This window comes from Streptomyces sp. NPDC026092 (assembly GCF_040638605.1).
In the GTDB taxonomy this organism is placed as follows: Bacteria; Actinomycetota; Actinomycetes; order Streptomycetales; family Streptomycetaceae; genus Streptomyces.
In genome coordinates, this window is record NZ_JBEZYN010000005.1 from 152678 (window position 1) to 210348 (window position 57671).

Genomic DNA, 57671 nt, shown 5'->3' on the forward strand with positions numbered 1-57671 from the left:
CCGGGCAGCGGCTTGCCGACGGTGCCGGTGCGGTACGCCTCGCCCGGGTTGACGAAGGACGCGGCGCTGGACTCCGTCAGGCCGTAGCCCTCCAGGATGTGGATGCCCGCGCCGGAGAAGAAGTAGCCGATCTCGGGCGCCAGCGCGACGGAGCCGGAGACGGCGGCGCGCAGCCGGCCGCCGAAGGCCTCGCGGAGCTTCTTGTAGACCAGCGCGTCGGCGACCTTGTGCTTCGCCTCCAGGCCGAAGGGCGCGGAGGCCGTGCCGGTACGGCGGAAGTTGTCCTGGGTGACCTTGGCGTACTCGCGGGCCACGCCCGCCGCCCACTGGAAGATCTTGTACTTGGCGGGGCCGCCCTCGCGCGCCTTGGCGGCGACGCCGTTGTAGACCTTCTCGAAGATCCGGGGCACGGCGGCCATGTAGGTCGGCTGGACCACCGGCAGGTTCACGATGATCTTGTCGATGCGGCCATCGACGGCGGTGACGTGGCCGACCTCGATCTGCCCGGAGGTGAGCACCTTGCCGAAGACGTGCGCGAGCGGCAGCCAGAGGTACTGGACGTCGTCCTGCGTGACCAGGCCGGTCGCGGCGATGGCCTTGGCCATGTACGACCAGTTGTCGTGCGGGAGGCGGACGCCCTTGGGCCGGCCGGTGGTGCCGGAGGTGTAGATGAGGGTGGCGAGCTGCGTGGAGGTGATGGCCGAGACGCGCTCCTTGACGGCGTCGGCGTGCCGCTCCAGGTACGCCTGGCCGCGCTTCTCCAGTTCGGCGAGGGAGAGGACCCAGTCGTCGCTCTCGACGCCCGTCGGGTCGATGACGACGACGTGGTGGAGGCCGGGCAGGTCGGCGCGGGTCTCGCGGGCCTTGGCGACCTGCGCCGCGTCCTCCGCGATCAGCACCTTGGACTCGGAGTCGGAGAGGATGAACGCCGACTCCTCGGCGTTGGTCTGCGGGTAGATCGTGGTGACGGCGGCTCCCGCGCACATCACGCCGAGGTCGGAGAGGATCCACTCCACCCGGGTGGAGGAGGCCAGGGCGACGCGCTCCTCCGCCTGCACCCCCAGGTCGATCAGACCTGCGGCGATGGCGAAGACCCGCTCGGCGGCCTGCCCCCAGCTGAGCGACTTCCACTCGTCCGGACCCTGGCCGGAAACCGCCGGAACCGGATAGCGATAGGCCTCCGCATCAGGAGTCCGCTCGACGCGCTCAAGGAAGAGGGTCGCCACGGAGGGCGGCCGGTTCTCGATCAAGGTCTGTGTGTCGCTCACGACGTCCTCCGGGCGGCGGCGGTGCCTGCGGGTGGTGCGATCTGGCGGTGCGTATCTAACTGGCGAGTAACCTTCGATTCGGGGATCAGAGTAGATGGCCGAAGTCCGACGCGTAAGAGCCTGGCGGCCGACTCTTCATACCCGGTTGATAACAGAACGAACGCCGAACGGGCCCCCGCACTGTCCGCGCGGAGACCCGTTCGATGTATCAGTCAGCTAAACAGCCGATCACTTCTTGCTCTTGCCGCCGGCGGAGTCGTCGCTCGACAGGACGGCGATGAAGGCCTCCTGCGGGACCTCCACGGAGCCGACCATCTTCATCCGCTTCTTGCCTTCCTTCTGCTTCTCCAGCAGCTTCCGCTTACGGGAGATGTCACCGCCGTAGCACTTGGCGAGGACGTCCTTGCGGATGGCGCGGATGGTCTCGCGGGCGATCACCCGGGAGCCGATCGCGGCCTGGATGGGCACCTCGAAGGCCTGCCGCGGGATGAGCTCGCGCAGCTTGGCGACGAGCCGCACACCGTACGCGTACGCGGCGTCCTTGTGGGTGACGGCGGAGAAGGCGTCGACCTTGTCGCCGTGCAGCAGGATGTCGACCTTGACCAGGCTGGACGCCTGCTCGCCGGTGGGCTCGTAGTCGAGGGAGGCGTAACCGCGCGTCTTGGACTTCAGCTGGTCGAAGAAGTCGAAGACGATCTCGGCCAGGGGCAGGGTGTAGCGGATCTCGACCCGGTCCTCGGAGAGGTAGTCCATGCCGATCAGGGTGCCGCGACGCGTCTGGCACAGCTCCATGATCGCGCCGATGAACTCGCTGGGGGCGAGGATCGTGGCGCGCACGACGGGCTCGAAGACGTCGTTGATCTTGCCTTCGGGGAACTCGCTCGGGTTGGTGACCGTGTGCTCGCTGCCGTCCTCCATGACCACGCGGTAGACCACGTTGGGGGCGGTGGCGATCAGGTCGAGCCCGAACTCGCGCTCGAGCCGCTCACGGATCACGTCGAGGTGGAGCAGACCCAGGAAGCCGACGCGGAAGCCGAAGCCGAGCGCGGCGGAGGTCTCCGGCTCGTAGACCAGCGCGGCGTCGTTGAGCTGCAGCTTGTCGAGGGCCTCGCGGAGGTCCGGGTACTCCGAGCCGTCCAGCGGGTAGAGACCCGAGAAGACCATCGGCTTGGGGTCCTTGTAACCGCCGAGGGCCTCGGTGGCGCCCTTGTTCAGGGAGGTGATCGTGTCACCGACCTTGGACTGGCGGACGTCCTTCACACCGGTGATGAGGTAGCCCACCTCGCCGACGCCGAGACCGTCGGACGGGGTCATCTCCGGCGAGGAGACACCGATCTCGAGCAGCTCGTGGGTGGCGCCGGTCGACATCATCTTGATGCGCTCGCGCTTGTTGAGCTGCCCGTCGACCACTCGCACATAGGTCACGACACCGCGGTACGAGTCGTACACGGAGTCGAAGATCATCGCGCGGGCGGGCGCGTCGGCGACGCCGACCGGGGCGGGAACGTCCCGGACGACCCGGTCGAGCAGCGCGTCGACACCGACACCGGTCTTCGCGGAGACCTTGAGCACGTCCTCGGGCTGGCAGCCGATGAGGTTGGCGAGCTCCTCGGAGAACTTCTCCGGCTGCGCGGCGGGCAGGTCGATCTTGTTCAGTACGGGAACGATGGTGAGGTCGTTCTCCATCGCGAGGTACAGGTTCGCGAGGGTCTGCGCCTCGATGCCCTGGGCCGCGTCGACGAGCAGGATCGTGCCCTCGCAGGCCGCCAGGGACCGCGAGACCTCATAGGTGAAGTCGACGTGCCCGGGGGTGTCGATCATGTTGAGGATGTGGGTCTTCCCCTGGCCCTCGCCCTCGGTGGGCGCCCAGGGAAGACGCACCGCCTGGGACTTGATCGTGATGCCGCGCTCGCGCTCGATGTCCATCCGGTCGAGGTACTGGGCGCGCATCTGCCGCTGGTCGACCACACCGGTCAGCTGGAGCATCCGGTCGGCGAGTGTGGACTTGCCGTGGTCGATGTGCGCGATGATGCAGAAATTGCGGATCAACGCCGGGTCGGTACGGCTCGGCTCAGGCACGTGGGTAGGAGTCGCGGGCACGCAAGGTCTCGTCTCGGGGCGATGGTCGGTTGGATACGTAGGCTCCATCGTCCCACGAGTGGGAGCCACCGCTCGGTTTGGGCAGAGCTTCTATGCCCTGATAACGTGGACAGCTGTGTCTCGTACGCCCTCTCAGCGATGGGGCACACCTCAGAAACAACACCGAACCTGAAAAGGCTCTTTTCGTGGCGAACATCAAGTCCCAGATCAAGCGGAACAAGACGAACGAGAAGGCGCGCCTGCGCAACAAGGCCGTCAAGTCCTCGCTCAAGACCGCGATCCGCAAGGCCCGCGAGGCCGTCGCCGCGGGTGACGTCGAGAAGGCCGTCGTGGCTTCTCGCGCCGCCTCCCGCGCGCTCGACAAGGCTGTCTCGAAGGGTGTCATCCACAAGAACGCCGCCGCCAACAAGAAGTCGGCGCTGGCCACCAAGGTTGCCACCCTGCAGGGCTGAGCCCCTCTGATGTAACGCCGGACGGGACCCAGCGGGCCCTCTCTCCCGCTCCCACCCGGCACCCCGGACTCGCGCGCGACACGCGTTCGCCACGCGTGCACGAGCCCACCAGTCATACGACGAAGGCCCCGCCTGTTCCTTCCCCAGGAACACCGGGGCCTTCGCCGTACCCGAACCCCGTCCTTGGGGACGGCCCCCCAGGACCGGGGGGCACCGCCCACCCTCCTGAGGCGCCACGTGCTTGGGGGCGGCTCCCCAGGACCGGGGGCACCGCCCACCCTCCTGAGGCCGGGGCGCAGCCCCAGGCCCCACCGCGGCGCGAAGCTGCCGCATCCCGTCCCGGGGCAGGGAGGGACGCGGGCCCCACCGCGGCGCGAAGCTGCCGCGTCCCGTCCCTGGGCCGGGCGCAGCCCCAAGCACCACCGCAGCGCGAAGCCGCCGCGTCCCGGCGGGGGCCGGGGCGGGACGCGGGCCCCACCGCGGCGCATAGCTGCCGCGTCCCCTCCCGGGGCCGGGCGCAGCCCCAGGCCCCACCGCGGCGCGAAGCTGCCGCGTCCCGGCGGGGGCCGGGGCGAAGCCCCGGATGGACCTCAACCTCCACCAGCCCCCGGCAGGGTTTCGGGAAGGGGCGGGGTGGGGGAATCAACCGCCCCCGGCGCAACGCACCCGCACCCGCACAGCCCCCGGCCCCGGCGGTACCGGCCCGGCCCGGTACCCGGCCCGGTACCGAACCGGCCCGCGCCCGGACCGAACCCGTACCCGGGCCCGCGCCGCTACCGCCTCAACCTCGCCGCCCGAGCCACCGCGACCACCGCCTTCTCCAGCGCGTACTCCGGGTCGTCCCCCCCGCCCTTCACGCCCGCGTCCGCCTCCGCCACCGCGCGCAGCGCCAGCGACACCCCGTCCGGGGTCCAGCCCCGCATCTGCTGCCGCACGCGGTCGATCTTCCACGGCGGCATCCCCAGCTCCCGCGCCAGATCCGCCGGCCGCCCGCCCCGCGCCGACGACAGCTTGCCGATCGCCCGGACGCCCTGCGCCAGCGCGCTGGTGATCAGGACCGGCGGGACGCCGGTCGAGAGCGACCAGCGCAGCGCCTCCAGCGCCTCCGCCGCCCGCCCCTCCACCGCACGGTCGGCCACGTTGAACGACGACGCTTCCGCCCGCCCCGTGTAGTACCGCCCGACGACCGTCTCGTCGATCGTCCCCTCCACGTCCGCCGTCAGCTGCGACACCGCCGCCGCCAGCTCCCGCAGATCGCTGCCGATCGAGTCCACCAGCGCCTGGCACGCCTCGGGCGTGGCCGACCGCCCGATCGCCCGGAACTCCTGCCGTACGAACGTCAGCCGCTCTGCCGGCTTCGTCGTCTTCGGGCAGGCCACCTCCCGCGCGCCCGCCTTCCGCGCCGCGTCCAGGAGGCCTTTCCCCTTGGCTCCGCCCGCGTGCAGCAGCACGAGCGTGATCTCTTCGATGGGCGCGTCGAGATACGCCTTGATGTCCTTGATCGTGTCCGCGGAAAGGTCCTGCGCGTTCCGCACGACCAGCACCTTGCGCTCGGCGAAGAGCGACGGGCTCGTCAGCTCCGCGAGCGTCCCGGGCTGGAGCTGCTCGGAGTTGAGGTCGCGTACGTCCGTGTCGGCGTCGGCGGCTCGCGCAGCCGCCACCACCTCCTGGACCGCGCGGTCGAGGAGCAGGTCCTCCTGGCCCACGGCGAGCGTGACGGGGGCGAGGAGATCGTCGTTCGAATTCTTCCTGGTGGCCATCGCGAACCAGCATCCCACGCGCCACTGACACCGATCCCCGGCACCGATCCCCATGCCCGAGAATGGCGCGGTGAGTGAACGACACGTACTGGTACTGCCCGACCGCGACGCCGCCGAAGAGGTGGCCGAGGAGCTCCCCGCCCGCTTCGGCGTCGCCGAGGAGCCCCAGCTCCTACGGGACGCGCTGGCCGGCGAGGACGACGCCGAGGACGCGCAGTGGCTGGTCGTCGTGGAGGACCCGGAGGGCCGGCTCGACTCGTCGGCGCTGGACGAACTGGCGGCGGAGTACGAGGGCTGGCTGGAGGCCCCGTAGAGGGCCCCAGCGCAACGCTCAGCTCCCGCCGCTCCCCGCCAGATCGATCTCGATCGTCGTATGGCGGCCGACGTCCAGGAAGTCGCTGGAGCGCAGCTGGTCGTCGCGCATCTGCACACCGGTGTCGATGGACGCGGCGTCGCAGCACGCGAGGTCCGATCTACGCGTGCGGATCGCTCGGCAGCTCCGCGAGCTCGATGCCGAACAGGTCCCGGTACGCCGCCCACACCTCCTCGTCCCCTTCGAGCATCCGCTCGCTGCGCTCGCCGTCCACGTGCGTGACGAGCTTGTGGCCGCTGAGGGTGACCCGGCCCGCGTCGGTGAGCCGGGTGCAGACGAGGGAGCGGGGGAAGTGCGAGTCCGGTGAGGTGCGGTGGTACCAGGCGCCCGCCGTGAAGTCGGCGAGCACGCGCGGCCGAGTCTCCAGCCGGTACTGCGGCTTGCCGTTCCGCAGCAGGTCCAGGTCCCCGTCCTCGGTCTCCACGACACGGAACGTGCCGGCGGGGTCGGCCTGGTCGCCCCGCTCGTCCAGCGCCAGCGGGAAGTGGCTGTGCTCACCGAACCCGACATCCGCGAGCCACCGCCCTTCCGTCTCCGTCTCCACCAGGACCGCCATGTGGTCGTACGGAATGCCCAGCCGGCCGCCCTCGCCGAACACGCGCGCCTGCAGGAGCGTGACGCCGAAGCCGAGCTCCCGCAGGAGAGCGGCGAACGTCCCGTTGATCTCGTAGCAGAACCCGCCCCTCCTCGCCCCGACGACCTTGTCGAGCAATGCCTTCTCCTCAAGGACGATGTTCTCGCCGAGGTGGATCGACAGGTTCTCGAAAGGGACCGTCTTCAAGTGCCGCAGTTGCAGGTCGCGCAGGGCGGCCACGTCGGGGCGGTCCGGTCGCTCCGCTCCGATGCGCCGCAGGTACGCCTCGACGGGGACGTCCGGGTTCTGCTGGGTGTGAGTGGTCATGCACCGAGTCTGCCGGGCCCTCCCTCCGCCCGCCCATGAGTCCCTGGACCTAGGCCTGTTGCCCGAGGTCCGTCGGCCGAGGCGGCACCCGTACCGCCCCGACTACCGTGCGAGCCATGGCCGATCATGAACCGCCCCACCCCAGCCCACGCCCTCGCGCCCAGCGCAAGCAGGACGTCCTCGACCGGCTCGCGACGGAGGAGGACATCTGGGTCGCGACCGCCTCCACCGACGGCGAACCGTGCCTGGTACCCCTGTGGTTCCTCTGGGACGCGGGTGCGGAGACGGATGCGGGGACGCTCCTCTTCTGCACGAAGCGGAACAACCCCACGGCCCGCAACCTCACCCCCCAGAGCGAGGTCCGGCTCAGCCTCGGCCACACCCGCGACGTCGTCCTCATCGACGGCACGGCCGAGAAAGTGGAGGGCACCGACCTGCCGACGCCCTCGGCGGACGCCTTCGCGGCCAAGCTCTCCTGGGATCCACGCGGCGCGACCGACTGGGTCTACCTCCGAGTCACCCCCAGGACGGTGCGAGCCTGGCACGAGGAGCACGAACTCAAGGGCCGCGTCCTGATGCGCGACGGCGCCTGGCTGGCCTGAGGCCCGGAGCGCCCGGGGCGGGCCGGGGCTGGCGGCCGCCCTCACAGACTCGGCACGGCCGTCAGCGCCGGCCCCACCCCCGTGACCGCGATCGCCCCGTCCCGGTCCGTCCGGAGCACCTCCGCTCCCCCGGCCCGCAACGCCTCGACCGTCACCGGCGCGGGATGGCCGTACGGGTTGTTCCGCCCGGCCGACACCAGCGCGAGCCGTGGCCGGACCGCCCGTATCAGCCCGGGATCCTGGTAGGCGGAACCGTGGTGGGCGACCTTGAGCACGTCCACCGGGCCGAGCTCGGGGTGGGCCCGCAACAGGCCCTGCTGGGCCGGTGGTTCGAGGTCTCCCAGGAGCAGCAGCCTCAGTCCCTCCCGGGTCCGGACGAGTAGGGTGACGCTGGCGTCGTTCGGCCCTGACTCCTCCGGCCCCGCCGCCCCGGGCATCCCGGGCGCCCCCGCCGGCCACAGCACCTGCCACTCCAGCGGCCCCAGCCGTCTCCGCTCCCCCGGCGACGCGCGGATGACGGGCACCCCCGCCGCCTGGGCCACGCGCCGTACGGCCGCCACCTGCCCCCGGGGCTCTTCCAGCCCCGTCGTCTGGATCGCCCCGACCGACCGGCCCCGCAGGACCCCGGGAAGCCCGGCGACATGGTCCGCGTGGAAGTGGGTCAGGACAAGCAGCGGGATCCGCCGGACACCGAGATCGTGCAGGCAGCGGTCCACCAGGGCCGGGTCGGGCCCCGCGTCCACGACGACGGCCGTTTCCCCGCCGGCCGCGAGCACGGTCGCGTCGCCCTGCCCCACCTGACACATCGCGAACGTCCAGCCCGGCGGCGGCCAGCCGCTGACCAGCCGGGTCAACGGCGCCGGTCGCACCACCGCGAGGAACAGCAGGACGACACAGCCGACCGCCACTCTCCGCCGGTACGGCAGCTTCCACGCCCCGAGCACCACGAGGCCGAAGAGCCCGGCCAGGAGCAGCCCGCCCCACCAGCCGCCGGGCCAGCCGGCCTCCGCGCCGGGCAGCGCGGCACCCGTCCGGGCCACACCGGCGATCCACCCGGCGGGCCAGGCCGCGACCTCCGCCACCAGCTCCGCCGCCCGGAGCGAGACCGGGGCGAGCGCGAGCGCGGCGAAGCCGAGCACCGTGGCCGGGGCCACGGCCACCTCGGCGAGCAGGTTGCTGGGAATCGCGACCAGGCTCACCCGGGCGGCGAACACCGCCACCACGGGCGCGCACACCGCCTGAGCCGCCAGGGCCGCCGCCAGCGCCTCGGCGAGCCTGCCCGGCACCCCGCGCCGCCGCAGCGCGTCACTCCAGCGCGGCGCGATCGTGAGCAGAGCCCCGGTGGCCAGGACCGAGAGCAGGAATCCGTAACTCCGCGCCAGCCACGGGTCGTAGAGCACCAACAACAGCACGGCGGCGGCCAGCGCGGGGATCAGCGACCTGCGCCGCCCCGTGCCGATGGCGAGCAGCGCGACCGAGCCGCAGGCCGCCGCCCGCAGCACACTCGGATCCGGGCGGCACACGACCACGAAGAGGAGCGTCAGGCCTCCCCCGATCACCGCGGTGGCCCGAAGCGAAAGGCCGAGCCGGGGTGCGAGCCCACCCCGCTCCACCCGCATCGCCGCTCCCGGCCGCCCGATCAGCAGGAGCAGGACAACCGTGAGGTTGGATCCGGACACGGCCAGCAAGTGAGCGAGGTCCGTGGCCTCGAAGGCGTCGCCGAGTTCCGGATCGATCCGCGAGGTGTCGCCGACGACGAGCCCGGGCAGCAGCGCCCGCGCGTCACCGTCGAGGTCCTCGGTCGCTCGGCGCAGCCCCGCCCGCAGCTCCCCGGCCGTGCGCTGCACGCCGCTCGGCGGCCCGGTGATCCGGGGCGGTCCGGATCCGTCGACCCGCAGCGCCGCCGCGAACCTGTCCCCCGGGCGCATCGAGGGTGCCAGCCGTCCGACGAGCCGCAGCCGGGTCGAGGGCAGCAGCCGCAGCCACTCCCGCTGGGCCTCCCCGGCCGGAACGATCACCAGGACCGGTGTCCTGGTCCGGTGCGAGGCTCCGCTAGCCGCCTCGACGAGGGTCGCCTCGCCGTTGAGGACGACGGAGACCGGGGCCGTCCTGTCGCCCCGGATCCGGGGCCGGGTGAGCCGGGGATCGGAGGTGACCGTGACCTCCGATCCCACCCGGGCGTACTCCTCCGCGAGCCCGGGCACGGGCCCCCGCCTCAGGTCCGCTCCATGCAGCCCGCCCGCGGCGGCACCGGCGGCCGCGCAGAGCAGCACAGCCGCCCCCGCAGTACCCCGAAGCCACCACCCACCCCCTTCCCGACCGCCCCCCTCCCGACCGACCTCCCTACCGGCCCTTTCCCGACCGACCCCCTCCCGACCGGCCCGCACGCGAACCGCCACCATCAAGACCCCCGCCCCCGCCAGGCAGACGAGCACCCCCACGCACACCCACCACCCGGCCACCCCCACCGCGAGCCCGGCCGCTCCCCAGGCCGCCAACGCGGGCGGAACGAGCCGAAGATCGGTGGGCCCCTCTTCGAGCAGCCGGCCGCGCCACGACGGGGCGGGCTCCTCCGGCACCTGGCGGGCGTTCATGGCCGTACCAGCGGCGCGAGGTCCGCGAACCGGCGTTCCCCGATGCCATTGACCTCGCGCAGCTCGGCCACCGACCGGAATCCACCGTGCTCCGCACGATGGTCGACGATGTGCTGGGCAAGGACCGGACCCACTCCGGGCAGGGTGTCGAGCTGCTCCACCGTCGCCGCGTTCAGGCTCAGCGGTGCCGCCCGCGATCCGGCCGCCGCTCCAGCGCCTCCCCCGCCCACCCCCGGAGCACCGCGCACGACCGCCGCCGGCGTCACCCCGACCGCGACCTGTTCGCCGTCCATCAGGACCCGGGCGCGGTTGAGGCCGGTCAGGTCCGTCCCCGGCCGGGCTCCTCCGGCGGCCCGCAGGGCGTCCGCGACCCGCGACCCGGCCGGCAGCGTCAGTACCCCGGGCCGCCGTACCTTGCCGCTCACGTCGACGACCACACCCGACGGCGACGCCCCGGGTGTCGGCGCCGCCGAGGCGCCCGGAGACACCCCGGCCTCCGCCGGCGGCGCCGCATGCACGATCTCCGGCGCCCTGACCGCCTCCGGCCTGCCGGTCCAGAAGTACCGCCCGGCGAATACGGCGGCCACGACGAGGACCACGGCCAGCGCGGCCAGCGTCCGCGGTTCGAGGCCGCACCGGGTCTGCACCCACACCGGCAACCGTTCGCTCAGCGCCGTCCGCAGCCGCTCCCACCGTCCGGGAGCCGCCCGGTCCTCCCGAGGTCCGGGTGGTTCGACCACCTCGGGCTCTCCCCATTCCGCCGGGGATCGAGTCGGCGCGGCAGGCCGGGTGGTGGCGGGGAAGAGCGCCTCGCCCCGGCGTCGTACGGCCGCGCCGTTCGCCGCGACCGCGCGCCTTCCCCGGGCCCGCGCGGGAGGCGAGCCCCGCCCTCGGACGCGCGTGCGCCCGTCCGATCCCGGAGCGCGGCCCGGACCGCCGGCCGCGCCCCCGGTCGTACGACGAGCCGTGGGGCGGGTGGAGTTGACGACGGAGGGACGGGTTGCGAGATGTGTGCGAAGGGCCATGGACAGGACGGTAGGCACATCCGTCCGAATCCGCTGAGACCCGTCGATTTCCGTGGACAGACGCCCAGTTGTGGAAAAACCCGTCACTCACACGAGGGACGGACCCGTCAGCGCGGCGACACGACGACGGCGAGGAGTCCGGGCCCGGTGTGTGCGCCGATCACCGCGCCCACCTCGCTGGCCTGCAACTCCTCAAGCCCCGGCACGCGTTCACGCAGCCGGTCGGCGAGCACGGCGGCCCGTTCGGGCGCGGAGAGGTGGTGCACGGCGACGTCGACCGGGCCCGCGCCCGCCCGTTCCACCGCGATCTCCTCCAGGCGGGCGATCGCCTTCGACGCCGTCCGCACCTTCTCACGCAGCTCGATCCGGCCTCCGTCGAGCTGGAGCAGCGGTTTGACGGAGAGCGCCGAACCGAGCAGCGCCTGCGCGGCACCGATCCGCCCGCCCCTGCGGAGGTACTCCAGCGTGTCGACGTAGAAGAAGGCGGAGGTTCCGGCGGCCCGCTTCTCGGCGGCGGCGACGGCCTCGTCGATCGAGCCGCCGGCGTCCACGACCTCCGCCGCCGCGAGCGCGCAGAAGCCGAGCGCCATCCCGACCATGCGGGTGTCGATCACCTTGACCGGCACGGGGGCGTCCTTGGCCGCCACGACGGCGGCGTCGTACGTACCGGACAACTCGCTGGAGAGGTGCAGCGAGACGATGCCCGTCGCACCGGCCTCGGCCGCCGCGCGGTAGGTCGCCGCGAAGACCTCGGGCCCGGGCCGCGAGGTGGTCACGGGCCGGCGCCTCTGGAGTGCCTGGGCCAGTGAGCGGGCCGAGATCTCGGTGCCCTCTTCGAGCGCTCTGTCGCCGATGACGACGGTGAGCGGGACCGTGGTGATGCCGTGCCGCTCCGTCGTCTGCGGTGGCAGGTAGGCCGTGGAATCGGTGACGATCGCGACATGCCGGGACATGAGCGGGAGGTTACCCGCCGGGGCCGCTGCGCGGCAGCCCGCCCCCGCGTTCCACGACGTCAGGTCGTGGTCTCGGGCCGGGCGGACTTCTCCCACGGGTAGGTGGTCGCGCGCGGGTCGCGGGCCGTGATCGCCTGCGGCGCCTGCCGGTCCGGGGTCTCCCCGTCCGGGCGGGGTCCGGCCTCCGCGTCACGACCTCCGTCGGCCCGCGCGTCCGCCTCCGCGGGCCAGGTCTGCCCCCGCTCGGCGTCCGGCGCCGGGGCGCCGGCGGCGGGCCAGGAGAAGTCGTCCGAGCCGGGATCCTGGGCGGTCGACCCGGACCAGTGGCGCAGCGCGCCCGCCTCCAGGTCGATCTGGGCGCTCAGCGAGCCCAGGTCGTCCTCCGCGAACTTCCGCGCCCGGTCCCTGGCGGCCCAGCGCAGCGAGTCGGCCGAGTGCGTGATCCGCTCCGTGCGCTCCCGCAGGTCCTTGAGCTGTGCGGACACGCGCGCCTTGTCCGGCTCGCGCTCCAGCCGCTTGAGGTCCTCGTCCAGCTCGTGGCCGTGGGCGCTCAGCCGTGCGAAGAGGTCGAGGGACTCCCGCAGCGAGGCGTCCTCGGCCACGCCCGCCTGCAGGGCGTCCTGCGTCGCGCGCATCGAGGTCCGCAGGGAGAGCCGCAGCTGGGCCAGCTCACCGCCGACCCCGCCCTGTCCGTAGCTCTTGGCGCGCAGCGTGGTGTCCTCGACGGTGCGCCGGGCCTGGTGGATCGTGCGGTCGACACCGCGCTTGGCGGCCTTGACCGCCTTCACGGTCGCGTACACCCCCAGCGCCACGAAGGCGAAGAAGAGCAGCGCCATGATCACAATCGCGGCTTCCATGTCCGCCCCTCCGGCGTGGGTCGAATTCCCTGGGCTGTCGTTCTTCCACGGTAAACGGAACGGGCAGGCCAGAGGTTCCAATGGAACCCCCAACCTGCCCGTAGGGGAAACCCCTCATACCGCGCTGCCGGCATCAGCCGCCGAAGCGGCTGATGCCGGCAGAGGCAGCAGAAGCGGCCAAAACCGCCGAAGCTACCCGGCGACGATGTTGACCAGCTTCGGCGCCCGCACGATGACCTTGCGGATCTGCGTGCCGCCCAGCGCCGCGACCACGTTCGCGTCGCCCAGGGCCAGCGTCTCCAGCTCCGCATCCGTGATCGCCGGGGAGACCTCCAGGCGGGCCTTGACCTTGCCCTTGATCTGCACGACGCAGGTCACGGTCTCGTCGACGACGTACGCCGGGTCGGCGACCGGGAAGTCCTGGTGGACGACGGAGGCGGTGTGGCCCAGCTTGCGCCACAGCTCCTCGGCGATGTGCGGGGCCAGCGGGGCGACCAGCAGCACCAGCCGCTCGGCGACCGAGCGGGAGACCGGACCGCCCACCTTGGTCAGGTGGTTGTTCAGCTCGGTGACCTTGGCGATGGCGGTGTTGAAGCGCATGGCCGCCATGTCCTGCGAGACGCCGTCGATCGCCTTGTGCAGGGCGCGCAGCGTGTCCTCGTCCGGCTCGGTGTCGACGACGGTCGCCGCACCGGTCGCCTCGTCGACGATGTTGCGCCACAGCCGCTGCAGCAGCCGGTACTGGCCGACCACCGCGCGCGTGTCCCACGGGCGGGAGACGTCCAGGGGGCCCATCGCCATCTCGTACAGGCGCAGGGTGTCGGCGCCGAACTCGGCGCAGATCTCGTCCGGCGTGACGGCGTTCTTCAGGGACTTGCCCATCTTGCCCAGGACGCGGCTGACCTTCTCGCCCTGGTACCAGTAGCCGCCGTCGCGCTCCTCGACCTCGGCCGCCGGCACGGCGATGCCGCGCGCGTCACGGTAGACGAAGGCCTGGATCATGCCCTGGTTGTACAGCTTGTGGAACGGCTCGGCCGAGGAGACGTGGCCCAGGTCGAACAGCACCTTGGACCAGAACCGCGCGTACAGCAGGTGCAGTACGGCGTGCTCGGCACCGCCGACGTACAGGTCGACGCCACCGGTGGGCATGCCCTCGCGGGGGCCCATCCAGTACTGCTCGATCGCCGGGTCGACCAGCTTCTCGGAGTTGTTCGGGTCCAGGTAGCGCAGCTCGTACCAGCAGGAACCGGCCCAGTTGGGCATGGTGTTGGTCTCGCGGCGGTACTTCTTCGGCCCGTCGCCCAGGTCCAGGGTGACGTTGACCCAGTCCTCGTTGCGGGACAGCGGCGTCTCGGGCTGGGTGTCGGCGTCGTCCGGCTCGAAGGTGCGCGGCGAGTAGTCCTCGACCTCGGGCAGCTCCAGCGGCAGCATCGACTCGGGCAGCGAGTGCGCGACACCGTCCTCGTCGTAGACGATCGGGAAGGGCTCGCCCCAGTAGCGCTGGCGGCTGAACAGCCAGTCGCGCAGGCGGAAGTTGACGGTGCCCTCGCCGATGCCGCGGTCGGCCAGCCAAGCGGTGATCTTCGCCTTGGCCTCGACGACGCCCAGGCCGTCCAGGGAGATCTCGTCGTTCGCGGAGTTGACCAGCTTCGCCTCGTACGAGGCGAAGGCGTCGTCCCAGTCGGCCGGGTCGGTGCCGCGGTCGTCGCTCGGCTCGACGACGCAGCGCATCGGCAGCTCGAAGGCGCGGGCGAAGGCGAAGTCGCGGGTGTCGTGGGCGGGGACGGCCATGATCGCGCCGGTGCCGTATCCCATCAGCACGTAGTCGGCGATGAAGACCGGGACCTGCTCGCCGCTGACCGGGTTGGTCGCGTACGCGCCGGTGAAGACACCGGTCTTGTCCTTGGCCTCGGCCTGCCGCTCGACGTCGGACTTGGACGCGGCCTGCTTACGGTAGGCGGCGACGGCGTCGGCAGGGGTGGCGTGCCCGCCCGTCCACACGTCGTGCGTGCCGGCCGGCCACGCGTCCGGGACGATCTTCTCGACCAGGTCGTGCTCGGGCGCCAGGACCATGTAGGTGGCGCCGAACAGGGTGTCCTGGCGGGTGGTGAAGACGGTGATCGCACCGGCGTCGCCGACCTGGAAGTCGACGCGGGCGCCCTCGGAGCGGCCGATCCAGTTGCGCTGCTGCAGCTTGATGGCCTCGGGCCAGTCCAGCGCGTCCAGGTCGTCCAGCAGCCGGTCCGCGTAGGCGGTGATGCGCATGTTCCACTGGCGCAGCTTGGCCTTGAAGACGGGGAAGTTGCCGCGCTCGGAACGGCCGTCGGCGGTGACCTCCTCGTTGGCCAGGACGGTGCCCAGGCCGGGGCACCAGTTGACCGGCGCGTCGGAGGCGTAGGCCAGGCGGTACTCGCCCAGGACGTCGGAGCGCTCGGACGCGTTCAGCTCGCTCCACGCGCGCGTGGAGCCGGGGACGTCACGCGTGCCGTTCTCGAACTGCTCGACCAGCTCGGCGATCGGGCGGGCCTTCTCGGCCTCGTCGTCGTACCAGGAGTTGAAGATCTGCAGGAAGATCCACTGCGTCCACTTGTAGTACTCCGGGTCGATCGTCGCGAACGACCGGCGCTTGTCGTGGCCCAGGCCCAGCCGGCGCAGCTGGACCTTCATGTTCTCCATGTTGGCCTCGGTGGACACGCGCGGGTGCGTGCCCGTCTGCACGGCGTACTGCTCGGCCGGCAGGCCGAAGGCGTCGAAGCCCAGGGTGTGCAGCACGTTGTGGCCGGTCATGCGCTGGTGGCGGGCGAAGACGTCGGTGGCGATGTAGCCCAGCGGGTGACCGACGTGCAGGCCCGCGCCCGAGGGGTACGGGAACATGTCCATGATGAACTTCTTGGGGCGGGCCGCGACGGCCGCGTTGCCCGCCAGGTCACCCGTCGGGTTCGGGGCCTCGTAGGTTCCCTCGGCGTCCCAGAAGTCCTGCCAGCGTGCCTCGATGTCGGCGGCCATGGTCGCCGTATAACGATGCGGGGCCGCCGTCTCGGCAGCCGAATTCATCTCGCTCATGATCCTTGAAGCTCCATCGATCGTCTCTGCCCACTGCCCGCGAACTGCACTGCCACGAAATGAAAAATCCCCTCGCACAGGAGGGGACGCCGCGCCGATTCCGACCGGATCTTTCATCCGTCGGGACTGATCAGCGCGGCTCGCTAAGCAGAAGGCGTACGGCACGCATGGCGTCAGGGTACCGCAGGGCCCACAGGGGTCGCACCGACGTTCCGCCCGCCGGTCACCCGACTGCCGACCGCGCCCGGGGCGCCCGGGTTACTCCGCGTATCGCCCCTATCCGGGGCAACCCCAGAGTCAGTTCTCGGTCGCGTACCGCGTAAACGAGCAAACCACCTACCGCTCGGTATGGAGCGACTTAGCATGCCGCAACGGGACCGCTTATCCGCACCATTCGGAGTCGCACCCATGAACCCTCATCGCAAGATCCGCTCTTCCCCCGTTCCGCGAACCGGTGTGAGTCGGCCGGTTCAGGGCGGGACATACGTCGCGGGGCTGGTGATCATTCCCCTGCTCGTCCTCGGCGGCGGTGACGGCTTCCGAGCCGCCCTCGACTTCACCAGCGGCGTGCTGTCGCTGGTGTCCCTCACCGCGTCCGTCGCGTGGGGTCTGATCGCGAGCGACCGGCTGCTGCTCTCCACCCGGCACCGGCTGCTCGCCCAGGGGATCCACCGCGCCACCGCGGTCGCCGCGCTCGGCTTCCTGCTGCTGCACGGCACCGTGAAGGTCGCCCTCGGCCGGGTCGAGCCGGTCGGCGCGCTGCTCCCCTTCGGCCTCGGCGTCACCGGGAGTTCGGCGCTCATCGGCTTCGGCTCGCTCGCCGGGCTCCTCATGGTCGTCACGGCCGCCACCGGCGCCCTGCGCAGCACCCTGGCGGGCCGGAGCCGTTTCGCCGCCCGCTGGCGCCCGCTGCACATGCTGGCCTACCCGGCCTGGTGCTTCGCCCTGGTCCACGGCCTGTACGCGGGCCGGCCCGCCGCCACCTGGGTCCTCGTCATGTACTGCCTGGCGCTGACCGCGGTCGCGGCGGCCGTCTCGCTCCGCATGCTGCCCGCCCCGGCACAGCGGGAGCTCGTGGACCGGGTCGCCCGCCTCCTGGCGTCCCTGGAGGGCCGCACGCGGCCCCCGGGGCCGGACAGGACGGCCGAGAGGCCCGAAGGCCCTGAGAGCGCCGAGAGCCCGGCGAGCCCGCCCGCCGCGCCCGTCCCCGAGGAGCCCGCCACCCTGTCCGCCGAGTGGCTCGACCGTCCCGCCCCCGGGGTCCCCGGCGGCTTCTCGGCCGCCTACCGCGCGGTCTCCCGCGCCATCGCCGAGCCCCGGCCCGACCAGGCCCCGTACGTCACGCAGAGCGTGCCGTACGCCTCGGAACCGACCCCGTACCAGCCCGAGGCCACCCCGTACCAGCCCGAACCCACTCCGTACGCAGCCGCGGCCGATCCCGTCGGACCCGCCCCGCTCGCCGAGCGCGTTCCCCTGACCGAGGAGATACCCGTCGTCCCCGAACCGCCCCGCCGCCCCGGCTTCTGGCCCGCCCCCTCGCCCCCGATGCCGACCTACGCGGCCCCGGCCCCGACACCGACGTACGGGGCGCCGGCCTCGATGCCGACGTACGGAGCCCCTCCCCCGGCGCCGACGTACGCCAGCCCGCCGCCCGCGGGTGAGCCCTGGACCGCGCCCTCAGGAGAACGCCCGTGAACGCACCGCTCCCCGACGTCCCCGAGGTCCGGGTGGTCGGCCTGCCCCAGCTCACCCAGGGTTTCGACCTGGTCGAGCGGCTCGGCCTCGACATGCACCTGAAGGTGCACGGCCCGCTCGACCCCATGAGCGGCGAGTTCCTGGCCCGGCTCGCGGACGAGATGTCCCTCCACGGGCGCGGTGGCGCCGGATTTCCCTTCGGCCGCAAGCTCAGAGCGGTCGGCGAGGCGGCGATCCGCCGTGGGGTCCGCCCGGTGGTCGTGGTCAACGGCAGCGAGGGCGAACCCGCCTGCCGCAAGGACACCGTGCTGCTCAACCGCGCCCCGCACCTGATCCTGGACGGCGCGCTCCTCGCGGCGGAGGCCCTCGGTGCCCGGACGCTGATCGTGGCCGTCACCCGCAACTCCACGGAGATATCCGTCCGGGCCGCGCTCGCCGAGCGCGGCCTGTCCGACCGGCGCGGACAGGGTCTACGCGCGCGTGTCGTCCGTACTCCCGAGCGGATGGTCTCCGGAGAGGCCTCCGCGGTGATCCGCGCGGTGAGCGGCGGCCCCGCCCTGCCGCCCGGCCGCCGGGAACGCGCGGCCGAGTCCGGGGTGGGCGGCGCGCCGACGCTGCTGTCCAACGCCGAGACCTTCGCCCAGCTGGCGGTGGCGGCCCGGATCGGTCCGCGCCGCTACCGCCACACCGGTCTGGACGCGGAGCCCGGCACGGTCCTGCTGACGCTGTCCGGCGCGGTCGCGCGCCCCATGGTCGTCGAGGTGCCGACCGGCGTCCCGCTGCGGTACGTGCTCCAGCTCGCGGGTGCCCCGGTGCTGCCCCAGGGCGTGCTCACGGGCGGCTACCACGGGAGCTGGATCGACTCGGCCGCGGTCGACGACGCGGTCGTCTCGCGGGCGTCCCTCGCGGCCGTGGGCGGTGCGCTCGGGGCCGGGGCGATCCTGCCGATCGGACCGGAGACCTGCCCGCTCGGGGAGTCGCTGCGGGTCGCGAACTGGCTGGCGGCGGAGACCGCCGGCCAGTGCGGGCCGTGCCGGCTCGGGCTCCCCGCGGCCGCCGGCGGTCTCTCCGACGTCCTGAACGGCGGTGGCCCGGCCGCGCTGGAGGCGCTGCGGGCGGTCACCCAGGCGGTCAAGGGCCGGGGCGCGTGCAAGCACCCGGACGGTTCGGCCCGCTTCCTCGCGTCGACGCTCTCGGCGTTCACGGACGATCTGGCCGCCCATGTCCTCGGCGGCGGCTGCGGCCGCCCGACCCTCGGCGTACTGCCGCTGCCAGGACCCGGCTACCAGGACACGGAGGAGTCGATTCCGAGCGGCGAGAAGCTGGCCGTGGACTGGACGCTCTGCCAGGGGCACGGGCTGTGCGCGGACATCGTGCCGGAGCTGATCCGGCTGGGCCCGGACGGCTATCCGGCGCTCGCCGACGCCTCCGTGCCCACGCATCTGCGGGGCCGGGCCCAGCGGGCCGTACGCCGCTGTCCCGCGCTGGCGCTCCGGATGGAGCAGACGACCCAGGAGCGGCCGGCGCTTCCGCCGGGCGGCGGCCGCAAGGCGCTGGGCAGCGGCAGGGGTTGACCCCAGGAGCCGTGGACGGCCACAGACGGCCACGCATGAAGAAGCGGACCATCCGATCCGGATGGTCCGCTTCTTCGTTTTGTGGAGCTAAGGAGAATTGAACTCCTGACCTCCTGCATGCCATGCAGGCGCTCTACCAACTGAGCTATAGCCCCGCGCTGTCCGCCCCGTTCCGGGTTTCCCCCGCGGCGACAGACAGAACATTAACCGGCCGCCCGGGGGATCACCAAATCGTTTCCCTGGGCGTTCGAACGCGGCCGGTAGGGTCCCCCTCTGTGACCGTGCCCGTGATCGCCCGCACCCGCGCCCGCCAGTGGCCCCTCGCCACCGCCGTGGCGGTATGTCTCCTGTCGTTCGTCGCCTTCTGGGTGGCGCAGCGGCTCGCCCACGTGAACATGCTCGACGTGATGGTCTACCGGGCCGAGGGGGAGACGGTCCGGGCCGGTGGCGATCTCTACGCGATGCGCGCCACCTCGGCGAACCTCGCCATGACCTACCCGCCCTTCGCGGGGCTGATGTTCGTCCCGCTGACGTTCGTCGACGTCCCGCTGATGCGGACGCTGGCCACGGCCGGGAACCTGCTGCTCGTGGTCGCGCTGGTCCAGCTCTCGCTGCGCCTGGTTCGGCCGTCCCTCACCGGCGAGCGGCTGTGGCGCGCCACGCTCCTGGTGGCGGCGGTCGTCGTCTGGTCCGAGCCGGTGTGGACGACGCTGCGGTACGGGCAGATCAACCTGCTCATCGCGGTGGCCGTGCTGTGGGACTTCACACGCCGCGAGGGCAGCCGCTGGGCGGGCGTGGGCATCGGTCTGGCGACTGCGGTGAAGCTCACACCGGGCCTCTTCGTCGTCCTCCTGCTGGTGGCCGGGCTGCTCCAGTGGCGCCGGGAGCGGCGCTGGAACGCGTGGCTGCGGATGGCCGCCACGGCGACGGCGGTGTTCCTGGGGACGACCCTGGCCGGCGCGCTGGCCCTGCCGTACGACTCCAAGCGCTTCTGGACCCACACACTCTTCGAGACGGGCCGGGTCGGCTTCGCCGAGGAGACCGCGAACCAGTCGCTGCGCGGAGTGCTGGCCCGGCTGCTGCACACCGACGACCCCGGTCTGCTGTGGGCGGTCGTCGCGGCCGCGCTCGGCGGCGCGGCGATGGCGCTCGCGGTCCGGGCCGCGCTGCGCGGGGACAAGGCGCTGGCCGTGATCGTCTGCGCGGTCACGGCGCTCATGATCAGCCCGATCTCGTGGTCCCACCACTGGGTGTGGTGCGTGCCGCTCCTGGTACTGCTGGTGGACCGCCGCGAGCGGATACGGCCGGCCTGGACGGTCTGGGCGGTACCGCTGGTCTTCGCCTCGTTCGCGCTCTGGTGGGTGCCGCACGACCCGGGCCGCCCCGAACTCGACCAGAACGCCGGTCAGATGCTGCTCTCGGCGATCTATCCGCTGACCGCGACGGCGCTCTTCGTGGGGTACGCGCTCACGCGCCGGGCCCCGACTGGGCCTCAGGCCCCGGCCCGGCCTCGGACCCCGGCCCCGCGTCAGGCCGTGGCGAAGGAGTAGAAGCGCTTGAGGGTGCAGTGTTCGTCGAGGAGCCGGCCGTAGATCGGCTCCCCTTCGAGCTCACGGTAGGTCTCGATGGGGTCGCCTTTTATGATCAGCGCCCGCGCGCACTCCTCGCACCAGTACTGGTAGTCGACGTTGACCGGGTCCATGTCACGGACGATGGGCGTACCACTGCCGCACCAGTCGCATTTCCGCCTGTGCGCACCCATCACTCAGCTCCAGCTGTGGCCGCAGGACGTGCACACATAGGACACTCCGCCGTTGTCACCGAGCATTTGGACCACCTGGGCGGAACCGCACGAGGGGCAGTCGAGCAGAGCCTCGAGAGGTTCCGCGGAATCGACGGGCTCGGTGACGGCATGGGCCTCGGCATCCTCGGCACCGCTCACGGCCAACGCGCACTCCCTCCCGCCCGGACCCTCGTTCCCCTCCGGCCGTCCGATTCTGCCATGGCCCCGCAAGGGGGTCAGCGAGCTCGGCGTACGAGAGCGGTCGACGCGCCCAAGATCGAAGCGGCGGCCAGCGCGAGGGCGCACGCCCACAGCGCCTCGCCGGAGTCATACGCCCCCGGCGCGTGCAGTCGTCCCAGGAAGACCGTGCCGAAGGTCGCCACGCCGATCAGCTGCCCGAGCTGGGTGACGGTGGCGAGCAGTCCGCTGGCGTCGGCGGCGTCCTCGGGCCTGACGGCGGCCAGCGCACGGGTCAGGGCGGGGCTGAAGGCGAGCGCGAGCCCGCCGCCCATGGCGGCGAGCGCCGGGTAGAGGGCCCAGCCACCCGTGCCGCCGCCCCGGAAGAGGAGGCCCATGGCGAGTGCGGCGGCCGTGGCGGCGAGGAAGCCGGCCGGGACCAGCACGCGCTGCGCGCGGGCGGGCCAGCGCCGCCAGGTGAGGCCGATCACGCCGAAGACGACGGCGGCCGGCGCGAAGGTCAGCCCCGCGCGCAGCGCGCTGTGGCCGAGCCCTCCCTGCAGGTGCAGGGTGAGGGTGAACAGGAAGCCGGCGTTGACGGCCATCGCCACGCCGATCCGGAACGCGGCCTTCCCGATGCCGGGGATCCGTAGGACGCGCGGGGCGATGAGCGGGGCGCCGCCCCGGCGGGCGAGCCTCGACTCGTACGCGCCGAAGGCCACGAACACGACCGCGGAGGCCGCGAGCGAGATCCAGGACCACAGCGGCCAGTCCTCCTCCTGCCCGAGGACCAGCGGGACGGTCAGGAGTGAGACCGCGGCCGCGAGGAGGACCAGACCGGGCAGGTCGAGGGGCCGGGAGCGTTCGGGTTCGGTGCGCGCGTCGCGCGGCAGGACGCGTGCGCCGAGCACCAGCAGGGCCAGCCCGATGGGCACGTTGACGAGGAAGACCGGCCGCCATCCGCTGCCGAGGAGATCCGCGCTGACGAGGACACCGCCGACGACCTGTCCCGCGGCGGCGCCGGTGGCGAGCACGGCGGAGTACGCGCCGAGGGCGCGGACGCGGCCCTCGCCCGTGAAGGTGCGCTGGATGAGGCTGAGCACCTGCGGGATCATCAGGGCCGCCCCGGCGCCCTGGACGAGCCGGAAGGCGATCAACTGGCCCGTGTCGGCGGCGAGTCCGCAGGCGAGCGAGGCGGCGGTGAAGACGGCGAGTCCGCCGAGGTACATCCTGCGGTGGCCGAGGCGGTCGCCGAGACGCGCACCGGTGATCAGCAGGACCGCGTAGGCGATGGTGTATCCGGCGACGACCAGCTGAAGTCCCGCTCCGGAAGCCCCCAGTTCGGTACGGACGGTGGGGGCGGCGACATTGACGATGAACACGTCGAGCAGCGCCATGAACTGCGCGGCGAGCACCACGGCGAGCAGCAGCCCGGGGCGGTTGTCGGTGCCACCGTCTTTACTGAGTACGGGACGTGTTGTGGTCGTCATCATGGCAGCCAGCCTGACGGGGGTCCGATACGGGTAACGAGAGCCCGCTGATGCTGGTACTGACACCACCTGGCAACGGCGGTACGGGGACTCGACCATGGGGGTGTGACGATCTTGGCAGCACCGGCACAGCCGCGCCGCAGACACGAACTGGCCGCGTTCCTGCGCGGCCGCCGGGCCCGGGTGACTCCGGAGGACGTGGGGATGCCACCCGGCCTACGCCGCCGCACGCCGGGGCTGCGCCGCGAGGAGGTCGCCCAGCTCTCCGGCGTCGGCGTCACCTGGTACACCTGGCTGGAACAGGGCCGTCCGATCAACGCCTCCGCCCAGGTGCTCGACGCCGTCGCCCGTGTCCTCCGGCTCGACCGGCCCGAGCGCGAGCACCTGTACCACCTCGCGGAGGTGCCCTTGGCGCCGGATCACGCCGCCGAGGACGTGGATGTGGTCAGCCCGGAGATCCAGGGCATCCTGGACGCCCTGGTCCCTCATCCGGCGGTCGTCTACAACAGCCGGTACGACGTGCTCGCGACCAACTCGACGTACCGGCTGCTGTTCCCCGCTCCGGACACCACACCGGCCGACACCCGCAATGTCCTGTGGACGCTCTTCACCATGGAGGACCACAGCTGTCCGCTCGTCGACAAGAGACGCGAGCTTCCGCTGATGGTGGCCCAGATGCGCGGCGCCTACGGCCGGCACGTGGGCGAGCCCGCCTGGGAGTCGTTCGTCCGCGGGCTCGCGGCGGCGAGCCCGGAGTTCGCGGGGCTGTGGCGGAGCGGCGACGTGGTCCCGCCGGGCAGCCACGTCAAGACCTTCCGTCACGACGCGGTGGGAGAGCTCCGGATGACTTCGGTGTCGCTCTCCATCAACGGGATGCCGGAGTGCCGGATCGTCGCCTACACCCCCAACGACGAGGAGAGCGGACGGGCGATCGAGACGCTCATCGCCATGGGGGTGGACACCTGGGCGTGAGACGAGCGGGAAACGACGAATCCCGCCCCCTGGTGGGGACGGGATTCGGTGACTGTGGAGCTAAGGAGAATTGAACTCCTGACCTCCTGCATGCCATGCAGGCGCTCTACCAACTGAGCTATAGCCCCTCGTGTTCTTCGCGCTCCGCGCTGCGAACAAGAAGAACTTTAGCCTGTGACCTGCCGGAAAGTGAAATCCGGGTCGGAGGAGCGCTCAGTCGTCGTCGCCGAGGACCGGTTCGGGCAGCGTGCCTGCGTTGTGCTCCAGGAGCCGCCAGCCTCGGGCGCCCTCGCCGAGGACGGACCAGCAGCAGTTGGAGAGCCCACCGAGGCTCTCCCAGTGATGCGCCTCCAGGCCGAGGAGCCGGCCGATGGTGGTGCGGATGGTGCCGCCGTGACTCACGACGACGAGGGTGCCGTCCTCGGGCAGCTTGTCGGCGTACTCCAGGACGAGCGGGGCGGCCCGGTCGGCGACCTCGGTCTCCAGCTCGCCGCCGCCCCGGCGCACGGGCTCGCCGCGCTTCCAGGCGGCGTACTGCGCACCGAAGCGCGCCACGATCTCGTCGTGGGTCAGCCCCTGCCACTCCCCCGCGTACGTCTCGCGCAGGGCGGAGTCGTGCGTGATGACGTGGCCGGTGATCGCGGACAGCTCGGCGGCCGTGGCCGCCGCCCGCTTCAGGTCGGAGGCGATGATCGCGTCCGGCCCCAGCGAGGCGAGCAGCCGGGCGGCCCGGCGCGCCTGGGCGACGCCGGTCTCGGTCAGCTCGATGTCCGTGGAGCCCTGGAAGCGGCGCTCCAGGTTCCATGAGGTCTGGCCGTGCCGCCACAGGACGATGCGGCGGCCAGTGCCGCCCTTGGTGGTGCTCAGCTCAGCTCACCGTCCGTCTCCTCGCCGACGCCGGTCAGCGCGGCATGCTCGGCGGCCTTGCCGCGGGTCTTCAGGGCGTCCTCGGGGAGGGGCAGCTCGGGGCAGTCCTTCCACAGCCGCTCCAGGGCGTAGAAGACCCGCTCCTCGCTGTGCTGGACGTGGACGACGATGTCGACGTAGTCCAGCAGGATCCAGCGGGCGTCGCGGTCGCCCTCGCGGCGGACCGGCTTGGCGCCGAGCTCCTTGTTGAGCCGCTCCTCGATCTCGTCGACGATCGACTTGACCTGGCGGTCGTTGGGCGCGGAGGCGAGCAGGAAGGCGTCGGTGATCGACAGCACATCGCTGACGTCGTACGCGATGATGTCGTGCGCGAGCCGGTCGGCCGCCGCCTGGGCGGCGGCGTTGACGAGCTCGATGGAACGATCCGTGGCGGTCACAAGCAGGCTTTCGTCGGCGGTCAGAGACACATCAAGGGTCTCACGTACCGCCGACCGCCCCGCAAACGATTACGAACGGGTCACTTCTTGGTCCCGGGGATCTTGTAGTCCTGGCCCAGAACCACCGTGACATCGGCGTTTCCGGCGGGCTTGCCCTTCTTGACCGCGCCGTCCGGGAGCCCGAGGGTCTTGGCGACCTCGGCGGCGGTCGCCTTCTGGGCGTCGTCGCCGTACAGGACCTGGGACGTCTCCTCGGTGCCGGCCTTCGCCCCGCCCACGAAGGCGAAGCCTCCGTTGACCAGGACGACCCTGGCGGCCTCGGTGGCGTCCTTGCCGGTGGAGTCCTTGATCGAGACACGGACCGCCGCGCCCTGCTCGGGGGCGCTGACCTTGCCGCCGAGGATGTCCTTGACCACGCTGTCGGCCGCGGCCTCGCTGAGCGAGCCGTCCTGCTCCACCGGGAGGACGGCCGTCTTGTAGTCGCCGCCCTTGGCGTGCTTGGCCAGACCGGCGAGCGAGGCGCCGAGGTCCTTCTCCGGCAGCGACGGGTCCAGGATCATGACCAGCGTCGCAATGGTGTCCGCGTTGGCCTTGGGGTCGTCGGACATCTTCCGCAGCACGCTGTAGAGGACCTGGCCGAAGCGCTGGAGCTGCTTGGCCTCGGCCTCGCCGGGCGCGCGGTAGGTCGCGTAGGCGACGGCGGCGCGTCCGTTCAGCGTCTGGTTCTCGCCCTTGGTGACGAGCGGGTCCTCGCCCTTCTTGTCGCTGGGCACGGTGACGTCGGTGGTGAGGTCGATGTTGCTGACCAGCTCGACCAGGTTCTCCAGGAACGGGCTGTCCAGGCGCCAGGTGCCGGCGATCTTCGTGCCGAGGAGGTTGCCGACCGCCTCGCGCGTGCCGCTGGAGCCGTCGTCCTCGACGGACTTGGCGAGGGTGGTCGCGGAGCCCTCCGAGTTGGACACGGAGAGGCTGTTCGGGAGCAGCACGGTGGTGCCCTGCCCGGTCGTGGTGTTGTCGACGAGGAGGGCGGTGGAGGTGTTGCCGCTCTTGATGTCGTGGAGGTGCACGACGATCGTGTCGCGCTTCTGCGGGCCGGTCGCGGTGTCCTGCTTCTGCTGTTCGCCGGACATGCCGGGGAGCTTGCCCGCGGACCAGAGGTAGCCGACCCCGCCGACGGCGGCGAGGGCCAGGACCACGATGAGGGCGACGACCCGGTTGCGGCCGCGCCGCCTGGCCTCCTCGCGCCGCTCGGAGCGGCTCTCGGTGAACTTCAGCCAGTCGATGACGTCTTCGGAGTCCTCGTCGGGCTCCTCGATGAACGAGAACTGCTCGGTGCGGTAGTCGCGGTCACCGCCGCCCTCGGGCGCCGGGCGCTGGCCCGGCACACCGGGCGGTGCGGCCACCGGAGCGGCTGGCGCGGGGGCGGGCCTGGGCGCGGCGGCGGGGGCCGTGTCGGCCTGGACGGCCCACTGCTGGCCGGTGTCGTACGAGGAGTAGCCGTAGCCCTGCTGCGGGTGCTGCTGGGGCTGCCCGTACGGGTCGTACTGCGGCTGCTGCTGGGGGGCCGACTGGGGCTGCTGGGGCTGGATCGGCTGCCCGTAGGCGTCGTAGCCGTACCCCTGCTGCTGTCCCTGGTGCTGCCCCTGCTGCTGTCCTTGGTGCTGGACATGCTGCTGCTGGGCGTACGGGTCGTACGGCTGCTGCGCCTGTGCTGGGACCTGCTGGTACACCGGTTGCCCGTACTCGTCGTAGCCGATGATCTGCGGCTGCGGGTAGTACGGGTCGTACGGGTTCTGGTCGTTCACCGGTGCCCCTCTCCGAGGCTCACTCGCCGCGGTACAACTGGCGCTTGTCGATGTAGCGAACCACACCGTCCGGCACCAAATACCAGACCGGATCGCCCTTGGCGACCCTCGCCCGGCAGTCGGTGGAGGAGATGGCGAGTGCGGGAACCTCGACGAGCGAGACGCCCCCCTTGGGCAGGCCGTCGTCCGTGAGGTCGTGGCCCGGCCGGGTGACGCCGATGAAGTGGGCGAGCGAGAAGAGCTCCTCCGCGTCGCGCCACGTGAGGATCTGCGACAGCGCGTCGGCACCCGTGATGAAGAACAGGTCCGAGTCGCTGTTGAGGGAGCGCAGGTCCCGGAGGGTGTCGATGGTGTACGTCGGCCCGCCCCGGTCGATCTCGATACGGCTGACCGAGAACTGCGGGTTGGACGCCGTGGCGATGACCGTCATCAGATAGCGGTCCTCGGCCGGCGACACCGCCTTGTGGCTCTTCTGCCACGGCTCCCCGGTCGGTACGAACACCACCTCGTCGAGGTGGAACAGGGCGGCCACCTCACTGGCGGCCACCAGGTGTCCGTGGTGGATCGGGTCGAACGTTCCGCCCATCACGCCGAGACGGCGCTTGCCGCGGCCGCCAGTAGGCACTTCCTGCTCTCCCATGCGTGCAGAGCCTACTGGCACGGCAGCGGGCACCCTCGGTCCGGTCGCCGGCTCAGCGGTCGCGGTTGAAGCGGGTGGTGATCCACAGCAGCAGGAGCAGCGCGCCCAGCGCGCCGAAACCGGTGAGGTAGGGGTTGAGGCTGTCGTGGTTGCCACCGTGCTCGGCGCCCTCGGCGAGCATGACCAGGTTCGCGGCGGTGCTGTGGAGGCTCATCTTCGGCAGGACCTATCGATCGGGGATGGGAGCGGAGACTTCGCGCACATCGTATGCGGGCCGTCCGGGCACGCTCACGCCGACTCAGTCGTTGACCGGGCTGTCGTACCCCGCCGTCGCACCCGTACCGGAGTTATCCACAGGCTCGGGCGCTCCGGGACCCCAGCACCTAGGCTGGGACGCGTCAGGGGGACGAGCAAGGTCTCGTACGAACAGGGGGCATCCATGACTGAGAAGACCGACAACGGCCAGGGGAACGTGCCGAGCAGGCAGCGCAAGCGCTTCCCGGACATCTCCTCACGCGCCTACGAGCACCCGGCGGACCGTTCGGCACTCGTGGCCCTGCGCAAGCTGACCGGCTTCGACACGGTCTTCAAGGCGCTCAGCGGGCTGCTGCCCGAGCGGAGCCTGCGACTGCTCTTCCTCTCCGACTCCGTGCGGGTGAGCGACGCCCAGTTCTCCCACCTCAACGACATGCTGAGGGACGCGTGTTACATCCTGGACCTGGAGAAGGTCCCGCCGATGTACGTCACGCAGGACCCGAAGCCGAACGCGATGTGCATCGGCCTGGACGAGCCGATCATCGTGGTCACCACGGGCCTCGTGGAGCTGCTCGACGAGGAGGAGATGCGGGCGGTCGTCGGCCACGAGGTGGGCCACGCCCTCTCGGGTCACTCCGTGTACCGCACGATCCTGCTGTTCCTCACCAGCCTGGCGGTCAAGGTCGCCTGGATCCCGCTCGGGAACGTGGCGATCATGGCGATCGTGACGGCGCTGCGGGAGTGGTTCCGCAAGTCCGAGCTGTCGGCGGACCGGGCGGGGCTGCTTGTCGGCCAGGACCTGCAGGCGTCGATGCGCGGTCTGATGAAGATCGCCGGTGGCAACCATCTGCACGAGATGAACGTGGACGCGTTCCTCGCCCAGGCCGACGAGTACGAGAAGGGCGGCGATCTGCGCGACTCCGTCCTGAAGATCCTGAACGTGCTCCCGCGCACGCACCCCTTCACCACCGTGCGGGCGGCCGAGCTGAAGAAGTGGTCCGAGACCCGGGACTTCCAGCGGATCATGGACGGTCACTACCCGCGGCGCACGGAGGACAAGGACGCCTCGGTGACCGACTCCTTCCGGGAGTCCGCCGGGCACTACGCCGAGTCGGTGCGCACCAGCAAGGACCCGCTGATGAAGCTGGTCGGCGACATCGCCGGTGGCGCGGGCGACCTGGCGGGCGACCTGGGCGGGAAGCTGCGCAGCCGGTTCGGCGGCGGGGCCCCGCGCGGCGACGGCGGCACGGCGGGCGGGAAGGCCGGCGGTGAGCAGGCCGACGGCGGCAAGGGCGACGCGGGCGGCGAGAGCGGCAGAGGCGGCGGCGCTCAGAGCGAGGGCTGAGCGCCCGGGGCGAGGGTCCCGCAGAGCGCGGAGACGGCGGGCCGGCCCGTTGCGTACGGGTCGGTGACGGCCGGGCCGCCCGGGTCAGGGGTCCGTTCGCCCGCGAGCAGCGGGTGGAGGGCTCCACCGGCATCGGGTCCGCAGGCCTGCGGGCCGGCCTGGACGGTGCTGGCCAGCAGCTCGGCGCGGTGCATCCGCAGGTCCTCGCGGTCGAAGCGGAAGTGGACCGCTCGGTGGACGGTGAAGAGGGACGCGGCGGCCACGGGCCCGGCACCGGCGGCCGCCGGACGCAGCGCGTAGGTGAAGGTGTGGTCCGCGGTGACCTCCAGCATGTCGGCGGCCGTCTCCGCGAAGCGGAGGGTGCCCTGGACGCGGATGCCGGGGTCGGCGAGGGCGACCTCGGCCGGGTCGAACCGCACCAGCCAGCCGGCCTCCGCGTGGCGGCCGTCGTCGAGCGAGGACTCGACGCTCTGGTCGAACTGGGCGAGCTGGTCGGGGTCGAGCAGCAGGCGGGCGGGACGGACCGTCACACCCGCGAGGACGTCGGGCTCCAGGGAGGAGGCGACGAGGTAGTCCTTGGCGATGGACAGGGCCGTCACCACCTGGCTCTCCGAGAAGTGGGTGGTCCGGCCGGCGACCGGGAGGTTGATGCCGGCGGCGCCGACGCGGTATTCGGCGGCGGGGCTGTGGTCGAAGAGCTGGGCGGGCTGGCCGCCGGGGACCGGGCTCTGGGGGGCGAGCGGGACCACGGTGATCCGCAGCGGTTCGGCCCGCTGGTCGACGGGTGGCTGGTAGGGGTTGCGGACGCCGAGATAGATGGCCGTGCCGAAGGCGAGGAGGATCAGCAGCACCAGCAGGACCGCCTGGCGGGAGCCGCTTCTGGGCTCCCAGCGGGGGCGGGAGCGGACGGCCTGGGAGTGCTCGCCCATCCGCTCCTCGGCCGAGAACTCCTGGAGCCGGGCAGCATTGACGAACGACTCGTCGAAGACGACGGATCGGTACTCGTCCTCACCACCGCCGGGGTCGGGAACAGGCCCCTCAGGCGGGTCGCCACGCCCTGCCATACCTTCAGAGTAGGTCGGACGCGGCTTCGGTAAACGCCGAGGTACACGACAAGTTCCGAAGAATTCGGACGGGTGGCGCGATGGGACCGGCCGTGCGTCCGGGCCGGTGTCCGCGTGTGCTCAGGGAGTGCGCGGAACGGCGGGGACGGGGGGCGCGGAGTACTCGGCCGAGGCCGAGGGCGCGGTGACCGCCGGAGGGTTCTCGCGCGGCTTGTCGATGCCGGTGGTCGCGGGGGCCGGGACCTGGTCCTGGCGGTTGGCGGAGGCGCCCCGGTAGACCGCGGTGAAGGCGAGGGCGACCATGCCGACGCCCATCACCAGGGCCAGCACCCAGGCGACGGGCCGGTGCCAGCGGGCGCTGCCCCGGTAGGGGCGCAGGGCGCCGCCGTGCGGGCCGTAGGGGCTGCGGTCGCCGTCGGGGTCGTCCGGGTCGTAGGCGTCGCCGTGGAGGCCGCCGAAGGGGTCCGAGGGGTCGTAGCCGTCCTCGTAGCCGTCGTCGTCGCCGGGTCGCACGCCGGCTCTGGCGCGGGCGGCCTCGGCCTCGGCGCGCGCCTGGGCGGCCGCCAGCAGGCGTTCCACGGCGGTCGGCTCGTGGACCTCGGCGGCCCGTACGAAGTCCTCGTCGAACACCACGTTGGCGAAGTCGTCCTTCGCGCCCCCGCGGTCGTCCGAGTTCTCAGGGTCCCTGCCGTCCTGGAACGGCCTGCCCCCCACGTCGTCCGGCACGTTTTTCAGAGTAGACCTGGGAGGTGGTTTTGGGCAGGGAGAGTGCGGAACATCCCTGCCCGTCCCGTCCCGTTCGGCCCCGCGGGAGCGGGGCCGAACGAGGGAAAACCGCGGGTCAGCGGGTGTGGCCGTCGCCCGTGACGATGTACTTCGTCGACGTCAGCTCGGGCAGGCCCATGGGCCCGCGGGCGTGGAGTTTCTGGGTCGAGATACCGATCTCGGCGCCGAAGCCGAACTGGCCTCCGTCGGTGAAACGGGTGGACGCGTTGACGGCGACCGTCGTGGAGTCGACCAGCTGGGTGAAGCGGCGGGCGGCGGCCTGCGAGGTGGTGACGATCGCCTCGGTGTGGCCGGAGGACCAGAGCCGGATGTGCTCGACGGCCTTGTCGAGGGAGTCGACGACGGCGGCGGCGATGTCGTAGGAGAGGTACTCGGTCTCCCAGTCCTCGGGGGTCGCCGGGACGACGGTGGCCTTGGAGCCCTCGGCGTGGGCGAGGACGCGCTCGTCGGCGTGGACGGTGACACCGGCGTCGGCCAGGGCCGCCAGGGCGCGCGGTAGGAAGGCCTCGGCGATGTCCTGGTGGACCAGGAGCGTCTCGGCGGAGTTGCAGACGCTGGGCCGCTGGGCCTTGGAGTTGATCAGGATGTCGACGGCCATGTCGAGGTCGGTCTGGGCGTCCACGTAGACGTGGCAGTTGCCGGTGCCGGTCTCGATGACGGGGACCGTGGACTCCTCGACGACCGTACGGATCAGGGAGGCGCCGCCGCGCGGGATGAGGACGTCGACCAGGCCGCGGGCGCGCATCAGCTCCCGTACCGAGTCGCGGGACTCGCCGGGGACGAGCTGCACGGCGTCGGCGGGCAGACCGGCGCCTCCGACGGCGTCGCGCAGGACCTTCACCAGGGCGGTGTTGGAGGAGTACGCGGAGGACGAGCCGCGCAGCAGGACGGCGTTGCCGGACTTGAGGCAGAGGGCGGCCGCGTCGACGGTCACGTTGGGCCGGGCCTCGTAGATGATGCCGACGACGCCGAGGGGGACGCGGACCTGGCGGAGGTCGATGCCGTTGGGAAGGGTCGAGCCGCGCACGACCTCGCCCACGGGGTCCGGCAGGGCGGCCACGTCGCGGACGTCGGCGGCGATGGCGCGGACGCGCTCGGGGGTGAGGGTGAGCCGGTCGATGACGGTCTCGCTGGTGCCGGCCTCGCGGGCGCGCGCGATGTCCTCGGCGTTGGCCTCGACGATCTCGGCGGTACGGACCTCGAGGGCGTCCGCGATCGCCAGCAGGGCGTCGTCCTTGGCCGCGCGCGGAAGTGGCGCGATTTCGGCGGCGGCGGCGCGGGCGCGGTAGGCGGCCCGGGCGACCGGGGACAGGTTGTCGAGGGGCGTGAGCGAGGTCATGCCCGCAGGGTACTGGCACCTCTGCGGACATCCCTCACGAATGCCGTCCCCATCCCGCACTCCGAGACGCCCCGGCCCCCCGACGCCGCCGCACTCCGAGACGCCTCGCGGACCCCTCGGCAGCGGGACGCGGCCTGGCGCTCCCGTCAGTACGGGTGGACCCCCACCGGGGCGGCCGGCGGTGGGCCGTAGCCCTCGGCGATGCGCAGGTGATAGGTCTCGCGGTCGATGACCTCCAGACCGACGATCTCCCACGGAGGCAGCTTGGCGCTCTGCCGGTGCTCGCCCCACAGCCGCAGCGCGACCGCCGCGGCATCGTGCAGGTCACGGGCCTCTTCCCAGTAACGGATCTCCGCGTGATCATTGGCGTAGCGACTGGTCAGCAGGAAGGGATGGTCGTGGGCCAGCTGCTCGAGGCCGCGCCTGACCTCCTTCAGCGGGGCCTCGGCGCCCGAGACGCTGAGGGTGATGTGCCAGAGCTTCGAGGCGACCACGGGCCGCTCCTCACCGCGTACCTCGGCGGTCTGGGTGCCCTGTCCCCCGCCGCCCTGTCCCTCGTCGAAGTCGGCTCCGGCCTCGACACTGGTCAGGGCGCGTTCGGCTGTCCCGCGGGGCGGTGCCCCTGGGCGCGCTCGTCTCACCGGCGGCCTCCTGTTGATGCGTGTGGTGCTGTACCCCGCCCTTGTCTTGTCCCCGAGACAAAGTTGACCAGCCCGAGGCTCCACGTGGGGCGGTTTTGGTAAAGGTCCCTACCGGATGGCCGGTCTTTCAGCCGTTTTCTCCACACCGCACCCACACGCACTCACACACGCCCGCACGTACGCACCCACACACCCCGCACAAGGGGGCGGATCAGGCGGGGACGACCACCAGATCGTCGCGGTGGACGACCTCCCGCTCGTACTCCGGGCCGAGCTCGCGGGCGAGTTCGGGCGTGGAGCGGCCGAGCATCCGGGGGATCTCCTTGGCGTCGAAGTTGACGAGCCCGCGGGCGACGGCCCGGCCGTCGGTGTCGCGCAGTTCGACCGGGTCGCCCGCCACGAACTCCCCCTCGACGGCGGCGATCCCGGCGGCGAGCAGCGACTTCTTGCCCTCGACCACGGCCCGTACCGCGCCCTCGTCCAGGGTGAGGCTGCCCTGCGGGGTGGAGGCGTGGGCGAGCCAGAGGAGCCGGTCGGCGGAGCGGCGGCCGGTGCGGTGGAAGTACGTACCGGTGTCGCGGCCCGCCAGGGCGTCGGCCGCGCGGACGGCGGAGGTGAGGACCACGGGGATGCCGGCGGCCGCGGCGATCCGGGCCGCCTCGACCTTGGTGACCATGCCGCCGGTGCCGACCCCCGCCTTGCCGGCGGAGCCGATCTCGACGTGGGCGATGTCCTCGGGGCCCGCCACCTCGGCGATCCGCGAGGTGCCCGGCTTCGCGGGGTCGCCGTCGTAGAGCCCGTCGACGTCGGAGAGCAGCACGAGCAGGTCGGCGCGGACGAGGTGGGCGACGAGGGCGGCGAGCCGGTCGTTGTCGCCGAAGCGGATCTCGTCCGTGGCGACGGTGTCGTTCTCGTTGACGACCGGCAGGGCGCCCATGGCGAGCAGCTGGTCGAGGGTCCGGTACGCGTTGCGGTAGTGGGCGCGGCGGCTGGTGTCGTCGGTGGTGAGCAGGACCTGGCCGACGCGGACGCCGTAGCGGGCGAGGGAGGCGGTGTAGCGGGCGACGAGGAGGCCCTGGCCGACGCTGGCGGCGGCCTGCTGCCGGGCGAGGTCCTTGGGGCGGCGGGTGAGGCCGAGCGGCGCGAGTCCGGCGGCGATGGCGCCGGAGGAGACCAGCACGATCTCCTTCTCGCCGCCGCTGCGGACCTTGGCGAGGACGTCGACGAGGGCGTCGACCCGGTCGGCGTCGAGCCCGCCGGAGGCGGTGGTGAGGGAGGACGAGCCGACCTTGACGACGATCCTGCGGGCTTCCGTCACGAACTGCCTTGCCACTGTCACCTGAACCGCCGCCACCTGTACCGCCGTCACCGGCGTCGCCCTCTTCGGATGTCAGGCCGCAATCTACGCGAGCGGGCACGACCGGCGCCCGCCCGTTTCGCCGGCTGGACCACCCGCTGCCGGCTGGACCAAAGACGCCCAACCGGCAAGAACCGTCAGCGGCTGGCGACTGGGTCCGACTCGACGTCGGCACCGCCCGCCGGGCCGGTCGGCCCGGCAGGCCCGGCCGGGCTCGGCTGCTTGCCGCCCGGCACGAGGATCTTCTTCGACAGCAGATAGGTGAACGGAATGGCCACGACCGCCGCGACCAGCGGCGCGATCCGGTCGTCCATCCCGGCCCAGGTCACCAGCGCGTACAGGCCGACGCTCTGCACCAGGTAGTTGGTGACGTTGGTGAGCGGGAAGAGCGCGAACTTCTTCCAGGTGGGCCTGGTCCGGTAGGTGAAGTACGTGTTGAGGAAGAACGAGCCGATCATGCTGAGCACGAACGCGATGGAGTAGGCGGCGAAGTACGGCATCCACGGGTGCAGCAGCAGGTAGCACCCGTAGAACGTGCCGGTGTTGATCCCGCCGACCAGACCGAAGCGGACGATCTGCCCGAGCTGTCCGCGCATCAGCTTTCCCGGTCGGTGGCCGCGACGCGCACCCGCTTGTCGTTGCCACGCGGGACCGAGCGGTGGGTCTCCTTGACCAGGAAGTGCGGCCGGCGCTTGCTCTCGTAGTAGATACGGCCGATGTACTCGCCGATCAGCCCCATCATGACCATCTGGACGCCGCCGAGGCCGACGATGATCGCGACGAGCGTGACGTAACCGGGCTGGGAGACGCCGTCCGTGATCGCCATGACGGTGATCCAGATCGCGTACAGCGCGGCCAGGGCCGACAGGCCGAGACCCATCCAGATCGCGATGCGCAGCGGACGGTTGTTGAAGGAGATCAGCCCGTCCATGCCGTAATTGACCAGGGAGCTGAACTTCCACTTCGTCTCGCCGGCCTCGCGGGCGGCGTTCTGGTAGTCGAAGGTGACCGTGTCGAAACCGATCCAGGAGAACAGGCCCTTGGAGAAGCGGTTGTACTCGGGCAGCGACAGCAGCGCGTCCACGGCGGGCCGGGACAGCAGCCGGAAGTCGCCGACGCCGTCGGTCAGCTCGACGTCGACCCAGCGGTTGACCGCCCGGTAGTAGAGCCGGCTGAGGGCGGAGCGGACCTTCTTGTCGCCCTCGCGGGTGCGCCGCGCTATCACCTGGTCGTGGCCGAGGTGGTAGAGGTCGAGCATGGCCTCGATGAGCTCCGGCGGGTGCTGGAGGTCGGCGTCCATGATCACGACGGCGTCGCCGGTGGCCTTGCGCAGGCCGGCGAGCATGCCCGCCTCCTTGCCGAAGTTACGGCTGAAGGAGACGTACTGGGTGCCCTCGGGGTGACGTGCGGCGATGCCCCGGAGCTTGCCGAGGGTGCCGTCGGCGCTGCCGTCGTCCACGTAGCAGATCTCGTAGTCGAGGGAGAGGCCGTCGAGGACCTCCCGGATTCGGTTGTCGAAGTTCTCGACGACCTCTTCCTCGTTGTAGCAAGGAACAACGACCGAAAGCCTGGTCATGAACGGTCACTCCTGGTTGATGAGCGAGAAAGTACGGCGCGGAGGCGTACCGGACGGGAGTCCGGGGTGGTCACCGGTCGCTCTCGCAGGCAGCCCTCTCAGAGTACGGGTCGCGGCGGCTAAACCGCGCGGGCACCGTGATACAGATCACGCGGCAATGCCGCATTTACCTGCCCTGATGGGGTTCTGCGGGGGCGATGCGAAGAATCTCACCAACCGGACGGGGAAAGTCCGCTCGGTCGGCACCAAAGGTGACCGATGAACAGAGGAGAAGGTTGTGGTGGAGGGGGGCGCGGTCCCGTAACGATCGTGAAACGGCTCCTCGCCACCCGAGTGCCCGTGCGGCAGGGGCGGGGGCTAACACCAGGTAGCTTGGATCTGTCTAAAGGAAGAAAGTGGATCGAGGTGCAAGTGCCTGACGTCTCCGTGGTCGTCATCGCGTACAACGACGCAGAGCGTCTCCCGACGGCCGTCCGATCAGTGCTGGACCAGACCCTGCAGAGCGTCGAGGTCCTCATCGTCGACGACTGCAGCAAGGACGACACATTCGAGGTCGCCAAGGGACTGGCCGCCGCGCACCCCGACCGGGTCCGCGCGTACCAGCTGCCCCAGAACAGTGGTGGTTGCGGAGCTCCCCGCAATTACGGCGTGGAGCGTGCCAAGGGCGCCTACGTCATGTTCCTGGACAGCGACGACGTGCTGGAACGCAACGCCTGCCGGAACATGCTGGAGGCCGCCGAGCGGACCGACTCCGACATCGTCTCCGGCCTCTGCGTGCGCGTCCACCTCGACAGCCGCCACCGCAAGACCACCGAGTGGTACCCCTGGATCTACTCGGGCACCCGGACGATCGAGTCGATCACCGAGCTGCCCGACCTGATGGTCTTCGACACCCTCTCGACGAACAAGTGCTACCGGCGCGCGTTCCTGCTGGAGCAGCAGCTCGAGTTCCCGGTCGGGATCCACTACGAGGACCTGCTCTTCTCCGCGCAGGCGTACGTCGCCGCCCACCGCATCACGCTCATCCCGAACCAGGTCTACTACTGGAACGTGCAGGAGAGCGCGGCGTCGAAGTCCATCAGCAACCGGCGCCACGAGATCGCCAACTTCGTGCACCGCATGGAAATACACCGTCGGGTGGACGCCCTGCTGAAGAGCAAGGGCTACGACGAGCTGCGGTACCGCAAGGACATCAAGTTCCTCAAGCACGACCTGGTCCTGCACCTGCGCGACCTGCCCCGGATGGGCGAGGAGTACCGGCGCGAGTTCGCCGAGCTGGCCAACGGCTACCTCTCCGGGATCGACCCGAACGCCTACAGCGAGGTCCAGCCGCTCCACGCGATCTGCGCCTATCTGCTGGGCAAGGAGGACTGGGACAACCTGCTCCCGGCGTCCGACGCGCTCGCGAACAAGGGCCGGCTGACGGCCCCGCTGATCGAGCACGACGGTCAGATCTTCTGGTGCGACGGCCACCTCGACGACCCCGAGGGCCGGCGCATCCTGGACGTCACCTCGGCCGGGTACCACACCAAGCCGCTGGCCTCCATGGCCCTCGGCAACCGGCTCACCTCCTACGAGGGCACCGATGGCGCCGTGCGGCTCTCCGGCGCGGTCGTGAACCCGCTGGGCCGCATCGGGGCCGACGCCGAGCTGAAGGCGTACCTGGAGTTCCAGCCGCGCCGCAAGATCGGTGTGCGCGCCTTCCGGTTCCCGGTGACCTCGCTGCGGCGCACGGACACCGCGATCGAGTGGGACGCCACGGCCGACATCACCCGCAAGGTGCGCCCGCTGGGCATCATCGACGCGGTCTGGGACGTCCGTCTCGTCCTCGTGGTCGACGGCGACGAGCTGCGGACCCGGGTGTCCGCCGGCAGCGTCGAGCTCAGCGAGACCCGTACGGTCCGGGTCCGGCCCCGGCTGACCCGGCTGGTCTCCGACCGGTTCGCGCCCGAGGTCACCAAGAAGGGCAACCTGTCGTACGTCCTCACGGCCGAGGGCCGCGCGGCGGTCCGCGCGTCCGCGCTGATCGAGGGCGCCATGCACGGCCGCACCGCCGGCCTGGCCAAGACGGGCCTGCGCAGGATCCTCAAGGCCCGCCGCGACCTCAACGCGGGCGAGACCAAGCTGCGCGTCTACCACGACGTGTACAGCAAGCTGCCGATCCGCAAGGGCCTCGTCGTCTTCGAGAGCCACCTCGGCAAGCAGTACAGCGACAGCCCGAAGGCGATCTACGAGGAGATGCGCCGCCAGGGTGTGGCGTTCGAGGCCGTGTGGTCCTACGCGGGCGCCCGTCCCACCGGGTTCCCCAAGGACGCCACGCTGGTCCAGCGGTGGAGCTGGCAGTACCTGCGGGCGCTGGCCCAGGCGGAGTTCTGGGTCGACAACCAGGGCTTCCCCCTGAAGCTGACCAAGCGTCCCGGCACCACGTACATCCAGACCTGGCACGGCTCCGCGCTCAAGCGGATGGGCTTCCACGAGCCGGGCACGAAGAAGCAGGGCCGGGCGGCGCAGGACTCGTTCCAGCGTTCGCTGGACCGGTTCGACCACTTCCTGATCCGCTCCGAGCACGACATCCACACCCTCGCGGCCGCGTTCCGGCTCAAGGAGGAGAAGCTCCTCCCGGTCGGCTACCCGCGCAACGACGCCCTGGTGGCGGCGCGGCAGCGGGAGAGCGGGGACGGCACCCGTGAGCGCGGTGCGCTCGCCGCCGAGCTGGGCATCGCGCCGGAGAAGACGGTGCTGCTGTACGCGCCGACCTTCCGGGCCGCGCCGGGCGGCGCCGTACGCAAGTTCGAGCTGCCGTTCGACGTGCAGGAGTTCGCGGACCGCTTCGGCGACACGCACACCCTGCTGATCCGCTCGCACTACCTCAACAACCTGACGCTCCCGCCCTCGGTGCGCGGCCGGGTCATCGATGTCACGAACCACCACGACATCACCCCGCTGCTCGAGCTGGCCGACGGTCTCATCACGGACTACTCGTCCGTGATGTTCGACTACGGGCTGCTCGACCGGCCGATGATCTTCTTCACGTACGACTACGAGGAGTACTCGACGGAGAGCCGCGGCACGTACTTCGATCTGAAGGAGAAGGCGCCCGGCCCCGTGGTGGCCACCGAGGACGAGCTGTTCTCGGCGATCGCCCACCTCAAGGACGAGGCGGACGCCAAGTACTCGGCGGCTCGGGAGCGGTTCAACGCCGAGTTCAGCGCCTACGACCGGGGCGACGCGGCCCGGCAGATCGTCGCAAAGTTCTTCACCAGGAGCGGTAAGTGACCGAGCAGACCGCCGTGTCCGGCGGCCGTGACATCTTCTTCGTGTCCAACAGCGTCGACGAGATGGGCGGTGTGACCACCTGGTCGCACCAGATGGCCCGTCAGTTCGCCGACCGCGGCCACCGGGTGCACGTCATCGGCATCACCCCGGCGCCGGCGGGTCGCGCCCACGAGTTCCCCGCCGAGCTGCCGTACGCCACGACCACGCTGTACGACGCCCACCCGCCGCACGTGGGGTCGCTGCGCGGCCTCAAGGGCAAGCTCAACGCGGCCGAGCGGATGCGCCACCGGGCCCGCGCGGCCGGGATGCGGGAGCAGGCGGACAAGCTGACGGCGCTGTTCGCCGCGGCCCGCCCCGGAGCGATCGTCATCGTCACCCAGGTCTGGGCGATGGAGTGGGTCGCGCTCTCCGACACCAAGGGCCTCACCGTCATCGGCATGAGCCACGAGTCGTACCAGGCGAGCGCCGCCTCCTCCCGGCTCGCCCGGGTGAAGCGGTACTACAAGGACGTCGACCGGCTGCTCGTGCTCACCCCGGGCGACGCCGACCTGTGGATCCGCAACGGCATGGACAACGTCGGCCACCTGCCGAACCCGCTGCCGTTCATGCCCGAGGCGCCCGCCCCCCGTACCGAGAAGGTCGTCGCCTGCATCGGCCGCCTCTCGCACGAGAAGGGCGTCGACATGCTGCTCGACGCCTGGGCCGAGGTCGCCCCCCGGCACCCCGACTGGAAGCTGCGGATCTACGGCGCCGGCGACGAGGAGGAAACGCTCCGCCGGCACGCCACGTCGATGCGCCTGGACGACTCCGTCGAGTGGATGGGCCGCACGAGCGACGTGCTCGGCGCGCTGCGCGGCGCGTCCGTCTTCGCCCAGGCGTCCCGCGCCGAGGGCTTCCCGATCACCCTCCTCGAGGCCATGGCCGCCGGAGTGCCCTGCGCCGCGTTCGACTGCGCGCCGGGTGTCCGCGAGATCATCCGTGACGGCGAGGACGGCCTGCTCGCCCGGCTCGGCAACACGATCGAGCTCGGCGCGCACATCAGCACCCTGATCGCCGACGACGAGCTGCGCGACCGCATGGGCGACGCCGCGTGGCAGAACGTCCAGCGGTACGCCGCCGAGGAGATCACCGACCGCTGGGAAGACCTCTTCCTGTTCCTGGAGAGATAGAACAACGATGAGCAGTACTACGGCGTCGCGGCGCCACGTGCGCCGCGCGGAGGGTGAGGGTGCGGACGCCGCACCGGCCGGGATCCGGCGCCTTCTCCGCTGGGTCGGGCTGATATCGGTCGCCGTGACCGGTGCCCTGCTGTCCGTCGGAGCCTTCCTCGGACTGTACGTGCGCCCCACCTCGGACGACTGGTGCGCCGTCTGGAAGACCCGTGACATGGGAGTCTTCGGCATCGCCTCGGACTTCTACATGACCCAGAACGGGCGGGTCACCAACGCGCTCCTGAGCGGCGTGGTGTACGCGGACGGCCTGCTGGGCCCGAAGGTGCTGCCCCTCGTGCTGATCCTCACGCTCGGCGTGGGCCTGGTCCTGCTGGGCCGCGAGGTGCTGCGCGCCTTCGGTCTGCGGGTTCCCCTGATCAGCCTGGTCGCCGCCGCGATGCTCCTCGAGACACTGCTGTTCTTCGCGGGCACCCGCTCGTACCAGGTGCTGCTCTGGGCCCCGGCCACCATCTCCCACACGCTGCCCAGCATCATCGGCATCTGGGCCGTCCTCACGGCGATCTGGGCCGCCCGCAGCGGCCGTCGCGCGGCGCGCGTCACCGCCGTGGTCGGCGTGGTGCTGCTCGGCGTCGCGATCGGCACGCTCAGCGAGCCGTTCACCGCCGTCGCGGGCCTGTTCGCCGGCACCGCCGGACTGCTGTCGCTGCCCCGGCTGAAGCTGGCGAAGGACTGGTTCCCCTTCACCTGGTGCGCCGCGGCCTGCTTCGGCCTGGTGGCCGGCCTGGTCCTGCTCTACACCTCCCCCGGTGCCCGCTGGCGCCGCTCCCAGCAGCCGCCGCGCGACACCCTCGCGCCGGAGGAGCTGAAGGCGACGGTCCGCGACTGGCTGCGGATCTGGCAGGTGCTGTCGGACCAGTGGGCGTACCTGGGCGCCATCGCCGCCGGTGTGCTGCTCGGTCTCGCCGTGGCGTTCTACTCGCGCCGCGTCTCGCGCACGGGCATCGACGACCTCGAAGCGGCCGGCACCGCCGAGACCGCCGAGGCGGGCCCGTCGCGCGGTGTGGTGCGGCTCGTCATGCTGCTTCCCGTGCCGCTGATCGTCGTCGCCACGCTCGCCGTGACGTACGGCCTGCGCAGCGGTTACGGCCCCTCGGGCTGGACGTACGCCCGTACGTGGACCAGCTTCATGGTCCCGCTGCTCATGGCCCTCTGCCTGTACGGCGCCTGGCTGGGCCGGCTGCTCGGGACGCGGCTCGCGGCCTCCGGCGGCCGTTCGGCGCGGCTCTCGTTCGTGGCCGTCGCGGTCACCGCCGCCGCCGTCCTCGGCAGCGCCGCGGCCCTGCTGCCGGAGATGCAGACGCTCACCTCGGGCACGGTGGCGCGCGGTCTCGCCTGGGACAAGCAGGACGCGCGGATCCGGGCGCAGGTCGCGCGCGGTGCGACGGACGTCGAGTACCGGCCGCTGCACATCGGCTGGCTGGCCGAGCCGTACTACACCAAGAACTACAAGAAGGACTGGGTCGCCCAGTGCGTGTCCACGTACTACGGGGTGGAGCGCATCCACCGTCCGTGACGGGCCGCTGAACGTGCGGGCATGACGAAGGGCCGGGGAGCGAACTCCCCGGCCCTTCGTCGTACCGGTTTCCCGGCGGGGTCCGATCAGGCGTTGACCGAGCGGCGGGCGACCCAGCCCGCCCAGGCCGAGTCGATCATGTCGCGGACGTCGTGGCGGGCCTTCCAGCCCAGCTCGCCGGCGATGCGGTCGGCGGAGGCGACGACGCGGGCCGGGTCGCCGGCGCGGCGCGGGGTGACGACCGGGGCGACGGAGTGGCCGGTGATCTCGTTGATCAGGTCGATCATCTCGGTCACGGAGACGCCCTCGCCACGGCCGATGTTGACCGTCAGGTCGCGCGGCTCACCGGCGGCGGCCCACTCGGCGAGCTTGCGCGCGGCGACGAGGTGGGCGTCGGCGAGGTCCTCGACGTGGATGTAGTCGCGGACGCAGGTGCCGTCCGGGGTGGCGTAGTCGTCGCCGAAGATCCGCGGGGCCTCACCGGCGTCGAGCCGCTCGAAGACCATCGGGACCAGGTTGAAGACACCGGTGTCGGCCAGCTCGGGGGTCGCGGCACCCGCCACGTTGAAGTAGCGCAGGCAGGCGGTGGAGATGCCGTGGGCCTTGCCGGCGGCGCGGACGATCCACTCGCCGGCCAGCTTCGTCTCGCCGTACGGGCTGAGCGGCAGGCAGGGCGTCTCCTCGGTGACGAGGTCGACGTCCGGCATGCCGTACACGGCGGCCGAGGAGGAGAAGAGGAAGTTGCGGACGCCGGCGGCGGCCACCGCCTCCAGGAGGACGGTGAGACCCTGCACGTTCTCGCGGTAGTAGTGCAGCGGCATCTCGACGGACTCGCCGACCTGCTTCTTCGCCGCGAGGTGGACGACGCCCGTGACCCCGTGCTCGGCGATGGTGCGGTCCAGGACCTCGCGGTCCAGGGTCGAACCGACCACCAGCGGCACACCCTCCGGCACGCGCTCCGCGTAGCCGGTGGACAGGTCGTCGAGGACGACGACCCGCTCCCCCGCCCGCGTCATCGCGCGGACCACGTGCGAGCCGATGTATCCGGCGCCACCGGTGATCAGATAAGTCATTACGCCCCAATTCCTTTCGCTATGAACGGCGCGAGAGCCTTCGGAGTCTGGCTCCGACCGCCCCGAGCCCGTCGCGGGCGCCGGGTGCGATCCGCACCGCGAGCGAGCCGTTCGCCGTGGTGTACTGCTGCACCAGCAATACACCGTACCGGCTGCTCGGCAGCACCGAGCGCCGCTGGCGGCCCTCCGGCAGCCGGAGGGCCGTCACGAAGGTCTCCCCGTCGGCGCACGTCACCGTGGCCCGGATGTCCCAGAACTGGATCCCGGCGTTGCCGCGGCTGCGGCCGGCCCTGGCCAGGCCGGTGAGCCCGGCCGGGACGCGGGCGGTCCAGCCGCCGTCCACCTCGGTCAGCTCGGCCCGCTCGGTACGGGCCGGCGCGTCCACGCCCCGGGGGACGAACGCCACCTCGGCGGTACGGGGGCCGGCCGCGCCCACCCGGCCGTACAGGTCGCGGACCGTGAGGCGCAGCTCGGCGCCCGCGCCGGTGCGCAGGGCCGCGTCCACCACCAGCGGGAGCTCGGCGAGGGGCAGGGTGTCGACGCCGTCGAGCTCCACGTCGGGCAGGTCGTCGGACCAGACGGGGTTGTCGCCCTTCCGGGCGTACGGCGGGAGGAGGCGGGCCGGGTCGGCGGAGAGCCGGGAGAGCCGCAGCAGGTCCCTGGGCTCCTCGGCGGCGAGCAGGAAGCGGGCCGTCCAGCGGGCGGGCGCGGTCGCCGCGGCGATCTCGCCCTCCTCGAACGCCGCCAGGTGCTCGCGGGTCAGCCGCCACCAGTCGCGCTGGTACTCGGCGCCGCGCAGCCTGAGTTCGCGGGCGTACATCCGCAGGTCGTGCTCGAGGAACTTGGTGCGGCAGGCGGCGGCGAGCTCGGCGCGCCCGGCCTCCCGCAGGGTCTCGACGGCCTGGCGGTGGGCGGCGATCCGGGCCCGCCAGTTGGTGACGTCCTCGCGGGCGAGCGAGATCGACAGCTGGGCGGCGGCGCGGCGCACGTGCCAGACGTACACGGTGTCGGGGATCACCGCGATGCGCGGCGCGGCGGCGAGCACGCGGGCGGTGAAGAGGAAGTCCTCGTAGACGAAACGGCCGTCGGGGAAGCGGATGCCGTGCTCGGTGAGAAAGGACCGCTCGTAGATCTTGTTGACGCAGAGGGTGTCGTGCACCAGCGGTACGAGGTCGGCCTGGGTCTCCAGGAGCGCGGGCTCCCGGTAGAGGGCGGGCTGCCAGCGCACGTCGCGGCCCTCGGGCAGCTCGCGCCGGACGCAGGCGCCGACGGCCACGGGGGTGCTGTGCCGCACGGCGGCGGTGACCAGGGCCTCGGCCGTGCCCTCGGGCAGGATGTCGTCGCTGTCGAGGAACATCACGTACGGCGCCGTGGCCGCCCGGATCCCGTCGTTGCGGGGGGTGCCGCAGCCGCCGCTGTTCTCGGTGCGGTGGACGACGCGAACCTCGGGGTGGAGTGCGGCCAGCTCGTCCAGGACCTTCGCGGTGGCGTCACTGGAGGCGTCGTTCACGGCGACGACCTCGGCGACGACGGGTCCCTGGGCGAGCGCCGAGCGGATCGCGTCGCCGACCAGCTCCGCGTCGTTGTAGGCGATGACGACGACGCCGAGCATGCCTGCGGTCGTGACGGGGTGGGGGTCGGGCGCGCTACTCACACCGAGATCCTACGGGAGCGGCCGGCCACACCGACCGGCCGCCACCGGGGCCCCTGAGGGCCTAGAACGGGTTGAACTCGTCGTACTCGCGCTGCGCGTCGTCGCGCTCGGCCTCGCGGTCGCGGCGGCGCTGGGCGGCCGGGCGGGGGGCTTCGAGGCGGTGGTCCTCGCCGCGGCGGCCGAGCATCTCGGCGCCCGCCATCATCGTGGGCTCCCAGTCGAAGACGACCGCGTTGTCCTCGGCACCGATCGCGACGCCGTCGCCCGCGCGGGCGCCCGCCTTCATCAGCTCTTCCTCGACGCCCAGGCGGTTGAGGCGGTCGGCCAGGTAGCCGACGGCCTCGTCGTTGTTGAAGTCCGTCTGGCGGACCCAGCGCTCCGGCTTCTCGCCGCGCACCCGGTAGACGTCCTCGGCCTCGTCGTACGTGACGGTGAAGCCTGCCTCGTCGACCGCCTTCGGGCGGATGACGATCCGGGTCGACTCCTCCTTCGGCTTGGCCGCGCGCGCCTCGGCGACGATGCCGGCCAGGGCGAAGGAGAGCTCCTTCAGACCCGTACGGGCCACGGCGGAGGCCTCGAAGACCTGGTAGCCGCGCGCCTCCAGGTCCGGGCGGATCATGTCCGCCAGGTCCTGGCCGTCCGGGATGTCGATCTTGTTGAGGACGACGATACGGGGCCGGTCCTCCAGGCCGCCGTACTGCCGCAGCTCCTCCTCGATGACGTCGAGGTCGGTGACGGGGTCGCGGTCGGACTCCAGCGTCGCCGTGTCCAGGACGTGCACCAGGACCGAGCAGCGCTCGACGTGGCGCAGGAACTCCAGGCCCAGGCCGCGGCCCTGGCTGGCGCCCGGGATCAGGCCCGGCACGTCGGCGATCGTGTAGACCGTCGAGCCGGCCGTGACGACGCCCAGGTTCGGGACGAGCGTGGTGAAGGGGTAGTCCGCGATCTTCGGCTTGGCGGCCGAGAGGACGGAGATGAGCGAGGACTTGCCGGCGCTCGGGTAGCCCACGAGGGCCACGTCGGCGACGGTCTTCAGCTCCAGGACGATGTCCCGCGCCTCGCCCGGCTCGCCGAGCAGCGCGAAGCCGGGGGCCTTGCGGCGGGCGGAGGCGAGCGCCGCGTTGCCGAGGCCGCCGCGGCCGCCCTGGCCCGCGACGAAGGTGGTGCCCTGGCCGACCAGGTCGGCGAGCACGTTGCCCTGCTTGTCGAGGACGACGGTGCCGTCGGGCACGGGCAGGACGAGGTCCTGGCCGTCCTTGCCGGAGCGGTTGTCACCGGCACCGGGCTGACCGTTGGTCGCCTTGCGGTGCGGGGAGTGGTGGTACTCGAGGAGCGTGGTGATCGACTGGTCGACGACCAGGGTCACATCACCGCCACGGCCGCCGTTGCCGCCGTCCGGCCCGCCGAGGGGCTTGAACTTCTCTCGGTGAACGGAGGCGCAGCCGTGGCCTCCGCTACCCGCGGCGACGTGCAGCTCGACGCGGTCCACGAAGGTGGTCATGGTTCTGTGCCTCCAGTTACAAGGGGGTACTACGAGGTGGAATGTCTATCTAGTAACACGCGAAAGGCGGACCCGCTTCCCTGCCGGGAAGTGAGGTCCGCCTCCGCGAAAAGAACCGATCAGGCGACCGGAACGATGTTCACGACCTTGCGGCCACGGTGGGTGCCGAACTGCACCGAACCGGCCTGCAGGGCGAACAGCGTGTCGTCGCCGCCACGGCCGACACCCGAGCCCGGGTGGAAGTGGGTGCCGCGCTGGCGGATCAGGATCTCACCGGCGTTGACGAGCTGACCGCCGAAGCGCTTCACGCCGAGCCGCTGAGCGTTGGAGTCGCGCCCGTTCCGGGTGGACGATGCGCCCTTCTTGTGTGCCATGTCTCAGTCCCTCTTACTTCGCAGCCGCGGGGATACCGGTGACCTTGATCGCCGTGTACTGCTGACGGTGACCCTGGCGACGGCGGTAGCCGGTCTTGTTCTTGTAGCGCAGGATGTCGATCTTCGCGCCCTTGTGGTGGTCCACGACCTCGGCCGTGACCTTGATACCGGCCAGCACCCACGGGTCGCTGGTCACGGCCTCGCCGTCGACAACGAGCAGCGTAGAGAGCTCTACGGTGTCGCCAACCTTGGCAGTGGAAATCTTGTCAACCTCAACGATGTCGCCGACAGCAACCTTGTGCTGGCGACCACCGCTGCGCACGATGGCGTACACGCGGATCTCTCTCTCACTCGGGACGGACCCCTGATGCCAGCCGCTCACACGGGCCGGAGCCCGCGGTGATCCGGAAGTGGACGAGCGGCCTCTCCCGGCAGACCGGGAGGAGGGTGCTCAGGGGTTTGGCATGTCATACGACACGCCGACGGTCAAGGTTACGGGCCGGTGCCATGGGGGGTCAAATTCGCGTGACATCCCCGGGACCGGTGGGGCCGTCCCGTACGGGACGGCCCCGACCGCTACCTCAGTCCTGCGCGGGGGCTGCCGTCTTCTTGGTGGCGGCCTTCTTCGCAGTGGTCTTCTTCGCCGCGGTCTTCTTGGCCGTCGCCGTCTTCTTGGTGGCGGCCTTCTTCGCGGTGGCCTTCTTCGCCGTCTTGCGGGCGGCCGTCTTCTTGGCCGGGGCGGCGTCCTCGGCGTCCTCGGCGGGCGCCTCGGCGGCGACCGGGGACTCGACCACCAGGACGGCGGCCTCCTCGGCGCCCGAGGGCGAACCGGCGGGGGCGGTCACCTTGCGGACGACCCGGCGACGGGCCCTCGGCGGGGCGGCCGCGGGGGCCTCCTCGACGACCGGCTCCGGCTCGGGAGCGGCCTCGACGACCGGCTCCGGGGCCGCGACGGGCTCGACGACGGTCTCGGCGACCGCCTCCGCGGCGGCCGGCGAACCGGCGGGGGCCGTCGCCTTACGGGTGGCACGGCGGCGCGCACGGGGGGCCGGGGCGGCCTCCTCGACGGCCGGCGCGGGCTCGGGAGCGGCCTCGACGACCGGCTCCGGCGCCTCGGCGACGACGGGCTCGGGCTCGGGCTCCGCCACGACCGCCGGGGCGGGCGTGGAGGCGACCGGCGCGGAGACCCTGCGGGTCGCCCGACGGCGACCACGGCCACGCGTGGCGGCGGCCTCGGCCTCGGCGGCGCTGCTGTACAGCTCCTCGTCCGCGCGGAAGGGCTCCTCCACGGCGACCGGGGCGGCGATCTCCGCGGCCACCTCGGCCTCGGTCTCGACCGTCTCGGTCTCGGACTCCGTCTCCTCGACGCCCTCGACGTGCTCGTGCTCGTGGTGCTCGGCACCGCCGCGGCCACGCCGCTTCGAGCGCTTGCCGCTGCCACCGCCACCGGGGGCGGTCGGCTGCTCCATGTGCACGATGACGCCACGCCCGTTGCAGTGGACGCAGGTCTCGGAGAAGGACTCGAGGAGACCCTGGCCGACCCGCTTACGGGTCATCTGGATCAGGCCCAGCGAGGTGACCTCGGCCACCTGGTGCTTGGTCCGGTCCCGGCCCAGGCACTCAAGGAGGCGGCGCAGCACCAGATCGCGGTTGGACTCCAGGACCATGTCGATGAAGTCGATGACGACGATGCCGCCCAGGTCGCGCAGGCGCAGCTGGCGGACGATCTCCTCGGCCGCTTCGAGGTTGTTCCTCGTCACGGTCTCTTCGAGGTTGCCGCCCTGACCGGTGAACTTGCCGGTGTTGACGTCGACGACGATCATCGCCTCGGTCTTGTCGATCACCAGCGAGCCACCGCTCGGCAGCCAGACCTTGCGGTCGAGCGCCTTCATCAGCTGCTCGTCGATCCGGTACGTCGCGAAGACGTCGACCTCGCTCGTCCACTTGGACAGGCGGTCGGTCAGGTCCGGGGCGACGTGGTTGACGTACCCGTGGATGGTCTCCCAGGCGTCGTCACCGCTGACGATGACCTTCGAGAAGTCCTCGTTGAAGATGTCGCGGACGACACGGACGGTCATGTCCGGCTCGCCGTAGAGAAGGGTCGGGGCGTTGCCGCTCTTCGCCTTCTTCTGGATGTCCTCCCACTGCGCCTGCAGCCGCTCGACGTCACGGCGCAGCTCGTCCTCGCTCGCGCCCTCGGCGGCGGTGCGCACGATGACGCCCGCGTCCTCGGGGACGATCTTCTTGAGGATGGTCTTCAGCCGGGCGCGCTCGGTGTCGGGCAGCTTGCGGCTGATACCGGTCATCGACCCCTCGGGGACGTAGACGAGGTAGCGGCCGGGCAGCGAGACCTGGCTGGTCAGACGGGCACCCTTGTGGCCGATCGGGTCCTTGGTGACCTGCACCAGGACCGACTGGCCGGACTTGAGGGCGGACTCGATACGGCGCGGCCCGTTGGCCATGCCGAGGGCCTCGAAGTTGACCTCACCGGCGTACAGGACGGCGTTGCGGCCCTTGCCGATGTCGACGAAGGCGGCCTCCATCGACGGCAGCACGTTCTGGACCTTGCCCAGGTAGACGTTGCCGACGTACGAGGTGGCCTGCTCCTTGTTGACGTAGTGCTCGACGAGCACGTTGTCTTCCAGGACGCCGATCTGGGTGCGCTCGCCGTTCTGGCGGACGACCATGACGCGCTCGACGGCCTCACGGCGGGCCAGGAACTCGGCCTCGGTGATGATCGGGACGCGGCGGCGGCCCTGCTCGCGGCCCTCGCGGCGGCGCTGCTTCTTCGCCTCCAGGCGGGTCGAGCCCTTGATGGACTGGACCTCGTCGGACGGCTCGGCCTTCTCGCGCGCCGGGCGGGGCTCGCGGACCTTGACGACCGTACGGACGCCGTCCTCGTCGCCCGCCTCGGCCTCGCCACCGGCGTCACCGCTGCGGCGGCGACGGCGACGACGGCGACGGGAGCTGCTGCTGCCGGAGGACGACGCGCCGCCCTCGTACTCGTCGGAGTCGGACTCCTCGTCCTCGGACTCGTCGTCCTCGGCGCGGGCCTCCTCCGTCTCGTCGCTCTCCTCGGCCTCCTCGGCCTCGGCGAGCTCACCGCGGCGGCGGCGACGGCCACCACGGCGGCGACGGCGGGACGGACGGTCCCCGTACTCGTCGGACTCCTCGGCCTCCGCCTCGGGCTCCTCGGCCTCGACCTCGGGCTCGTCGGCGACGGTGGCGGGCACCGGCTCGACGGCCACGGGCTCGGCGGGCTCGCCACGACGGCGGCGGCGCCGGCGACCGGCGGGCTCGGGACGCTCGACGGCCTCGACGGGCGCGGCGGTCTCCTCGGCCTCGACCGTCTCCGTCTCCTCTTCGTACTCCTCCACGACATCGGCGGCAGCGGCGGCGGCCGCGGTCTCCGGGGTCTGGAACATGGGCTCGGCGAAGACCGGGGCCTGGAAGACGGCGACGGCGGGGCGCCCGGCACGGCGACCGCGGGGCTCCTCCTCCTTCACGGGGGCGACGACCGGCTCCGAGGTGAACTGCGGCGAGGTGGCGCGGCGGCGGGTACGGCCACGCGTGGCGGCCTTCTCGGCGGCGGCGACCTCGGGCTCGGCGGCCTCGGCGGTGATCTGCGTGACGGTCTCCTGCGGCAGGCTCTCGCCACCGGCCTCGGCGACCGGCTCGGGCGAGGTGGCCTTACGGGTGGCACGGCGGCGGGTGCGCGCGGGGGCGGCGGGCTCCTCGACGAGGGCCTCCGCAGCCTCCGCCACGGGGGCCTCCGCGACGGCCTCGACGGCCTCGACGACCGGCTCGGGCGTGGTGGCCTTACGGGTGGCGCGGCGGCGGGCACGCGGGGCGGCGGGCGCGGCGGGCTCCTCGACGGGGGCCTCCGCAGCCTCCGCGACGGGAGCCTCCTCGACGACCTCGGCGGCGACCGGCTCGGGCGACGTGGCCTTACGGGTGGCACGGCGGCGGGTGCGCGCCGGGGCGGCGGGCTCCTCGGCGGGGGCCTCGGTCGCGACGGCCTCGACGGTCTCGGCGACCGGCTCCGGGGCGGTGGCCTTGCGGGTGGCGCGGCGGCGGGTGCGCGCGGGAGCGGCGGGCTCCTCCACGGGCTCCGGCGCGGCGGCCGGGGTGGCGGGCGTCTCCACGACGACCTCGGCCACGGTCTCGGTGACCTCCGCCGCGACCGGCGGACCGGCGGGGCGGGAAGCGGCGCGGCGCCTGCGGCGCGGCGGCAGCTTGTCACCAGGTGCGTTGCTGTTGTTCTCTTCGTTCGGCTCGAGCATGCGGGCGGTTCTCCCGTCACGCCCCCGGGCGCCGCGTCTTGGTCCGGTCCGGCGGCACGATCACGCACGATGCGCGGTGCCGCCGTCCGGGGCGCGGGCGCCGCACGGGAGCTGATGTCTGGCTCGCCGGTTCCGTACGCGTTCTACGTACGGCCTGGCGAAAGTCTCCTGGTCAGTGCGCGGCCCGACCCAGGTGGCTCCCGAGTGCCAGGGCTGCGCTACAACGACCGCTCCCTACGCGGAACCGGTACCCGGCGCCGTCGCTGAGGCGGTCGCGGCGGCCGTGGGTGTAGCGGCCGTGACTGCCTCGCGGTCGGGCGCGAGCGGGTCGGTCACCGTGCCGGACTCCTCGTCGAAGAGCCCCTGCGCCAGCCTGGTCACCGCTGCGGGGACCGGCGGCGCCAGGTCGGCCACAGCTCGGAGACCGGACAGGACGTCGTCGGGTCGCACGGCAGGTGTTACGTGCCGAACAACCAGCCGCAGTATCGCACAGGCATTGTCCAGCGGCCTATCAGCCGCGGAACGTGCCTGGAGCTCGGCGACGGCGGAGCGGGCGTCGAAGGAACGGATGCCGTTCTTGGTCTTGCGCTGCACTTCCACGGTCTCGGCCGCGAGGAAGGCGTCGACGGCCTTCTCCGCGTCCTCGGGGGTGACGCCGTCGAGCCGGAGCTCCCACACGGAGGCGGTGAGCCGGTCGGCGAGGCCCGAGGTACGGGCCTCGACGGCGTCGGTGATGTCGAGGCCGGCCGGGAGCGACTCGTCGAGCAGGACCCGCAGAGTCTCGGGGTCCCGTGCCTCGGTGAGGGCGATCTCCAGGTACTCGGCCTCGGAGCCCGTACCCGTGGGGGCGGCGTTGGCGTACGACACCTTGGGGTGCGGGGTGAATCCGGCCGAGTACGCCATGGGCACCTCGGCGCGGCGCAGCGCGCGCTCGAAGGCGCGCTGGAAGTCACGGTGGCTGGTGAACCGGAGGCGGCCGCGCTTGGTGTAGCGCAGTCGGATGCGCTGCACCGCCGGTGCGGGCGGCGGGCCTTCGGGCTGTCGCTTGCCCAGTGGTTCTTCTCCTCGGTGCGGGGCGGGCGCGGGTGCCGCGCCGCCCTCGAACAGACAGGTGGCCTCTGGGGGGCCCGCCCGGCTCACCCCCGCTTTCGCGAGGAGATCTCGGGTGTGGGCGCCGCGCCGGAGACGGTTGTTGTACTACCCAGAGTACGCGTAGAGCCCACCACCGGTTCCCCAGGCTCGGTCACCCGGGGTGCGGCACGGCGACGGCCCGGCGCGGGGTCTCCCCTCGCGCCGGGCCGTCGTCGGAGTGTCGCGCGGCTACTTGACGACCGTCAGCGGCAGCAGCTTCTTGCCCGTGGGGCCGATCTGGATCTGCGTGTCCATCTGCGGACAGACGCCGCAGTCGAAGCACGGGGTCCAGCGGCAGTCGTCGACCTCGGTCTCGTCGAGGGCGTCCTGCCAGTCCTCCCAGAGCCAGTCCTTGTCCAGGCCGGAGTCCAGGTGGTCCCAGGGGAGGACCTCTTCGTAGGTGCGCTCGCGGGTGGTGTACCAGTCGACGTCGACGCCCATCTCGGGGAGCGTCTTGTCCGCGCACGCCATCCAGCGGTCGTACGAGAAGTGCTCGCGCCAGCCGTCGAAGCGGCCGCCGTCCTCGTAGACGGCGCGGATGACGGCGCCGATCCGGCGGTCGCCGCGCGAGAGCAGGCCCTCGACGATGCCGGGCTTGCCGTCGTGGTAGCGGAAGCCGATGGAGCGGCCGTACTTCTTGTCGCCGCGGATCTTGTCCCGGAGCTTCTGCAGGCGCGCGTCCGTCTCCTCGGCCGAGAGCTGCGGGGCCCACTGGAACGGGGTGTGGGGCTTCGGGACGAAGCCGCCGATGGAGACCGTGCAGCGGATGTCGTTCTGGCCGGAGACCTCGCGGCCCTTGGCGATCACGTTGACCGCCATGTCACCGATCTGGAGGACGTCCTCGTCGGTCTCGGTCGGCAGGCCGCACATGAAGTACAGCTTCACCTGGCGCCAGCCGTTGCCGTAGGCCGTGGCGACCGTACGGATCAGGTCCTCCTCCGAGACCATCTTGTTGATGACCTTGCGCATGCGCTCGGAGCCGCCCTCGGGGGCGAAGGTCAGACCGGAACGGCGGCCGTTGCGGGTCAGCTCGTTCGCCAGGTCGACGTTGAACGCGTCCACGCGGGTGGAGGGGAGCGAGAGGCCGATCTTGTCGTCGGTGTAGCGGTCCGCGAGGCCCTTGGCGATGTCACCGATCTCGGTGTGGTCCGCGGAGGAGAGCGAGAGGAGGCCGACCTCCTCGAAGCCCGTCGCCTTGAGGCCCTTCTCGACCATCTCGCCGATGCCGGTGATGCTTCGCTCCCGCACGGGGCGCGTGATCATGCCGGCCTGGCAGAAACGGCAGCCGCGGGTGCAGCCGCGGAAGATCTCCACCGACATCCGCTCGTGGACCGTCTCGGCGAGCGGGACCAGCGGCTGCTTCGGGTACGGCCACTCGTCGAGGTCCATGACCGTGTGCTTCGACACGCGCCACGGCACGCCCGAGCGGTTCGGGACCACGCGGGCGATGCGGCCGTCCGGGAGGTACTCGACGTCGTAGAAGCCCGGGATGTAGACCGAGCCGGTCTTGGCGAGCCGGAGGAGGACCTCCTCGCGCCCGCCCGGGCGGCCCTCGGCCTTCCAGGCGCGGATGATCTCGGTCATGTCGAGGACGGCCTGCTCGCCGTCGCCGATGATCGCCGCGTCGATGAACTCCGCGATCGGCTCGGGGTTGAACGCGGCGTGGCCGCCGGCGAGCACGATCGGGTGGTCGACGGTGCGGTCCTTGGACTCCAGCGGGATGCCCGCCAGGTCGAGGGCCGTGAGCATGTTGGTGTAGCCGAGCTCGGTGGAGAAGCTCAGGCCGAAGACGTCGAACGCGCCGACCGGGCGGTGGCTGTCGACGGTGAACTGCGGGACGCCGTGCTCCCGCATCAGCTCTTCGAGGTCCGGCCACACGCTGTACGTGCGCTCGGCCAGGACGCCCTCGCGCTCGTTCAGTACCTCGTAGAGGATCATGACGCCCTGGTTGGGCAGGCCGACCTCGTACGCGTCCGGGTACATCAGCGCCCAGCGGACGTCGGCGGACTCCCACGGCTTGACCGTGGAGTTCAGCTCTCCACCGACGTACTGAATCGGCTTCTGCACGTGCGGGAGCAGGGCTTCGAGCTGCGGGAAGACAGACTCGGCAGCAGACATCTCGAACCTTCGTGGGGCTGGCAGGGGGCGAGGGCGACTCTCAAGCGTACCCGGTGCTCAGTGGGTGAGCGGTTCCCGCAGCTCTGGGGCCGAGGCCTTGGCCCAGACCTCGGGGAACTCGCGTTCGCCCGCGGCACCGGCCGCCTCCTCCTGGCCGTGCAGGAGTCCCCAGGTGAACGCGGACTCGCCGGCCGCGTGGGCCTGGATGCCGAGGTCGCGCAGGGCCTCGCGGGCGACCACGCTGTCCTGGTGGTCGCCGAGGAGGGACTGGACGGCCTTCACTCGTTTGGCGAAGCGCTTGGCGGCCTTGCCGAGGCTGGGCCTGGCGGCCTCGGCGGCGTAGCGGGCGCGCTTGGCGGCCTTGCGGGCGTCGTGCATCGCGAGGTCGCGGTCGTGGCCGGTGTGGTGGGCGAGGGCGTGATCGACGCGGGTGGCGAGGCGGTCGTAGTCCTTGAGGACGGCGCGGGCGAGGACCGGCTCCGGGGCGTCCTGGGCATCCTTGCGGAGCGGCGGGTCCGCGAGGAGCGCGTCGAGGGCGTCGAGCAGCGCGAGGTGGCGGGCCGAGTCGAGGGCGGCGAGGGCCTTGCGGCGGGCGCCACCGCTGTGGGCGTTGTTCCAGATCCGCAGGCGGGCGCGGACGGGGCCGAGGGCGAGGGTGCGGGGGAGCTCGTCGATGCGGGCGCGGAGGCGGGCGTGCAGGACCTCCTGGTCGCGGGCGAAGCCGAGTTCGCCGGCGAGCCACTTGAGCTCGTCGCCGATCGGGTCGGTGGCGGTGCGGTCCAGGACCTTGCGGTAGCTCTTGAAGGCGCTGCGGAGGCGTCGGCAGGCGACGCGCATCTGGTGCACGGAGTCGGGCAGGTCGCGGCGCACGGCGGGGTCGAGCGCGACGATCGCGTCCACCTGCTCCCGTACGTACGCGAGGACACGGCCACCGGCGGTGTCGTCGTCCGCCACCGGCGACTCGTCCGCCTCAGGCGCCTGGTCGGCCGTCTCCTCCAGCGCCCTCGCCAGTTTCGACGCGGACGACGACGGGCGGATGCCCGCCTTCCTCAGGCGCCTGTCGACCGCGTCCAGGATTCCGGGTTCCGCGTCGTCCGCGAGTTCGACCTCGATCTCCGTCCAGGAGGTGTCCGGGCCCTCCGGGAGGCGGTTCGCGTGGACCGTGTCGACCGAGAGTTCGGCGAGGAGGGCGCCGGTGTCGTCCACCAGGTGGTGGACCTGGCGCGAGGAGCGCAGGCGGACGACCGGGACGACGGACTCGGCGCGCGTGCGGGAGCGGACCAGGCCCGCCAGGGCCTTGGGGAGGGACTCGGAGAGCGGGGCCCTGATCTCGTCGCGGATCCCGGACGCGACCGGGAACTTGAGGTGCCAGCCCGCGTCCCCGCCGCCCGTGCGGCGGCGCAGGGTCAGCGAGTCCGCGGCGAGCCGCAGGTCCGGGGTGTCGTAGTAGACGGCGTCGAGTTCGGCGACGCCCCGGTCCTCGACCGAGGCGACGCCGGGCGCCCGTGTCAGGTCCGGCAGCTCCGTCCGGGCCGTGGCTTCGTACTTCCGCTCGATCTCGCGCTTCGTCTCCGCCATGAATCGAATCTAGACGGGAAGTGAACCGAAGGGGAGGCCGTCGCGCAGGGATCGCACCACTCAGGCCGTTATCGGCCGCTGCACCTTGATCGACTGGAGCAGTCCGATCGCCACCCACACCGCGAACATCGACGAGCCGCCGTACGACACGAAGGGCAGCGGCAGACCCGCCACCGGCATGATGCCGAGCGCCATGCCGATGTTCTCGAAGGACTGGAAGGCGAACCAGGCGATGATGCCGGCCGCGACGATCGTGCCGTAGAGCTCGGTGGTCTCCCGGGCGATCCGGCAGGCCCGCCAGAGGATCACGCCGAGCAGCACGATGATCAGTCCGCCGCCGAGGAAGCCGAGCTCCTCGCCGGCGACGCTGAAGATGAAGTCGGTCTGCTGCTCGGGCACGAACTGGCCGCTGGTCTGGTGGCCGTTGAAGAGCCCCGCGCCGTACAGGCCTCCGGAGCCGATCGCGATGCGCGCCTGGTTGGTGTTGTAGCCGACGCCCGCCGGGTCGAGTTCGGGGTTGGCGAAGGCGGCGAAGCGGTTGATCTGGTACTCGTCGAGCAGGCCGAGCGCGGTGACGGCGACCGCGCCCGCGACACCGGCGCCGATGAGGCCGAGGACCCAGCGGTTGGAGGCGCCGGAGGCGAGGAGCACACCGAGCACGATCACCGCCATGACCATCACCGAGCCGAGGTCCGGCATCAGCATGACGATGGCCATCGGCAGCGCGGCCAGCAGCAGCGACTTGGCGACGGTCTTGTGGTCCGGGTGGATCTGGTCGCCCGCGTCGACCTTGGCGGCGAGCAGCATCGCCATGCCCAGGATGATCGTGATCTTCACGAACTCGCTGGGCTGGAGCGAGAAGCCGCCGCCGATCACGATCCACGCGTGCGCGCCGTTGATGGTCGCGCCGAGCGGGGTGAGGACGGCGAGGATCAGCACGATCGAGATGCCGTAGAGGATCGGGACCGCGGTGCGCAGGGTGCGGTGGCCGAGCCAGACCGTGCCGACCATCAGGGCGAACCCGATGCCGGTGTTCAGCGAGTGCCGGAACAGGAAGGCGTACGGGTCGCCGCCGTTGAGCTCGGTGCGGCCGCGGGTGGCGGACCAGACGAGCAGCGCGCCGATGAAGGAGAGCGCGAGCGCGGAGAGCAGCATCGGCCAGTCGAGCCGGCGCACCACCGAGTCGCGGGCGGCGAGCTTCGCGAAGGTGCCGCGCTCGGGGGCGTACCGGGAGACGGAGAAGCCGTGGGGTGCGGTCATCGGTTCAGTCCCCAGTCCTGGCGTGCGGCGGCGGCCCCGCGAGCGGCTGTTGTCCGTCCTTCTGCTTCTCCGGGTCGACGAGCTGCGACTTCGGGTCGTACGCCTTGATGTCCGGCGCGTCGATCGAGCCGTCGGCCTGGACCTTCGGCAGCGCCGACTGCGGCTTGGGCAGGAGGGCGCGCTTGAGGTCCTGGTTGCCGGCGTCGTCGAGGCCGTAGAGCGCGTCGTAGATGTTGCGCACGGCGGGGCCGGAGGCGCCGGAGCCCGTACCACCCTGGGAGATCGTCATGACGATCGTGAAGTCGTCGGTGTACGTGGCGAACCAGGAGGTCGTCTGCTTGCCGTAGACCTGGGCGGTACCCGTCTTGGCGCGCATCGGGATCTTGTCCTGCGGCCAGCCGCCGAAGCGCCAGGCGGCGGTGCCGCCGGGCTCGACGACCGAGCGGAGCCCCTTGTCGAGGTCCTTGATCGTCTGGGCGTTGACCGGCAGCTTGCCGTGGGCCTCGGGCTTGATCTCCTCGACGCTCTTGCCGTCGGGGCTGATCACGGCCTTGCCGATGGTGGGGTTGAAGAGGGTGCCGCCGTTGCTGATGGCGGCGTAGGCGGTGGCCAGCTGGACGGGCGTGATGAGGACGTCGCCCTGACCGATGGAGAAGTTGATGCTGTCGTAGGCCTTCAGCTGGTTGCCCTCGAGGCAGCTCTCGTAGGCGATCTGCTCGACGTAGCTGCCCCCCTTCTTGCCCTGCTTGCACCAGGCGTCCTTGTTGGCCTCCCAGAACTTCTGCTTCCACTGGCGGTCCGGGATACGGCCTGTGACCTCGTTCGGCACGTCGATGCCGGTCTCGGAGCCGAAGCCGAAGTCACGTGCGGTCCGGTAGAACCAGTCGTGGGCGTCCTTCTTGGGCTTGAGGCCGCCGTCGCGGTTCC

At 71.7% G+C, this 57671-nt stretch carries 46 protein-coding genes, 2 tRNA genes and 1 pseudogene (2 of these 49 running past the window's edge); 11 read left to right on the forward strand and 38 right to left on the reverse strand.

Annotation, left to right across the window (positions count from 1 at the left end; translation table 11 throughout):
* Together AB0F56_RS10200 and lepA are read right to left on the reverse strand one after the other, a co-directional pair.
* A protein-coding gene (locus AB0F56_RS10200) for a long-chain fatty acid--CoA ligase (protein WP_362006474.1) crosses the window boundary here: on the reverse strand, positions 1–1268 show its 5' portion. It extends 607 nt beyond the left edge of the window; 1268 of the gene's 1875 nt are visible here — the first part of the coding sequence; it begins with the start codon at positions 1266–1268; the stop codon falls past the left edge of the window.
* Between the two features lie 228 nt (positions 1269–1496).
* A complete protein-coding gene (gene lepA, locus AB0F56_RS10205; protein WP_362006477.1) occupies positions 1497–3368 on the reverse strand; it encodes a translation elongation factor 4 in 1872 nt (623 codons plus the stop codon).
* 185 nt (positions 3369–3553) lie between these two features.
* On the opposite strand from lepA, the gene rpsT reads away from it, so the two are divergent.
* Positions 3554–3820, forward strand: a complete 267-nt coding sequence (gene rpsT / locus AB0F56_RS10210) for a 30S ribosomal protein S20 (RefSeq protein ID WP_055643511.1) — start codon at positions 3554–3556, stop codon at positions 3818–3820.
* Positions 3821–4593: 773 nt separating this feature from the next.
* Here the strand turns inward: rpsT and holA are convergent.
* Entirely contained in the window at positions 4594–5580 is a 987-nt protein-coding gene (gene holA / locus AB0F56_RS10215) for a DNA polymerase III subunit delta (RefSeq protein ID WP_362006480.1), read from the reverse strand.
* Between the two features lie 70 nt (positions 5581–5650).
* Here holA and AB0F56_RS10220 point away from each other — a divergent pair, with 70 nt between their 5' ends.
* On the forward strand, positions 5651–5893 hold the full coding sequence (locus tag AB0F56_RS10220; RefSeq protein ID WP_362006482.1) for a hypothetical protein: 243 nt from the start codon (positions 5651–5653) through the stop codon (positions 5891–5893).
* Positions 5894–5941: 48 nt separating this feature from the next.
* Here the strand turns inward: AB0F56_RS10220 and AB0F56_RS10225 are convergent.
* Together AB0F56_RS10225 and AB0F56_RS10230 are read right to left on the reverse strand one after the other, a co-directional pair.
* A pseudogene (locus tag AB0F56_RS10225) lies at positions 5942–6034 on the reverse strand (YceI family protein); the annotation flags it as partial.
* 19 nt (positions 6035–6053) lie between these two features.
* Positions 6054–6854: an arylamine N-acetyltransferase gene (locus AB0F56_RS10230; RefSeq protein WP_362006485.1), complete on the reverse strand. Its 801-nt coding sequence runs from the start codon at positions 6852–6854 to the stop codon at positions 6054–6056.
* 116 nt (positions 6855–6970) lie between these two features.
* Between AB0F56_RS10230 and AB0F56_RS10235 the strand changes: the two genes are divergently transcribed.
* On the forward strand, positions 6971–7456 hold the full coding sequence (locus tag AB0F56_RS10235; RefSeq protein ID WP_362006487.1) for a pyridoxamine 5'-phosphate oxidase family protein: 486 nt from the start codon (positions 6971–6973) through the stop codon (positions 7454–7456).
* A gap of 41 nt (positions 7457–7497) precedes the next feature.
* On the opposite strand, the gene AB0F56_RS10240 is transcribed toward AB0F56_RS10235, so the two are convergent.
* The 5 genes from AB0F56_RS10240 to leuS all read right to left on the reverse strand — a co-directional run bounded on the left by AB0F56_RS10240 (position 7498) and on the right by leuS (position 15948).
* The gene (locus AB0F56_RS10240) at positions 7498–10050 is read right to left on the reverse strand and encodes a ComEC/Rec2 family competence protein (RefSeq protein ID WP_362006490.1); all 2553 of its coding nucleotides are present in this window, start codon (positions 10048–10050) and stop codon (positions 7498–7500) included.
* The gene (locus AB0F56_RS10245) at positions 10047–11075 is read right to left on the reverse strand and encodes a ComEA family DNA-binding protein (RefSeq protein WP_362006493.1); all 1029 of its coding nucleotides are present in this window, start codon (positions 11073–11075) and stop codon (positions 10047–10049) included. Before AB0F56_RS10245 ends, AB0F56_RS10240 begins: the two co-directional genes overlap by 4 nt.
* 107 nt (positions 11076–11182) lie before the next feature.
* Positions 11183–12028 carry a DegV family protein gene (locus AB0F56_RS10250; RefSeq protein WP_362006495.1) on the reverse strand — a complete coding sequence of 282 codons (846 nt, stop codon included), beginning with the start codon at positions 12026–12028 and terminating at the stop codon, positions 11183–11185.
* 59 nt (positions 12029–12087) lie between these two features.
* On the reverse strand, positions 12088–12885 hold the full coding sequence (locus AB0F56_RS10255) for a hypothetical protein (RefSeq protein ID WP_362006497.1): 798 nt from the start codon (positions 12883–12885) through the stop codon (positions 12088–12090).
* A gap of 192 nt (positions 12886–13077) precedes the next feature.
* On the reverse strand, positions 13078–15948 hold the full coding sequence (gene leuS / locus AB0F56_RS10260) for a leucine--tRNA ligase (RefSeq protein ID WP_362006499.1): 2871 nt from the start codon (positions 15946–15948) through the stop codon (positions 13078–13080).
* A gap of 498 nt (positions 15949–16446) precedes the next feature.
* Here leuS and AB0F56_RS10265 point away from each other — a divergent pair, with 498 nt between their 5' ends.
* Complete coding sequence (locus tag AB0F56_RS10265; protein ID WP_362006502.1) at positions 16447–17643, forward strand: hypothetical protein; 1197 nt, start codon at positions 16447–16449, stop codon at positions 17641–17643.
* On the forward strand, positions 17640–19217 hold the full coding sequence (locus AB0F56_RS10270; RefSeq protein ID WP_362006505.1) for an NADH-ubiquinone oxidoreductase-F iron-sulfur binding region domain-containing protein: 1578 nt from the start codon (positions 17640–17642) through the stop codon (positions 19215–19217). Before AB0F56_RS10265 ends, AB0F56_RS10270 begins: the two co-directional genes overlap by 4 nt.
* 82 nt (positions 19218–19299) lie before the next feature.
* On the opposite strand, the gene AB0F56_RS10275 is transcribed toward AB0F56_RS10270, so the two are convergent.
* Positions 19300–19372, reverse strand: a tRNA-Ala gene (locus AB0F56_RS10275).
* Positions 19373–19492: 120 nt separating this feature from the next.
* On the opposite strand from AB0F56_RS10275, the gene AB0F56_RS10280 reads away from it, so the two are divergent.
* The gene (locus AB0F56_RS10280) at positions 19493–20767 is read left to right on the forward strand and encodes a glycosyltransferase 87 family protein (protein ID WP_362006507.1); all 1275 of its coding nucleotides are present in this window, start codon (positions 19493–19495) and stop codon (positions 20765–20767) included.
* Here AB0F56_RS10280 and AB0F56_RS10285 read toward each other — a convergent pair.
* The 3 genes from AB0F56_RS10285 to AB0F56_RS10295 all read right to left on the reverse strand — a co-directional run bounded on the left by AB0F56_RS10285 (position 20746) and on the right by AB0F56_RS10295 (position 22592).
* A complete protein-coding gene (locus AB0F56_RS10285) occupies positions 20746–20979 on the reverse strand; it encodes a hypothetical protein (RefSeq protein ID WP_362006510.1) in 234 nt (77 codons plus the stop codon). The genes AB0F56_RS10280 and AB0F56_RS10285 overlap by 22 nt on opposite strands.
* A 3-nt stretch (positions 20980–20982) precedes the next feature.
* Positions 20983–21165: a hypothetical protein gene (locus tag AB0F56_RS10290; protein WP_362006513.1), complete on the reverse strand. Its 183-nt coding sequence runs from the start codon at positions 21163–21165 to the stop codon at positions 20983–20985.
* Positions 21166–21236: 71 nt separating this feature from the next.
* Positions 21237–22592, reverse strand: a complete 1356-nt coding sequence (locus tag AB0F56_RS10295) for an MFS transporter (protein WP_362006942.1) — start codon at positions 22590–22592, stop codon at positions 21237–21239.
* Positions 22593–22772: 180 nt separating this feature from the next.
* Here AB0F56_RS10295 and AB0F56_RS10300 point away from each other — a divergent pair, with 180 nt between their 5' ends.
* Positions 22773–23639 carry a helix-turn-helix transcriptional regulator gene (locus AB0F56_RS10300; RefSeq protein WP_362006516.1) on the forward strand — a complete coding sequence of 289 codons (867 nt, stop codon included), beginning with the start codon at positions 22773–22775 and terminating at the stop codon, positions 23637–23639.
* 55 nt (positions 23640–23694) lie between these two features.
* Here AB0F56_RS10300 and AB0F56_RS10305 read toward each other — a convergent pair.
* From AB0F56_RS10305 to AB0F56_RS10330, 6 genes are all read right to left on the reverse strand, one after another.
* A tRNA-Ala gene (locus AB0F56_RS10305) sits at positions 23695–23767 on the reverse strand.
* A gap of 85 nt (positions 23768–23852) precedes the next feature.
* Positions 23853–24506, reverse strand: a complete 654-nt coding sequence (locus AB0F56_RS10310) for a histidine phosphatase family protein (protein ID WP_362006945.1) — start codon at positions 24504–24506, stop codon at positions 23853–23855.
* Positions 24503–24943, reverse strand: coding sequence for a ribosome silencing factor (rsfS, locus tag AB0F56_RS10315; protein WP_361970235.1), 441 nt, complete (start codon positions 24941–24943; stop codon positions 24503–24505). Before rsfS ends, AB0F56_RS10310 begins: the two co-directional genes overlap by 4 nt.
* An 80-nt stretch (positions 24944–25023) precedes the next feature.
* Complete coding sequence (locus tag AB0F56_RS10320) at positions 25024–26748, reverse strand: LCP family protein (protein WP_362006519.1); 1725 nt, start codon at positions 26746–26748, stop codon at positions 25024–25026.
* A gap of 19 nt (positions 26749–26767) precedes the next feature.
* Complete coding sequence (gene nadD, locus AB0F56_RS10325; RefSeq protein ID WP_362006522.1) at positions 26768–27388, reverse strand: nicotinate-nucleotide adenylyltransferase; 621 nt, start codon at positions 27386–27388, stop codon at positions 26768–26770.
* A 52-nt stretch (positions 27389–27440) separates the two neighbouring features.
* Complete coding sequence (locus tag AB0F56_RS10330; RefSeq protein ID WP_260226309.1) at positions 27441–27602, reverse strand: hypothetical protein; 162 nt, start codon at positions 27600–27602, stop codon at positions 27441–27443.
* 225 nt (positions 27603–27827) lie between these two features.
* Between AB0F56_RS10330 and AB0F56_RS10335 the strand changes: the two genes are divergently transcribed.
* The gene (locus AB0F56_RS10335) at positions 27828–28988 is read left to right on the forward strand and encodes a M48 family metallopeptidase (protein ID WP_362006524.1); all 1161 of its coding nucleotides are present in this window, start codon (positions 27828–27830) and stop codon (positions 28986–28988) included.
* On the opposite strand, the gene AB0F56_RS10340 is transcribed toward AB0F56_RS10335, so the two are convergent.
* The 7 genes from AB0F56_RS10340 to AB0F56_RS10370 all read right to left on the reverse strand — a co-directional run bounded on the left by AB0F56_RS10340 (position 28973) and on the right by AB0F56_RS10370 (position 35751).
* A complete protein-coding gene (locus AB0F56_RS10340; RefSeq protein ID WP_362006525.1) occupies positions 28973–30052 on the reverse strand; it encodes a hypothetical protein in 1080 nt (359 codons plus the stop codon). The genes AB0F56_RS10335 and AB0F56_RS10340 overlap by 16 nt on opposite strands.
* Positions 30053–30172: 120 nt before the next feature.
* Positions 30173–30778: a hypothetical protein gene (locus AB0F56_RS10345; protein WP_362006527.1), complete on the reverse strand. Its 606-nt coding sequence runs from the start codon at positions 30776–30778 to the stop codon at positions 30173–30175.
* Between the two features lie 115 nt (positions 30779–30893).
* Positions 30894–32177, reverse strand: coding sequence for a glutamate-5-semialdehyde dehydrogenase (locus AB0F56_RS10350; protein WP_362006529.1), 1284 nt, complete (start codon positions 32175–32177; stop codon positions 30894–30896).
* 146 nt (positions 32178–32323) lie between these two features.
* Entirely contained in the window at positions 32324–32818 is a 495-nt protein-coding gene (locus AB0F56_RS10355) for a hypothetical protein (protein ID WP_362006532.1), read from the reverse strand.
* Between the two features lie 211 nt (positions 32819–33029).
* Positions 33030–34157 (reverse strand): glutamate 5-kinase, encoded by a 1128-nt coding sequence (gene proB, locus AB0F56_RS10360; protein WP_362006535.1) that lies wholly within the window; start codon positions 34155–34157, stop codon positions 33030–33032.
* A gap of 155 nt (positions 34158–34312) precedes the next feature.
* Positions 34313–34771, reverse strand: coding sequence for a GtrA family protein (locus AB0F56_RS10365; protein ID WP_362006537.1), 459 nt, complete (start codon positions 34769–34771; stop codon positions 34313–34315).
* Complete coding sequence (locus tag AB0F56_RS10370; protein ID WP_362006540.1) at positions 34771–35751, reverse strand: glycosyltransferase family 2 protein; 981 nt, start codon at positions 35749–35751, stop codon at positions 34771–34773. The genes AB0F56_RS10365 and AB0F56_RS10370 overlap by 1 nt, the downstream gene beginning before the upstream one ends.
* 405 nt (positions 35752–36156) lie before the next feature.
* Here AB0F56_RS10370 and AB0F56_RS10375 point away from each other — a divergent pair, with 405 nt between their 5' ends.
* From AB0F56_RS10375 to AB0F56_RS10385, 3 genes are read left to right on the forward strand one after another with little or no spacing between them, the layout of a single operon-like run.
* Entirely contained in the window at positions 36157–39027 is a 2871-nt protein-coding gene (locus tag AB0F56_RS10375) for a CDP-glycerol glycerophosphotransferase family protein (protein ID WP_362006543.1), read from the forward strand.
* A complete protein-coding gene (locus AB0F56_RS10380; RefSeq protein WP_362006546.1) occupies positions 39024–40196 on the forward strand; it encodes a glycosyltransferase in 1173 nt (390 codons plus the stop codon). Before AB0F56_RS10375 ends, AB0F56_RS10380 begins: the two co-directional genes overlap by 4 nt.
* A gap of 7 nt (positions 40197–40203) precedes the next feature.
* Positions 40204–41772: a DUF6056 family protein gene (locus AB0F56_RS10385; protein ID WP_362006548.1), complete on the forward strand. Its 1569-nt coding sequence runs from the start codon at positions 40204–40206 to the stop codon at positions 41770–41772.
* An 86-nt stretch (positions 41773–41858) separates the two neighbouring features.
* Here the strand turns inward: AB0F56_RS10385 and galE are convergent, their stop codons facing one another.
* The 11 genes from galE to mrdA all read right to left on the reverse strand — a co-directional run.
* On the reverse strand, positions 41859–42845 hold the full coding sequence (galE, locus tag AB0F56_RS10390; protein ID WP_362006550.1) for a UDP-glucose 4-epimerase GalE: 987 nt from the start codon (positions 42843–42845) through the stop codon (positions 41859–41861).
* A gap of 19 nt (positions 42846–42864) precedes the next feature.
* A complete protein-coding gene (locus AB0F56_RS10395; protein WP_362006947.1) occupies positions 42865–44457 on the reverse strand; it encodes a glycosyltransferase family 2 protein in 1593 nt (530 codons plus the stop codon).
* Positions 44458–44560: 103 nt separating this feature from the next.
* A complete protein-coding gene (obgE, locus tag AB0F56_RS10400; protein ID WP_362006553.1) occupies positions 44561–46000 on the reverse strand; it encodes a GTPase ObgE in 1440 nt (479 codons plus the stop codon).
* Positions 46001–46119: 119 nt separating this feature from the next.
* A complete protein-coding gene (rpmA, locus tag AB0F56_RS10405) occupies positions 46120–46374 on the reverse strand; it encodes a 50S ribosomal protein L27 (RefSeq protein ID WP_056558961.1) in 255 nt (84 codons plus the stop codon).
* Between the two features lie 13 nt (positions 46375–46387).
* Positions 46388–46708 carry a 50S ribosomal protein L21 gene (gene rplU / locus AB0F56_RS10410; RefSeq protein WP_030013082.1) on the reverse strand — a complete coding sequence of 107 codons (321 nt, stop codon included), beginning with the start codon at positions 46706–46708 and terminating at the stop codon, positions 46388–46390.
* Between the two features lie 247 nt (positions 46709–46955).
* Positions 46956–50657 (reverse strand): Rne/Rng family ribonuclease, encoded by a 3702-nt coding sequence (locus AB0F56_RS10415; protein ID WP_362006556.1) that lies wholly within the window; start codon positions 50655–50657, stop codon positions 46956–46958.
* Positions 50658–50891: 234 nt separating this feature from the next.
* Complete coding sequence (locus tag AB0F56_RS10420; protein WP_362006559.1) at positions 50892–51668, reverse strand: TIGR03936 family radical SAM-associated protein; 777 nt, start codon at positions 51666–51668, stop codon at positions 50892–50894.
* Positions 51669–51977: 309 nt separating this feature from the next.
* Positions 51978–53906 (reverse strand): TIGR03960 family B12-binding radical SAM protein, encoded by a 1929-nt coding sequence (locus AB0F56_RS10425; protein ID WP_362006562.1) that lies wholly within the window; start codon positions 53904–53906, stop codon positions 51978–51980.
* 57 nt (positions 53907–53963) lie between these two features.
* On the reverse strand, positions 53964–55484 hold the full coding sequence (locus AB0F56_RS10430; RefSeq protein ID WP_362006564.1) for a CYTH and CHAD domain-containing protein: 1521 nt from the start codon (positions 55482–55484) through the stop codon (positions 53964–53966).
* Positions 55485–55544: 60 nt separating this feature from the next.
* Entirely contained in the window at positions 55545–56744 is a 1200-nt protein-coding gene (gene rodA / locus AB0F56_RS10435) for a rod shape-determining protein RodA (RefSeq protein ID WP_362006567.1), read from the reverse strand.
* 4 nt (positions 56745–56748) lie between these two features.
* Positions 56749–57671: the end of a penicillin-binding protein 2 gene (mrdA, locus tag AB0F56_RS10440; RefSeq protein ID WP_362006569.1), read on the reverse strand. Its footprint extends 1273 nt past the window's final position; only the last 923 of its 2196 coding nucleotides appear in the window; its start codon lies off the right edge, out of view; the stop codon is at positions 56749–56751.

Coding starts and splice junctions, on each gene's coding strand:
- AB0F56_RS10340 (WP_362006525.1), bottom strand. CDS start 30,052: ATGGCAGGGCGTGGCGACCCGCCTGAGGGGCCTGTTCCCGACCCCGGC.
- leuS (WP_362006499.1), bottom strand. CDS start 15,948: ATGAGCGAGATGAATTCGGCTGCCGAGACGGCGGCCCCGCATCGTTAT.
- nadD (WP_362006522.1), bottom strand. CDS start 27,388: ATGGGAGAGCAGGAAGTGCCTACTGGCGGCCGCGGCAAGCGCCGTCTC.
- AB0F56_RS10370 (WP_362006540.1), bottom strand. CDS start 35,751: ATGACCAGGCTTTCGGTCGTTGTTCCTTGCTACAACGAGGAAGAGGTC.
- AB0F56_RS10240 (WP_362006490.1), bottom strand. CDS start 10,050: ATGAACGCCCGCCAGGTGCCGGAGGAGCCCGCCCCGTCGTGGCGCGGC.
- AB0F56_RS10415 (WP_362006556.1), bottom strand. CDS start 50,657: ATGCTCGAGCCGAACGAAGAGAACAACAGCAACGCACCTGGTGACAAG.
- holA (WP_362006480.1), bottom strand. CDS start 5,580: ATGGCCACCAGGAAGAATTCGAACGACGATCTCCTCGCCCCCGTCACG.
- rpmA (WP_056558961.1), bottom strand. CDS start 46,374: ATGGCACACAAGAAGGGCGCATCGTCCACCCGGAACGGGCGCGACTCC.
- AB0F56_RS10395 (WP_362006947.1), bottom strand. CDS start 44,457: ATGCTCGGCGTCGTCGTCATCGCCTACAACGACGCGGAGCTGGTCGGC.
- AB0F56_RS10430 (WP_362006564.1), bottom strand. CDS start 55,484: ATGGCGGAGACGAAGCGCGAGATCGAGCGGAAGTACGAAGCCACGGCC.
- AB0F56_RS10235 (WP_362006487.1), top strand. CDS start 6,971: ATGGCCGATCATGAACCGCCCCACCCCAGCCCACGCCCTCGCGCCCAG.
- AB0F56_RS10335 (WP_362006524.1), top strand. CDS start 27,828: ATGACTGAGAAGACCGACAACGGCCAGGGGAACGTGCCGAGCAGGCAG.
- AB0F56_RS10250 (WP_362006495.1), bottom strand. CDS start 12,028: ATGTCCCGGCATGTCGCGATCGTCACCGATTCCACGGCCTACCTGCCA.
- obgE (WP_362006553.1), bottom strand. CDS start 46,000: ATGACCACCTTCGTGGACCGCGTCGAGCTGCACGTCGCCGCGGGTAGC.
- AB0F56_RS10285 (WP_362006510.1), bottom strand. CDS start 20,979: ATGGGTGCGCACAGGCGGAAATGCGACTGGTGCGGCAGTGGTACGCCC.
- AB0F56_RS10255 (WP_362006497.1), bottom strand. CDS start 12,885: ATGGAAGCCGCGATTGTGATCATGGCGCTGCTCTTCTTCGCCTTCGTG.
- AB0F56_RS10330 (WP_260226309.1), bottom strand. CDS start 27,602: ATGAGCCTCCACAGCACCGCCGCGAACCTGGTCATGCTCGCCGAGGGC.
- AB0F56_RS10365 (WP_362006537.1), bottom strand. CDS start 34,771: ATGCGCGGACAGCTCGGGCAGATCGTCCGCTTCGGTCTGGTCGGCGGG.
- rodA (WP_362006567.1), bottom strand. CDS start 56,744: ATGACCGCACCCCACGGCTTCTCCGTCTCCCGGTACGCCCCCGAGCGC.
- AB0F56_RS10425 (WP_362006562.1), bottom strand. CDS start 53,906: ATGTCTGCTGCCGAGTCTGTCTTCCCGCAGCTCGAAGCCCTGCTCCCG.
- AB0F56_RS10230 (WP_362006485.1), bottom strand. CDS start 6,854: ATGACCACTCACACCCAGCAGAACCCGGACGTCCCCGTCGAGGCGTAC.
- galE (WP_362006550.1), bottom strand. CDS start 42,845: ATGACTTATCTGATCACCGGTGGCGCCGGATACATCGGCTCGCACGTG.
- AB0F56_RS10245 (WP_362006493.1), bottom strand. CDS start 11,075: ATGGCCCTTCGCACACATCTCGCAACCCGTCCCTCCGTCGTCAACTCC.
- AB0F56_RS10385 (WP_362006548.1), top strand. CDS start 40,204: ATGAGCAGTACTACGGCGTCGCGGCGCCACGTGCGCCGCGCGGAGGGT.
- AB0F56_RS10350 (WP_362006529.1), bottom strand. CDS start 32,177: ATGACCTCGCTCACGCCCCTCGACAACCTGTCCCCGGTCGCCCGGGCC.